The following is a 57,671-nucleotide window of genomic DNA, read 5'->3' as shown; positions in this document are numbered from 1 at the left end:
TATTCGTCTCGATTTCCAATTAAAACTCGCCAATAATTTCTCCCGAAGCACGCGACGCCAGGCCCTGGTAGATCCTCAGATCGATACTGTTACTGATGAATCGAACGGAACCATCGCCCAGAACGAACTGTGCACCACCGACGTGATAGCTGGCGAATTCGTCAATGTGGATCAAATCACGATTCGGGGTGATATCGGTGTCCCCCAGGATTCGAACGATCGGATTCTCACCCCCACTCACTACTCCCGTCCACGTATAAAGCCATCCAGCGCCCGGCCGGGAAAGGCGTTCGCCCACCATCAGCGTGTTGCTCAGACCATCCGTCACGTCGACAAACCGAACGAAGCTGTTCAAATAGAATAGTCCGTCGCTGCGGCAGGGGAGTCCCGGAGCCAGCCCGTTGCAGAAATCGATCTCATCTGACCCGAACACGCCCGAGTATGTTGCTCCAGCGATTTCCGCGAGCGGTGTTTGTGTTCCTGCTGAGGTTATCGTCCATACTCGCGGTCCAATATCAGAGGGACAGCGGTAGACGGCGACCGAATTCGATCGGGGAGCAGCATTGCCTGGTGCGAGGATTGACTGACCGAAATTGATGGCATTGAAGAGTGGGGACTGATCGAGCTGCGGCAGCAGTCGCGCCGCCCAACTCCAGCCGTTCACTCCTTGGACATCAACCTGGTTTGAAGTGACGCCCACCCATCCCGGGGGAATTGCCTGAAAGTTGTCGTGGTAGTTGTGAAGTGCCAGCCCAATCTGTCGGAGCTGGCTTTTGCATTGAGTTCTTCGTGCGGCTTCTCTTGCCTGTTGAACTGCGGGTAGAAGCAGGGCGATCAGCGCTGCGATAATCGCGATCACCACGAGCAACTCAATCAACGTGAAGGCTTGCCTGGCAGATCGACGAATGAGACGAGACTTTTGCTTATTGAAAAACATGAGAAGGTATCCTTCATGAAAAACAGGTAGACGTTCGACGCATCCCTGGATCAAGCGAGATGGCGCTGTTATGCGGATGCACGCGGGTTTTGACTCGGTGAGTCCGTAGCGGTGCACTGGTTCGTAGAGCTGTCTATGTCCGTCCGTGCCGGAGTGCAGCCATGACCAACCGTGCAACGACCCAGCTACGGCGACCGAAAGTCGATCTGGATGTTCAATCGACTGGGTTGGCGATCTGGACCACGTCCCGAGAAACGGACGACCGCGTTAAGCGAGCAGCGATATTGCACTCTGAGGGGGCGATAAACGCCTCTCACCGAGGAAGGAACATCCCCGCGGACGGCGGGATTTGCGATTAAATCTGCCAGCGACAAAGCGCAATCGAGACAGATCGCGCGCAAGGATGCGGCAGTACGCAGTTGCACTCCGTGAACGGCGACAACAACGGTGTGGTAAGACCGAGCTGCAGGCGAGGATCACGGAGAATGAATTGAAACGCCAGACCATCCAGTCCTGTATAGCGCATTGCGCTGATTGCACAATCACCGAAGAGGGAGTCATTCAATTCGCACGGTACCGATGGATCTTCCGTCCTGATCGGTCCCCGGTCGATATCGTCGTTGGGACGGACACCCAGCAAGACAATGTGCCAGGCATGTCCCTCGGAAAGACTCTGAATCGGCGTGCCGCGACACTCCCCATCCAGGTCCGGACAAAGGACTGGAAAGTGCAATGCGTGCAGTATCAGTATCCAACCGATGAAGTATCTCAACTTGACGTCTGCTCCTGCACCGATCTTAGACCTTCACGTGATTCGGAGGCAAGGGTTGCTGTGGTTACCGATTTCGTCATAGAGACGCGTTGCTGAGCCGGTCCCGCCCGCAGCAGAAACGAAAGGGCTCTCGAAGTTGCGCCTGTCTTGAAGTAATTGAGAAAAACCCCCTTGCGAGAGGTTCTGGCAGTCAGGACTCGATTTCGCACAGACGTCCGGGTGCGGTGACATTTTCCAGCAGCATCCCGATCGTGGCCCTCTGTTGCGGATCGGGATTTGGAACTACTACGTGATTGGGAATCTGAACACAGTCGTCCGGAGCGTAGAACTGGTCACTGGCAAAGAGCGTGTCGGCAAGGGCCGCCGCAACCGCTTCCTCCGCAGTTCTTCCTGCGTAGACAGTTCGATCATCGACCCGGTAGGCATGGAATTCTGTCACAGTGACGGCCTTTCTCGTGATTGGTAACGCATCTTTTTCAGAGTGCATAATCTCCTGCAAGTGGCACGCCACGAGTGCCAGGAGTTACCCCTGCCATGCTGTCGAGCAGAACCATGGCGCCGAGTGGAAGGCATTTTAGACAAGACTCGAGTCCTCCTCCGCCGGTGCGAGTCGCAGACGCTCCACGCGAATCCGCTCGACTATCGGATCAAATTGAAAAGCGTTAAAACGGGACGCGCGCTCTGGACTAAGAACTGAGTCCAAGTCAGTAAACAGTCGACCTCGACTCATAACACTCTACAGGCGAATCAGCATGCCCTCCAAAGCACAACGGATCACAGGTTGGATTCTGACGGGACTGGTAGGACTGTTCGTAATTGGAGCCAGTGGAGTTCCGAAGTTCATCGATTTCCCCGGCAAGAACGAGATGATGGACAAGCTGGGAATTCCGTTGCCACTGCTTCCTGCGATCGGCACCCTCGAAATTGCGGTGACATTGATTTATCTTATCCCTCGCACGTCATTTCTCGGTGCGATTTTGTTAACTGGCTATCTGGGTGGAGCAGTGTTCACGCACGTTCGCGTTGGTGACGCCTGGTTCTTTCCGGTCATCATTGGCGTGCTGGCATGGCTTGGCCTGGCACTTCGTCAGCCGCTCATCTTTGGACTGGTCCAGCATGCGACCTGCGTTTCCTGCACGACGCCCAGGGACGGGGAATCTCCCCCGACGACCTGATCTGGCGGCTGCGACTCCATGATGACGTCCCCGACTGGGCTTGCGCCGCAGAGGCCGATGTCGCCATCAATTTGCTGGTTAAGAGGTTCCTCCAGAAGTACCAGACAAACTCTCAGTCATTTTGCAACCGGCAAAGCAAACATGGAACCATCGTTGGCCCTTCGGTAATTGTGGTCACTTGAGGCACACCATCCGCGTTGTAGAATTATCGAAACACGTCTTGATCACTCATCTGTAGAAAGAAATCACATGGGACTGTTCGGCAAGCTGCGCGGCGAGTTAATCGACATCGTCGAATGGATTGACGATAGCCGGAATACGCTTGTCTGGCGTTTCCCCCGCTACCAGAACGAAATCAAGCAGGGAGCACAGTTAATCGTTCGCCCCGGTCAACTCGCGATCTTTGTCCTGCATGGCAAAGTAGCCGACGTGTTCGAACCGGGTACACATACCCTCAACACTCAAAACCTGCCGATCCTCAGCACAATCGCCGGCTGGAAGTACGGCTTCAATAGCCCGATCAAGTCTGAGGTCTATTTCGTGACGACGCGACAGATCACGGATCTGAAGTGGGGCACACCCAATCCGATCATGTTGCGTGACCCGGAATTCGGACCAATCCGCCTGCGTGCTTTCGGTGTCTATGCCCTCAAGGCCGTGGATCCCAAGGCATTGCTGACAGAACTCATCGGCACCGATGGTATTGTCGAGACGGATGAAGTCTCTGAACTGATGCGGTCAATCATCGCGTCAGCCATGGCGGACATGCTGGCCGAAAAGCAGGTGGCGGCGCTGGATCTGGCATCCAAATACAACGAGTTCTCTGAGCAACTGCGAGCCTATGTGCAGGAACGCATCGACGACGAGTACGGTCTGGCGATTCCTCAGTTAATTATTGTCAATATCTCACTCCCTGAAGCGGTAGAACGTGCTCTGGACACGCGGACGAGTATGGGTGTCCTTGGAGACATGACCCGGTTTCAGCAGTACTCGCTCGGTGAAGCCATGCGAGAATCGGCAAAGAACGGCGGCGGAGGCGAAGGTCTCGGACTGGGCATGGGGGTCGCCATGGCAGGTCGGATGATGAGTACTCCGGGCATCGGCATGCCCGCCGGCGCCGCAGCCAGTCCACCACCCCTTCCTGCCTGGCACGTAGCGGTCAATGGGCAGGCTCAAGGGCCGTTCCCATCCGAGCAGGTTCAACAAGGGATCGCCGCAGGCCGAATTACTGCGGAAACACTCCTGTGGGCTCCACAACTCAGCGGATGGACAGCGGCCTCCCTCATCCCCGAATGGGCCGGGAGCTTCCAGAAAACTGCGACACCCCCTCCATTGCCGCCGCAGTAAAACTTGGAATTGAATCGCTTAGGTCACTGGGGAATACGTGACGGGGGACGACGATCTGTCGTCCCCCGTCGTTTTGACGCATGCAGTCTCGAGTTGATCTGATCTTGCCTCCGCGGATGGAAGTGATTCTCGCGAGCCTACGACATGGTGCCGTGATCAGGGCCAGAAAGAGCGATGCACGACGGGGGCACACATTTGCCCACGTCGTGCATCATGCTGATAACTTAGACGGAACCCGTTGCAGGGGCGGCAATCGTTTCAGTACTCGCCTTCGTCGGCTGGACGTCGAAGAAGCGTGAAACCCGTTCGGCGGAGGGAGGAGTTGTCATGAGACTGACGACAATCCCCGTTACCGCCGAGGCGAAAATACTCCAGACGATGGGATCAATTCCCCACACGTAGTAGGGGCGGAACAGACCGGGAAGTCCGATCTTCGGATCAGGGCCGAGAATCGAGAGCGCCAGCTTGGCGAGGGAATTATCTCCTGCAGCCGATGCCCAGTTTTGAATCCAGCCCGCTGAGAACAGACCGAAGTAGAGCAGGAAGCCAACCAGCATTCCTGACAGCATTCCTGCGGCACTCGTTCTGCGCCAGTAGCAGGCCATGAGGATTGGGGCGAGGAACGAGGCACCTCCGCCTGATCCACTGACGATCACCAGAGCCTGCAGATATTTCGGAGGATCAATGTTGGCGATGATCGCGATGGCACCGACTGCCAGCATCGACAGATTGGTCGCTCGGCGGACCTGGGCTTCCGTCGCGATGGGATTAATGAAGCGAACGTAAATGTCCTGCACCAACCCTGATGAAATCACCAGGATGAAGCAGCTTACGGACGCCATGATGGCACCAAAAGGTGCTGCCAGGATCAGGCCGCTCAGGAATGATCCCAGTGGCAACCCGTCTGTGACCAGCATCGACATTCGCGGAATCACTTCATCGGGCTTGTCGAGATTCGGCAGCATCGTTCGCGCTGCAATACAGGTCATCACGAGCGGGATGTAAATCAGACAGTTGTAGAAGCTGAGCAGTGCGATGGACTTTCTCATCACCTCGGTGCTTTCAGCTGCCATCACGCGGACCATACTGGCAGGTGAGACCATGCCAGCGAAGACCCAGATAAAGAACATGGAGAGGGCAAGACCCGGCGTCAGGAATTGACGTCCATCGGTACTGTGCCCCGGGCCAAAGGCGATCTCCGGCGATGTGTTGACGATCGCCGTTTTTGTGGCCTGTTCGAGACCTCCTGCCATCGGAACGGCGAGGCAGACTAGAATCATCACGCCGATCACCATCATCACGCTCTGGAAAAGGTCGGTCCAGACAGAAGCAAGGAACCCGCCGATCAGCGTGTATCCCACCACGGTTACGGTAAAGACCACCAGTCCGATGTAATACTTTTTGTCAATCGGCTTGGATGCAGGCTTTGCAACGGCTTGGCTTTCCACGGCGGCATCACTTTCCGCGCCCTCCGCCGTCGGTGGGGCCGCTTCTGTCGGAGCGGCAGCGGGTTCGTAATCTTCCGAAAGTGCCAGGACCCCCGAACCGGGCCAGGCATGCTTCATGATGGTGGCACCCGCTTTGAACTGAGCGAACATGGTGAACGACATGAAGGTGATGATCATGATCGACGAGACCAGGCCGATCCGTGCGTCACCGAAGCGCTCTCTTAACAAGTCCGGTACCGTGAATGAGTCGGTCATGCGGCTGAGCTGAGCCAGTCGCTTACCGACGACAGCAAATCCCATCAGCGGAACGATCATATAACTGCCGATCCACAGCAGCACGATCCAGCCGTGGCTGTACGCCAGGGCGGGGAATCCCATGAACGTTCCCCCGCTTTGGACGGTCGCCGTCAGGGCGAGGGCCCACGCCCCCAGGCCGCGGTTCCCCAGAAAGAATCCCGTCAGAAATTCTTTCTTCTCCATCGCCTTCTGTGCCAGGGTTCCCAGCCAGACCGAAGCGGCGATGAACAGTAGCAGCGCCAGCAGGACACTGTATCCGGGGTCAATGAGATCGGTTGCTGCAATCATTTGACAGTTGATTACCTAAACTTTGTGAGGGGCGATATCCAGGACCATCCTCTTCGCTCAAAGTCACAGCACCGATGCTTATTCTGAAGGATCGGTCTGAAATTCTCGCGGCTGGCCGGACAGAAAGATGCAATACAAAACGAGAGCAGAGAGCCGAATTCGCAGAGCAGGACCTTCACCTGAAACGAGTCCGGTGAGGGATGCCCGAATGCGTTGCCGATGTGCTACCCGTTGCCGCTTTCGGGCAACGCGTCGTCAGTCATGAAGAGGAAGGCAAACAACGTCGAAATGATCGTGCAGACGCCCCATGGCAGCACAATGCCCCAGAACACCCAGTCCGGGAATCCCATGACGTATGTCAGAGTCTCGGGATCGCGGCTATACCCGTAAGTAAAACAGTATCCCAGTGAGAAGATGGTCGCGGCCAGCCAGATGGCAAAGGCCGCAATGGCTTCACGTCGGGCTGCTTTCAACAGTGGTAGTTCTTGGTGTTCAGACACGTGCAGATTGTTCCTTTAAAATCGCCGCCGGACCATCGACCACGGCGAGCGAACTAAGATTGTCATCGGGATATCGATCGAGCTTAGCATTTCAATTCGCCTCTTGCCGCGAGCCTTTGTACCCCTTCAGCGAGATTCGAAAGCGACTCATGCAAGGTTAGTGCCAATCCGTTTGATTACCTCGCGGGATGCTGATCCCATTCGAAGCAGACCGTACTACAGATCCGTTCGTGTCGGAGGTCCTCCCCCGGAAGGGCGAGGCTTACCGATCGCCCACGTGAACCACCGTCTCTCGTGTTTCCCCTCCACTCATTCCATGCTGTAGTTCAAAACTCGAACTGTCGATGTCCTTGTCTACCGCTTCAATCTCAAACGCCGGATGACCGACGTCACTCCGTTGTCGATTCGGAGTTCAGTCAAGGGCGATACACGCCGGGCAGCCAGCCGTGTATGTATCGAGCATCGCGTTTCACCAAGGCCGTTGCCGGCCGTCGTACTCTGAATCGCCTTGTGAGCGACTTTATGGCGAACCCTGACCATCGGGCGTCACCGTCTCAATTTGAGTCCTGTTTCAGTCATTCGATTCGGACGTTTCAAGACATTTTGAGCACATCAGTTTGCAGAAACAGTACAGCGTACATGCCAGAATCAGCGACCAGGCACTCAGCATAAAAATCCAGGCCATCATCGTCATGTTGTGATTGTCCTCTCTTCCGCCGACCGTCGCTTCCAGGCGATCCAGACGAGAGCTCCGAATCCCGCAAAGGATGCCAGCATCATCAGACGATCGGCCGTCCGCGCAATTTTCAGATTCTTGTTGAACGTGAGTTCCTCAGGAGTCGCGTCTGGTTTCAGTTCGACGTCCCGATGGAGGAGTTTGCCCACCATACTGTCGCTGGCCCATTCGAATTTCTCTGGAGAAGACGTTCCGAGCGACTGCACGTATTTGTCCCAGCCACAGCTCGGTTTAAACGTCGAAGCCAGCAGGATGACGATCAGCAGGGTGGGAGTGACATATTTCATCACCCAGAAGAAGAAGCGGGGGACTTTCAGATCCGCCCCTCGCATCATTTCCGCCCAGCCTTTTTCGACTCCGAACACCCACGAAAACAAGACGGCTTCGCCGACTGCCATCAGGACAAGGCAATACGTCCCACCCCAGAAATCGAACTCATCAAAAAAACTCTGCGAGTTGAAAATGGCAACCGGGATGGCCATAGGCAGCAGCATGCCTCCGAACGCCAGAGCACTTTTGGCACGACTGAGTCGGAACTCCTGCTGAAGGAATGCCATGATGGGTTGTCCCATGGCCAGCGAACTTGTGATTGCTGCGAAGAACAACAGACCGAACCACAAAAATCCCGCCGCAGGGGCCAGGGCGCCCCAATGGTTGAACAGTGTCGGAAACACGTTGAAGCCAAGTCCAAACCCGGATCCGCTGGCGACTTTTTGTTGAACTTCCGCGAGTCCCAGGTAGGCCACCGCAATCGGAATCAGAATGGATCCCCCCAGAATCACTTCACAGAATTCATTCGTCCAAGCGCCCGTCGCACCGTTCAACGTGACGTCGTCGTCTTTTCGGAGGTATGACGAGTAGCAATGCATCGTCCCCATGCCGATCGAAAGCGTGAAGAAAATCTGCCCTGCCGCGGCTAACCAGACGCTGGGGTTGGTCAACGAATCAAATTTGGGTTCCCACACATAGTTCAATCCGACCAGTGCGCTTTCGACTGCGTGCGGGTCGGATTCTGGGGTGATCATGAGTCCCCGAATTGCCAGCAGGGTCGCGAAGAGAATGAGAACGGGCATACCGATCTTCGATACGATCTCGATCCCTCTCGCGAGTCCGCGTGACAAGATCGCGATGTTGATGATGATACAGGCCGCGAAGAAGATCATCCCGACAGGGCTGATTGCCAGGATTGAATTGGGGGTATGCCCGGTCAGCCAGTCGAAATATTTTTCAGGGCTCGTCTCTTTGAACCCGTTCATCAGTGAATAGCCGGCGTAGGCCATGCACCAGGATTCAATGTAGAGATAAAAAGCGGCGATGATCAGGTTCGACCACAGCCCGAAGATTCCGAAGTACTTCCAGAATCGCCGCTTCCCCATGGAGTCGAAGATCCCGGGCGTCGAATGGTGACCAAACTGGCCACCATATCGACCCATCGTCCACTCGATCCACATCAGTGGTAGACCCAGCACCAGAAACGCAACCATGTAAGGGATCAGGAATGCGCCACCGCCATTCTTGACGGCCTGGGCGGGAAATCTGAGAAAGTTTCCCAGTCCAACGGCGTTTCCCGCCATGGCGAGAACCAATCCTATTCGAGATGCCCACTGCTCACGTTTCGGTTCACCGCTCATCAACGTCCTCAGTCCTGTACGACGGCTTCTTCTTTAACAACTTTTTGACTTGAACGGTGACGCCACCATTCCCAGACCGGCGGAGCCACTGAGAGAAGCACGATCGCCACCATGACCAATTCGAAGTTGTCTTTGACAAAGGGAATATTTCCGAACCAGTACCCAAGCAGTGTAAAGATCAGCACCCAGACGATACCGCCGACGACGTTGTAGATGAAAAACTGGCGGTAGTTCATCGCCCCCAGTCCCGCAACGAACGGTGCAAATGTCCGGATCAGAGGAACAAAGCGAGCGATAATGATGGTCTTGCCACCATATTTTTCGAAGTACGAGCGTGTCATCTCGAGGTGCTTCGGCTTCAATCCGGGAACGGTCCCGCTGAACGCGCGAGGACCCATCCAGTGGCCCATCCAGTAGTTGACCGTGTCACCAACAATTGCGGCAACGATCAACAGGGGAATCAACCATTCCAGCTTCAGACTTCCCGCCGCCGCAAAGGCACCTGCTGCGAAGAGCAGCGAATCCCCCGGGAGGAAGGGCAACACGACCAGACCGGTTTCACAGAAAATCACCGCAAATAAAATCAGGTGAGTCCAGACACCATACTCTTTGACCAGCTCCATCAGCTTGTCATCGAGGTGCAGCAGAAAATCAATCCACCACTTCAATCCCGCTGGTGCCGCATCGGCAGCCGCAAGCAATGTGGAAGGGATCGCGTCAGTCATCTCAAGCACGGGCAGCATCAGCAATACTTCAATCCAGTTGGCCATCGCGTTCGTATCATCCTTAAAAAACGCGTTCTCGCTTCTTCCACAGGGTCGCACGATCGTGCGTGAACTCGCTCGCCTTAAACTTCTCCAGAGGCTTCCGGGGAAATTGGATAAGTGACTTTCGTACGGTTCACCTACCTGGTGGGACCAAGGCAAGGTCGCTCAGGCTGTGATCGATCTTCCCCCAAAATACCGAATACCGCGCCTCGCAAAGTTCAAGCACCGGGCCGAACCAGTCGTCCCGATCCGGTGTCATCCCTCGGCGAGTCCCGGTGACATGGAAGACGCACGGCGCGCTCGTCTTCCGTATCTCACGAATGAAACCACGTAATGTAGCCCTTATCCTGAAAAATTCCCAACATGGAAATGACGGCCATGAACGTGAAGAACAATCCGCCAAAGGCGAGAATCGCCACGCGAGACCGAGGCGGCTGAAGTTCTCTGGGGAGAAGGGACCGGTTAATGAAAATCACGTGGATGCAACTGAACCCCAGTGCGTAGTTGTAGACAATCGTTGACCATACCGTCAGTTGTGACGGGTCCACGAACAGTAACATGCTCAGGCCGACACCCACATAGACCAAGAGAACGCCGAAATAGACCTTGCTGATGTGCTTGGTTTCGACATTCCGAAGACTGGGCAGTCCTGTCCAGAAAACATCGATCCAGCGCCGCAGAACACCGTCAGCGGTCGTCGCCATACTCGTCCCGAGCACCAGAACTCCACAGAACAGAGTCGTGAACCAGACAATGTAGTTGGGCCAGGGACGCTGAGAGGCTTTCACCCCCAGCAACATGTTCTTCTCGTCCTCTGTTTCAACCTCTCCCGTGACCACACGGCCCGTCACCGTTTCGGCGACACCGTTCGCTGTCATTGCCGCAGCCAGATACTTTTCACTGTCTTTGAGCGGCTTATCTGACGGGAGGAACTGAACGGAAAGCATGCTCGGCAGTGCCAGACCGATGAAGCAGGCGGGCATCCAGATCCAGAACTGCTCGCGAGAAACGTGGCGAACCCACTGCTTCCAACGGGCGAGAGATTCCGTAGTGAGCGGGAAGACCATCCCCGTGTGAGACAGCTCAATCGGCTGACCACCGATGATACTGGGGACTCCGCCGACGTGTTTCCCCATCCCCCAGCCTTGTTCCCGAGTGAACGTGCTGATCGGGGTATTGGTCAACCCTCCGTTACCCGAGATGGCGATCATGGCCGTCAGGAAGCCGATCCAGGTCAGGTCGATCCTGGGAAGTCCACGTCCTTCTGCCAGCGACACAAACACATTGTCGATATTGTTCCCGCGGATCGAATCGGCAGCGTCGATCTTTCCGTCCTTATTCTTATCAATCAGTCCAACGACGGGAACATTTCCAACCTTGAAGAAACCGGTGAAGATTTCATTCCAGGTATCCCAGCGTGAGTAGAACAGGGCGAGAAAGACCAGGAACGAACCGACAAAAATCAGCTTGAAAGTCATGATCCGTTTGATCGAGTCGTAAACCTTTCCACCGCAGGTCAGCGGCAGCATCACGATCAGAAAGACGAAACAACCCAGGAATTTCAGCAGGCCAGCGTTCGCTTTCTGGTCGGGAAGTTCACCTAACAGGATCGCCGCCAGGGGAATGGCCGTATTGGCAGCCAGGTAAGGCAGGAACGAACCGCAGTCGAGCACCAGGTAAATCGGTAACCAGAACTTGGGACCCGGCAGCGTGCGAAACTTACCCGTAAAAATGGGTTCACCGGTGTAGAGGGTGTACCGGCTGATTTCGACGTTGTAGATCACCTGCACGAGAATACTGATCGCGGCGAGCCATAGCAGCCCCCCGCCGTAGCGAGACGTCACCACGGGACCTGTCAGCCATTCACCTCCACCGATGGCCGCCGATGCCATGACCAGTCCGGGGCCGAGCAACATGGGCCAGTTACGCCAGGAAAACGCAGGAGCCTGAGGCAGTTCTCCTCCGTCCCAGCGTGGCATCTGCTTAGAACCGGGGTAAGGAGGAAAGCTTTTCGACGTGGTGCTGGATTCTTCTAAAGGTGCTTGCATGAACGCTTTCAACCATCCGAGGGGCGCTAGGGTGGCAACGCGGAGAATCCGCACGAACTCAAAATGGTAATCGCTGTTGTGTTCAGATGCGAGCAAGCTGCCGATCAACAGAAATCTTTTCGGCCATTCCGTTTACTAATTTTTCGGGGTGTGTCGATTTTCGGCCCCGAACAAGCCCAATCTAGTTCCTCGTCGTCGAATCGGGCTGATTTACCTTGACGGAGGTATCGGATACCACTTTTGCAACGGCCGATTCAATCAATTCACGCAGCACACCCAGGTCAATGTCGGCCAGTCGTTTGACGTAAAGACAGCCCTTTCCCTGTTTGAACTTGCCGAGCGACTGCAGGAGAGGGCCGAATTCCGTTTCGAGATCACAAGAGAGATACAGGCTGAATGCAGTCTTTCGCGGCGAAAATCCAACGACAAATGTGTCTCCTTCATGCCCCGTGGGATACCGGTAGTGATACTCCCCAAATCCGATCATGCTGGGCCCCCACATCCGTGGAGACTCACCCGTGATCTGCTGCATCAACTCCAGCAGACGATAAGAGTCTTCACGCTTCTGAACATCGGGAACGGCCGCAATGAATGCCGTGACGTCCTCCTCTGTCGGTCTGGTTTTCTGTTCGGACATCCCTCTTTCCTTTGCAGAAAAAATTCCCCGGGGCGATCCAAGTCCAGCCCGGGCGTTCAAGCCGCTTTCACTGCTCGCAACTTGAAAGAGTCTATTCTCGTCAGTGGACTGCCGGGGCGACCGCAGGCTGTCCGGCATTTCGGGGGGCGCCTCGCCCCCACACCGCTGCGGGCTTCTGCCCAGCGAGACATCTCACGTCCCCGATCGTGCAAGCCGTTGCGTGCGAACCAGGTCTACTCCACGAGGTGGATCGTAACGTTCTGCCGCTGACCATTGCGCAGCACTGTCAGCGAAAGATCATCCCCGACGCGGTAGTTCAGTTTGACGTGCATATTGAACTGCCGCGTATCCCCGTGAAACGGCTTTCCGTCCAATGCGATGATGACATCCTTTTCACGGAGGCCGTCATCAAGTGCCCGCTTTCCTCCCAGGCTGTCGAGATTGATCCAGCGAACCTCCATCGCGGTCTCGTCCTCCGGCAGGCCCAGTTTCCGTTTGGCATCCGCACCGAGAATCGGCACCCATGCCTGGAAGCGGGGTGGCGCATTCCACATCGAACCGCGCCAGGAAAAATCGTACTTCTTCCAGCCGTCCTTCAGTTTCACGTCGTGCATCCCGGTCTGGCTCGTTTCGATCCTCACCGTCGCGTCACCCAGAGGGAGATGATGCAGGACCCACTGCATGTCGGCGATGGAGGTGATGGGCTGACCCTCCATTCGGACGATTTCTTCTCCAGCCTTCAGGCCCGCGGCCGCGGCGGCGGAGTTCTCGATGACTTCTGAAATCCGGATGCCACTCTTGCGGTCAATCTTCAGGCCAATGTTGTCTGGAAGAGGGTACTTCAATAACAGGTCTGGGCTGTACGTCCCGGAATCGAGGGCATGCTGGTGCTCGGCATCGTGAATGTTGTGACAGTGAATGCAGTTCTGTCTGGTTGTTTCTTGAGCGTACTTGGCAGGATTTCGCAGGCCCGGTAGCTCCAGAGCACTCTTCACCTTCCTCGCTGGACCGCGCTTCCCTTTGAGCTCTTCCTGGTTGCGGGGGTATTCCGCATGCAGCTCCAGCACCCGCTGCATCGTGTTCGTCAGTCCTTCGATCGAGTTGTACGCGTCTGATCCTTCGCTGCTTTGTGTGCCGTAGCGTGCATAGACGACGCCGTCTGCGTTGAGGAACATTCCGGCCCAGTTCAAATCGTGGTCGAACTGGAAGAGTGAGAGATCGACTCCTTTCATCTCGACCTGACGAACAGAAACAAATTTCTCTTTGGCCAGTTCGCGCACCCCTGCGTTACCACTCGCAACGTCTGCGTCAAAGGCCGCGCAGTCCTTGCAGGGGACGCACCGGAACGTGACGAACAACGGCTTGTTCAGACGGCGGGCTTCGTCCATCCCTTGCTGGATGTCGTTGTAGACCCAGACATCCGTCAGCGAGGCATTGGTATCCTTGAGACGAGCCTTCAACCCATCATCTGCGTCGCCAGTGGCCATCATCGAGCCGACCACCGCTGTCGCAATCAGGCCCTGCCATAATGTTCTCATTCGTCGATCCTCATTGTTTCCGGGCAACCGGGTGACATTCTACATAGAAAAAACGAGTCACCCGTCTCTGACGTACTGGTGTCGTTAGGGTTTTGCCAGGGATTGGTCGAATCCGCCTTCGCATCCCTTAGTTCGATCGCATTTGGGATTCATATCTACGGCGTCGACCTGAGGAACTGCAAGGTCCCGCCACGTTCGATCTCATGGTGCCGAATCCAGTGACGGTCCAGCGGCTGATCGTTGATCCTGACTGTCTGTACGGAGGGACTCTCTGCCCCTTCATTTTTCCCTTGTAATTTAAGCCGATGGGGGCCGACTTTGAGTTCCGCCTGATCCCACAGCAGCGTTCCAAGTTCATACCGATCGGTCCCCGCCACCGGAAACAGTCCGAGCGAGCTGAGTACATACCAGGCTGAGAGCGTCCCCCCGTCGTCGTTCCCATCGAGTCCGTTTGCCCCCGTCCCGTACTTGTTCGCCAGGATCCATCGGACCCATTTCTGAGTGAGATCCGGTCTTCCTGCGGAATTGAAGAGGTACGGCGCCAACAGGTCGGGCTGATTCCCATGCCAGTAATAGGCGTTCGGTGTGATCCCCACTCCAGTGGGCGATCGAGAAAAGAACTGGTCGAGTTGTTCCACGAACGCTTCCGGATCGGGAAAGAGGCTGACCAGTTCGGTCGCCTGAGGAGGAATTCCCCAGCGCCACTGCCACGCACTCCCTTCCACATAGGCATGTGTCATCGTTCCTGAGAAATCAACATAAGTCAGCATCTCGGGATCAAATGTCTGAAAGCTACCGTGGGAATCCCGAGGCTGGAAGAAACGGGTGTCCGGATTCCAGAGCTTCAGGTAGTTCCGCGAGCGTTCCCGAAATGTCCGTGCGTCGTCAGCGTATCCGAGCGAATCGGCCAGTCGCGCGATTGCGTCATCCGCGTAGCTGAATTCGATCGTGCTCGCCACCGACTTTTTCATGAGATCGCCCGGACAGTACCCGTATTTCAAGTAGTGTTCGATCCCGACACGTCCCGAAAACAGCGATCCGGGGGGCACGGGCGCGTGCGCGGTTTTCACCATCGCGGCATAAGCCTGCTGGATATCGAAGTCCCTGATTCCTTTCAGATACGCTTCGGTAATCATGATGTCTGCCGGGGTCCCCAGCATGGAATTCGTGTATCCACTGCCCGACGGCCAGCGGGGTAGCCACCCCCCATGTTCTGCCATTTTCAGCAGAGACTTGATCATGTCGGCCTGCTCATCGCGGGCAATCAGGTTGTAAAGGGGGTGAACGGTCCGAAATGTGTCCCACAGCGACAGGTCCGTGTAGTAAACAAAGCCGTCGGCCTGATGGACCTGCCCATCGAAGCCGCGATAACGTCCATTCACGTCACTGAACGTGGTCGGCATCTGGAACGCCCGGTAGAGTGCTGTCGTAAAAATCGTACGTTCGGACTCCGAACCGCCCGAGACTTCGATTCGCCCCAGTTTCTCTTCCCATTCCGTAACTGCCCGTTGCAGAGCCTCGTCGAAGCTGACGTTACCCGCTTCCTGTTCCAGGTTCTGACGAGCCCCCTCCAGGCTGACGTACGAAATGCCGACTTTCAGCTCGACTTGTCGACGGGTCGGATCGACGTCGATCTCCAGATCAACTCCAATGTCATCTCCTTCGATCTCTGTGCCGCCGGCCTGGTTCTCGGCGTCACCGGACCAGGTCGCAAAGGTTCGAATGGGCCGATTCACTCGAGCAACAAAGTAAACGCGAAGTCCCCCGTAGCGCTTGGAGAAGGTTCCATGCGTTTCTGCGGAACCTTCAATTGCCCCCGTCTCGGGCAGAATGCGAACCGACCCCTCTCTACAGGCTCCTTTCCCCAGAGCACTCGTGACGTGAATCAACAGGTGAGGGGACTGAGCCCGAGCGAACGTGTACCTGTGAATTCCGACGCGGCGCGTCGACGTCAGTTCGGCCAGGATTCCCAGCCTGTGCAATTCGACACCGTAGTAACCCGGAAAGGCCACTTCGTTCTCGTGCAGGAACGGAGTATTCAGCCCCCGTCGAATCCCCTTCGTCTGCTGGGAATCACAGGGCAAAACCAGAAAATTTCCGCCGTCGGTCGCCCCCGTTCCAGCCAGTCGAGTATGGCTGAATCCGAGTATCCGCGAGTCCGAATAAAAGTACCCGGACGTATTCGCTGCCCGGGTACCGAATGTCGAGACCGTATCAGGACTGAGTCGTACCATCCCGAATGGAAGTGTCGCCCCAGGGAAATTGTTCCCGCACAGGTAGAACAGGCCTCCTGTCCCAATGAAGGGATCCACGGATCGCCCCAACCGTCCCGCCTCAATCGCCGGTGCCGGTTTCAACAAGGGTGCAGGTGCAGCTTCATCCCCGGCCCCAGAGACAAACCGGGGGCAAGCGAGGAAACAGGCCACGACGGCGACGTAAGTGATCACCGAGGATGGCTGGCAGGAATCACAAGCTCGATTCACGGTAAGTCACACCCCGAAAGCCGGAACGAACTGCTCAACGCAGTGAAACTCTCACCACCCCAGAAAGCTCCGTCAACACACGCCCGTCCACAAAAACCAGCAAACCGCACCGAAAAACAGCCGCTTTTAATAGAGCAGTTCTTTCCCAAAGTAGCCCTGGCGCTCCGCGACAGGAAACCCGAACCAGTATCGCGCCAGGTTTCCACCCCATCCCAGCTCAATCATCAGCCCCCCAACAAGAACAAGTCGAAATTCCCGTTCCAGATGTTTCACCATCTTGACGGAAACTCACAGCCGGATAGGATTTGGCAGTCCATCATCCATTGGTTGTTTCTGTGAGACGAAATCAGGTCGTTCGAACCCCAAGTTCAAGACTTGATCAATCTCACCAATTCGGCCGAAGGAGGACCTCGGGGGCGATCGGATTCGACTGGATTTGCGAGGTCTGGGTGGCGTGCCGTGGTTGATCAGTTGGCCACGTAAAAAGCTGATCAAAAAACAACTGCTAACAAGCCGTTGACCCTGGCTGCCTAGTGTGGCCTTGACTGAGGAATCCCCGCCTGTGGAGTCCAAAAGTCAAATGTAAAAACGGGCTGGCCCCTGGTCAATGTGACCTACGCCAGGGGCAAGATTCGTGGGACACTGATCGCCAGAAGCCTTCGTTCGTTGTGGCTTCAGCGATGACTTAAACAGCGGACTACGCACGTAGATATCCTTTCTAAGGGATCTCAGGACGGGGGTTCAATTCCCCCCGCCTCCACTCCAGCAGGGGACGTCTCATTGAAAAGTGAGGCGTCCCCTTTGCATTTCCTCTCTCAACAATCAGGGCTTCGGCTATCGAATGGAGCGCAGTTGCCTGGCAACCTCAGACTTCAATGCCGCCAATTCTTCTTCGTCGAAACCCGCTGACGAAAAACAGATCTTACCGTCCGCCCCAATGAGATACGTTCGAGGAATCAGTTCACTTGCGTAAAGCGAGTAGGCAATGCGTTCTGGATCGGGTGCCATTTGAAACGTGTAACCCTGTTTCAATCGGAACTCGCTGACGATTTCAGTGGCTTCTTCACGACCGATGACAATCAGGGCGAACTGACTGTTGTTGTGGTGCTTGTCCCAGATCTCTTGCACGTGCGGTAATTCCAACAGGCAGGGACCGCACCAGGTCGCAAAGAAATTCACGAGGATGACTTTCCCTCGGAGATCGTCCAGAACAAAGTCTCGTCCATCCGTATCCGTGAGCGAAAACGAAGGCGCTTGATCGCCGACTTGTACAATCGAACTGGCATAGTGTCGCTCCTTGATGATTCGTTTGGTCGCACGGCCCAATCTCGGCAGATATACGTGATACAAGAGAGATTGCTGAACGGCCACACAGATTGGAAATGCAGCAAGGCAAATTCCAAATCTGAAAAGGCGCTGCTTTCGATATGGCCCCCGCCAGCCAACAATTCCGGCGATAAGATACGCAGCCGCCAGTCCCAATGCGACGAGCGAGCCGAAAAGCAATGTTGTCGTCAAACCGTTGTAGACTTCGCGGCTCATTTTGTGATCCGAATGCTTATAAATTGAGCCGGAATCCAATGCGACAGGTTTCTTCACGATGACTTTGGCGCAGCATATCACCGTTTACAACCCCCTACGAAAATCCCGTTGCTGCAGATCATCGTGTGCAGATCATCGTGTGAGGAGCAGTCAGCCCTGTTTTGCAGGATTTGATTTTCCTCTGGCCACCCGGGCCAGCTGGCCAGAAAGACTTAAATAGTGATGATGAAAGCACATGGGACTGGCCACCGACTGGCCAAAGTTTGGCCAGCTGGCCAGCCCGTGACCTCTCGCCGCATCCAGATCATCAAAACGCGTCCGATATTCGGGACCGTCAAAGCCCGTGGCAGCGGCAACCTGCCGCTGTAACGCATCCGCACAAAATCCATCGCAGCGATCCCCTGATCCCTTTCCAACCCCGAACCCAGGCGATCGCCCGCTCCGCTCTCTCAACCTCACCCGAGCAACGCGAGTCACCGCCGCAGCGACATCTCCCTTACACCGGTGATATTTCGATACCGGAAGAGCCAGTCAATTCATGCTGGCGCCTTTACGCAGTGCATTCCTCCCTGCCGCCAGATCAATCGACGAAGCTCAAGTCCGCGAATGCTCAATCCCACCAATGCAGCCAACGATGAAACTGATCACCCCGGCCACCTCATCCACATTCCCGTGAACCGCTCTGCAAGAAGACCCGATGGAACGCCCGTCACTTGATTCCGAAGGCTGAGATCTGAATCGACTCGCTCCTGAAGCTTCTCTCGCTCTCGGAAAACGTCCCGCGAGAAGAGTGTCATCCGCGGAGACCAGCGCTGCGAGCCCAAACATCCAAACCCTTGGAATCTTTCCCGCCAGCGACTGTGGACAAGAGAGTCACGGGGACAATGCATGTTTGCCGTAAGTGACAGACATTTTTCAACGCTCGTAGGGCTTTCCGTTTCGATTATCGGTCATACCGAGCGCAATGAATTCCGGTCAAGTGACACCAATGTTGGTTGTCACACTACGGGGACCGGGGGGCTTGCGTCTCGATACGATTTGTTGTCCCCAGGTAAGTTCTTACACCCGTCCTCGAAAAACTCACTATTGGTTTCAAAGGTTGGTACAATTGGCCAGAGCTATTGGGGTTTCTCACGTTTTCCGCAACATGCGACAGGTCAAGTAGGGCGAGTCTGTGGCCATGCTGAAAATGCCATCGCGGGAAGAAGGTGCTGGTTGTCTCTTTGGTCTATTGGGGGCGCTAGTTGGCCCCTCAGTCATTCTCCAACTTAACCCGCCTCCCCCTGGAATGAGTTGTGGTAACATGGTCATTCCGGTCGTGTTTTTCGGATGGATACTCGGCTCAGTTATTGGGATGGTCACGGGAATGATCCTATGCCGATTTTTCCCGCGGTCGAATGGTGAAAAATAGGACGACATCTGTAGGGTGACGTCTTATCCAAGCTGGAAAAGGGCCACGGAGGCACTGCACGTTTGCCATAGGGGGCAGACATTCTTGAACGGCCGTAGGTCATTCTGTTTCGATTTTCGGCCACACTGAACGGAATGGATTCCTGTCGCTTGAAACCGAGGTGTCACACTGCGGACTCGGGTGGGGATTCTTGGTTGCCAATCTGACGTGCTTTGTCCCCAGGTATGATTGCTCGTTCCCGATCGACGACTTTCGTCGCACGCGCCTCTACAGCAACCCCCGCGTGGATCGAAATCCACACCTCACCTGCGAGATGAGAGAGCCTGACGAGGATTTGCTCCCGGTTTGTGTCAACGAGAAATGCGGTCTTCCGCAAATCGACCGACTCGTCGTCTCTGGAGCAACAGCCATGAGGAGAGCACCGTTAATGGAATGACGATTGTACCGTATGTCATCCTGATCCCGATGCCTGTCGCAATGCGATCTGGACCGTAGCAGCCTTCCGTCTCTAACAGTCGCATATCCGGACCATAGTTGATTTCCGAGATGCTTCGACGTGGAATCGCCAGAGCGAATTGCGATACAGCAGGCAGGTCGTTCGACGCGGACTGCCACAAGCACGGCCTGCTACCGAGCATCCCCGATGCGCGTCGACTACGTCCGCTCCACTGCAAACACTCGAGTGATCCTGACGCCGAATGGATGGTGTAGATCTGGCAGGAAGCAATTTCAATTTCATCGATGATCGTACAACTTCGTATTTACCCCCCCCAGGAAGACGAGTGACACCGCCAGCATCGAAATGCCGAACACTCGTCGCCAACGCGTCGAGGCGCTAGTCATGGTTCGGGCAATTCGGGAGTTCGTTGAAAGTGCGAAGTGTATCCCGCAACAGAAGATGCTGCGTCACCGTTGGCTTCCCGCAGGCTCGTGTGAGGTTTCTTCCGTCTCAACACGATATGCTATGTCCCCAGGTATGCATTTATCGAAGGAGAGAATCAACCAATGGCGAAAAAGACAGCGGCACCCCTGACGTTCGAGCGTTTCTTGCGCTCCATCAAAGTTGACAAATCGCATGACCACGCAGAAGTGCTCCTGCTGACCTGCATCGATTTTCGGTTCTTCACGCTCATCGCGAAGGAGATGGATTGTAAAGGGCTCACCGGAAAGTACGACCACTTTATCCTCGCCGGGGCAGCCCTTGGTGCAGCGCTTGATTTCAGCGATGCCCACCTGCCTGAGCCGAAGCCGCCCGAGTGTTCCTGCAAGCCACTCTTGCCCCGGCTGCACTGGCAGCAGGTCTTTATCGAGCACGTGCAGATCGCGCTGAAGCTGCACAGCACCATCAATCGCATCATCATCATCGAGCACCGCGAATGCGGGGCCTACAAAGCCTTTCTGAAACCGGAAGGCTATCCGAAGCCAACCCCCAAGAAAGATCCGGAGCGGGATGCTCACAAGGCACAGGCCGATAAGCTGGAGCAGATCATCAAGGCTCACTTTCCGTCACTGAAGGTTGACAAGTGGCTTGCGCAATTAAAACCTGACGAAGTCGGCCCGCTAATGAAGCACACGCCGGACGCACGCGATTCGTTGCTGATTGAATCGCTGAGTTAGCAGTCGCAGGTTGGCCCGACCGCCTGTTCAGGGCGGTTGGGTCGCGGAGCGACATGATGTGATACCATAAGTGTTCCCCTTTTGGGATCACCGCACGCAGTTTTCCTCCGTCGACCATGGTCGAAAGACGCATTTACGACTCTGAGAAGCAGATCCACTTCGTGACGTTCTCGTGCGACAAGAGACGCAAGCAGCTACAGCATGATCAAGCGAAGAAGATCGTCACTGGCAACTTGGTCAGTCGACTGGCGCAGCATCAGGGGCTTTGCCTGGGATTTTCATCAAGCCGGGTCACGTCGATGCTCTCATCTGGTTCACTGAAACGTGGCAATAGAGCCCGTCCCTAAACAAGTGGAAGGAGCTGACTTCGAAATCATTGAAAACTGTGTCGCTCCAGCGTTTCCAGAGCGACTGGTCCCAGATTGACTCCACCAAACCCATCTGGCAGGCACGCGACTACAGATTCAATATTGGGACGCGGGTCAAGGAGGACGAAAAGCTGGACTCCCTGCACATGAATCCCGTGCGGGCCGGGTTGGTGGAACGAGCCAGGGACTGGCCGTGAAGTTCGGCTCGCTGGTGCCCTGAGCAGAAATCTGTTGGTTTACGGATTCGGTGGCCGCCACGCTTGGAAGCGGATGATGAATTCACCGCGGATCAATCTGTCATCGCCAGCCGACGATATTGCATCTTATGCCTCCGGCACCTGCCCGCCCTCGCCAGGCGGTCGGGCCACCCAGAGATTACCCTTCTAATCAGCTTCCGGTAAAACTGTGAATCTCGTTGAGGCGGGGGAATCAGAGATGGCTTGATGGTATGCAATGGGTGAGCCCGATGGCTGGTTGCCAAGGTTCACCAATGAACCATTTAATGATGATCTTTTTAAATTGAAGTGATTCGACGCTTCGTTCAGTTCTATTCGGTTCTGCATGACACGAATCGCCTCAACGGGCCACACTGCGGGCTTGGATTCAATCTGGCACATCAGAGGGAGCGGGAGAGTGCGTGAGTTACTTCGGGGATGGCGACGTAGGACGGCTTTCCTGACGCTGATGCTGGCCTGCTCGGTTACGTTCATCTGGTTCCGAAGTTTTTTTGTGCTGCAAGTCTTGAATATCCCCATTGCTGCGGATGAGTATTTTCAAGTCTGCTCCACGTCCCGTAATGTCAGCTTTAGTCGCATGTCCATCACTCGAACTGGTGAAGATGCAACGCGCCAAGTGAAGCTGTGGTATTCCGGCGACATTGAGCAACAGCATGGACTAAATCGAAATCTGGTGCATCTCCAAGTTGGCAAAATCTCATGCTACTCTTGGCAGGCTCCTTCCAAGGTGTTGGAGAGTGTGGCTTTTGATATGTCAGTTGGAACAACCGGAGCGATGTATCAGGCGGAGGGAACGTGTCGGGCCATCCCTCACTGGTTAATCGTCCTGCCATTGGCTTTGATTTCCGCCTCCCTCCTGCTCAGCAAGTCCGGCTCACAAAAGGAAAAGGGCTCATCAGATTGACGAGTCCCTGTGTGCTGAACAGTCTTGGCTTTTTCCCTGATGGGTTGACGTTCAACGGCGCAGGAGTTTCAGAGGCAATGTGCCACGGGGGACACTGTTTGTTTGCTGTCAGTAGGCGCTGAAACGAGACAAGTGCACGGCGCATGAAACGGTACCAGTTGCGACAAAGGGGCTGTTGTTTTCCGATCGTGAACTTTTCTGAGCAGAAATTCACGAATTGGCAACGATGGCTTATCAACTGAGTATGGACAGGTCTTTATCGACCAAGACTCTGCATGAGAGCGGGTTGTCTGAGCGAGCGATTGCGGAGTCGCCTGGCGTATCGCGAAACGCTGTTCGGCGTCATTTGGCGTTGAAACGGCCAAACGAGGCCACAAGTGTCTAACCGGATCAATGCAGGATGAGGTCGAACGGCGTCACTGGCCACGTCGGAAAAGCAATCACGATTCCAAATATGGTGATCAAGCAGATCAGCAATGCGACGAACAGCACGTAATCTTTTCGCGTGAAAGAAATCTCCCACCAGCAAAGGATGAGGAACCCCAGCCATCCCGCGAGAATCATTAGCATCCACCCGAATACGAGATATTTCTCCTGACCTAGCATGGTCAGCATGTCGTATGGAGGCCTGTAGGGAACTCGCACATATTCAAACAACAGCCACTCGACGACGGCAAATAGAATCGTGGCAGCGACGACGCATTTGCGAGCCCACGTAAACGTCTGTTCTTCAGAGTCCCGATCGGTCATTTTTGATTGTTCCCGGGGCAACCTTCTCTGGTGAAAACTCTCGTGAGTCAATGAGCGCAATTTTAGGGACAGAGCCAATTCTGTCCGGCACGCAGTTTGCGCATGGTCACTCTACTGACAGTGAGATGACAGAGATGCAAGGTTGTTTGTCGTTTGGTCCGTTTATCTGCCGTACCCTAGCGCCTCGAGGCAGGTAGATCAAGTTCCCGGTCGGAGTGACGAACCTGCGCCTCCCCCCCTGCACGGGCCGCAGCAGGGAATCGGCAATTGATCTTCGACCAATATTGCACGCAGGTGATGATCTGGTTCTTCTCACCCTTCGTTGATTCACTGCGTGGCCTGCAGCAGGTATCGCAACTAAAGAAAATCCAGCAGAGACTCATGATTCGTCAAGCATACTTGGGGGGCTTGTCAGAGTCGCTGAAGATTTGCGACCCCGTACCACTCGGGTGGATTGCTCGGGAGTCGACTGACCAGTTGTCCGACGCGCCGGATCAGGAACGTTTCCGAATGCTGGGCAAGACCCTTGTCGCTGCGGATGGCTCGGTGGGTAATACTGTTGGGTGAGTCCGCCCGGACCCTCTTCACTTCGGTGTCGTCTCTTCGTCTGGGCGAGTTGATTGCGTGACTTGAGAAAGTATGCCGGGCATCGACGCGCGACGGGGAGGGGAGGGGGCACCTCCGGGTTACCCGGTGCTTGAGGAGAACTGCACTTGCGCAAGGCTGAGAAACTCTGTAGCATGGAATTCGCATCGAATTCAGTGCGAAAGGACCGACTGTGCTCAATCTCCAAACCGGCATCGACTCGCTGACAAACTTTAAACGGCAGACATCCAGTTACCTGCAGCAACTGCGCGCCTCGGGCACACCGATTGTTCTAACGGTCAACGGCAAGGCCGAAGTCGTGGTGCAAGACGCTGCCGCCTATCAACGATTGGTGGAACAGGCCGCGAAAGCGGAACGCGAGGAGACGGTTGCAGCCATTCGAGAGGGGTTGGCGGATGCGGAAGCAGGCCGGGTTAAGCCAGCGCGCAAGGCGCTCAAAGCGCTGGCTCGGAAATACGGCATTCCGACTCAAGGCGAATAAGGAGATGTACCGGGTCGTCGTCACCGAAAAGGCGGAAGCAGATGTCGAATACGTCCTCAAGTGGTTTCACGATCAAATGGCGACGGAGGCCGGCGGACGATCTGGCAGGCACGCGACTACGGATTCAACATTGGGTTGCGGGCCAAGGTGGAAGAAATACTGGACTACATGTACATGATTCCCGTTCCGGCAAGGTTGGTGGAACGAGGCAGGGACTGGCCGTGGAGTTCTGCTCGCTGGTACGTTTGACAGAATTCTGTTTGCTTACGGATTCGGTGGTCGCTTGGTTTGGGACCCGACCGCCCTCAACAGGCGGTCGGGCCACTCAGCGGCAAACATTCTTACCCGCTTGTAGATCTTGGTTGGTGCAATTGTGGGTCACACGCAACGCAATGGATTCGTGTTGAGTGACACCAAGGTTGGTTGTCAGACTGCGGGCGCGGGTGAGGTTTCTTGCGTGTCAATGTGATCTGCTGCATCCCCAAGTATGTTCATACAACATATACTGTTCGGCACGCGGGAGTGAAATGAGTGTGCTGGAAGTGCGAAGGCATAACCAACGTTCAACTACCGCGATGTTGCAACCGGCGGACAACCTTAGTCAAACTTCTGTATGATGAGCTTACGAATGATTCCGTGCGCTTACTGTGAGTTGAACTGCGAACCAACGCGGGAGCACATCATTCCCGCCTGGTACATTGAGTCCGTCGGACGTCACACTCTCGAAACATTCAATGCTCGAAACCCCGTGAAGCAAACTCGCGGCGAACCTCGAATCAAGGATGTTTGCGAACATTGTAACAACGTGGTTCTCGGGGCGCTCGACCAATACGGAAGGGAGATGTACGACGCATTCTGTTGTAATCCAGTATTTTTAGGTGATTGCTTGGAGTTCGTTGCGGAACTTCCTGTTCTTCAACGATGGCTGTTGAAGCTCTGTTACAACAGCGGTCGATCTCACAATTCTGATGTGACGATTCTGAAGGAATATAGACAATTCATCCTAGGGAAAGCTCCTTGTCCTGGTGATGTCCGCCTCTACGTGCATGTGATCTCTCCGACTGACCTCAGAACGCAACCACCATCTGCGGCACGAAGTGCCGCAAGCGATGGCGTGTGGTCAGCAAAATGGTTTCGTTTCACACAAATGCGTCGCCGTAGCTCTCCACTTATGACGGATATAGTGCAGAGGCAGGTGTACATCGATGGATTGTGTTTTTCGCTCTTCGTTCCAGCTCCTGGTGACGTTCAACACACTGATCAAATGAGAATACTGTTGGCCCAGTTCGAAGAAAGCTTGCCAACGGCCCAACTTGTGCAAAATTCACGACCGATGTGTCTGGCGACGTCGGCAGATCTGCATGTAGCTGCAGTGATGTACCCGCACTTGGATCACTATCCGACACGTTACGGACTTCGTTCCGAATCGGAGAAAGCGGGTTTCGGTAACATTCTGGAACGAATGGCCAAGGGTGATGTAAAAAGACTGCTATTGTATGTTACTTCGGAAGAGATTCAAACGCAGGACACGTCATTCTGTCGAGCTAGTCTGGCCGATATAATTTCAAGTCGTGAATCAGCAATGAGCGCGATTGGCAACGTGGCGTTGTTCACTGACGACTACGACGACGACCCGAGAGAACTCTGGGAGATTCCTGAGGCTCGTCAGTTTTTTAAGAAGCTTTTCGATGAATGTCCGTTTATTTTCATGCTTGCATTGCCCGACGCTGACAGTCCACTGCGGATAATAATGCTGTGTTACTGTCGACACTCGACAGAAGGCAACACGATTGCGATCGATTCTTCCGACCTTAGTGACTGGGTGCAACCCCGTTTTGCGTTCGGTGAAACTCTTGATTACAGGGTGTTTTGTGGACTCGCGGTTTGGGGTTCAACTTTGCAGGACATCAGTTGGGGTGTCCATTGCCAGGTGGCGAGGTGATGTTTCTTGGTCCAAGCTCGCATTCGTTTGACCTGTTCATCCCAACGGCGACTGATCACCAAGGCGCGCAGTTGCAACATTTCTTCCGCGTGATGTTCTCGCCAGAAGACGCCGTTTCCTTTCAGCCGCAGGTTGATGACTCGGCGGATACTGCTTTCAATGGCACCGCTTCCCAGGGGGAGACCGCAGCGACGAAATTCGGCATAGTTCAATCGTCCCGCATCCCCGTGTCGCTGGAGGTAGTTCAATTCGGTTTGAAGTTCCGCGTTGGTGGGTTCGTCTTCAGCAAACACTCGTAGTTCCTGGACGACGTATTCCCATTCTCCGTTACGTAGTCGCGTGCGAAGATCCCGATACAGGGGCATCCGCTGTTCCGTGGTCACGCCGAGCGTGGCTAACGCTCGTGAGATATGATGCACGGCATGGCAGGTATCCAGAACCTGATGAATCACGACCTCCTTCGGAATCCGCGCTTGAGCCACGATTTGATCGACGCGGTCCCAGATCCAGACCGCTCCATCACTGACAAAGGTCAGGCTCAGTGCCTTGGCTGCTCCCAGGCGATGCAAGTGCATGGCAACCAGTTCCGCCATAGCGTCAGGTCCCGCAAACGTCCCATCCATTGTCATGCGTGACTTCTTCTCCAGGCGCCCCTGCTCATCATGAATGAAGATCGTCATCAACTTGGGTTCGCGCCATTCGCCATCGAACGTCCGTTTTGCGAGGCGCTTAGAGCGTCCCGGCGCATCACTGATAATCAAACCGTCTTCGTTGAGTTGTTCTGCATGAGGCGTTGCCGCTCGCAGTTTTCCACGGAGTTTCGTCCGGCCGCCGTCGATCTGGATCGACACACGCTTCCCCGACAGTTCGTTTGTCGATGCCAAAGTTCCAGCACGCCAGGAGGCCAATTCTGCCGTTCGTAGCTTCAGCAGTTTCTCACCGCACTGCTGAGAAATCCGCCGCACCGTTTTGAGATTGAGCGACAGTCCCTGACGCTCCAGTTCCTCACAAGCCAGTTCAAACGAGGGACACAGAGCCGACTGCCGAGAGACCGTACTCTCCAGCCCGGGAGAGACTTTCTTTCCCAGCCCGAATTGCACCTGTTCAATCTGTAGGCCCGAGACTGATTCTTCCTTCTGCAGACCATTCCCGCGACGACGACTCGCTTCACAGTAAAGCGACGTGATCCACATGACCACGCCCCCCAGAAGCCGAACCGACATCTTTCGATCACGCCCCTTGGATAGCGGAATCGAATAGTCTTGTCGCGTCTGCTCGGCGGCAGCGGCAAATTCCGGTGTCTGCATCACGACTGATGCCAAGCCCGCCACGACCATCCCCGCACCCCGCGCGAACTCCCGCTGGACTTCCAACTCAAGGGCTTCCAGACTCAGCGGGTCTCCTTTCAGACGACGTTCCCACTCCCCCAGCTTCGGAAACACCTCGCCACTGAATCGGAAGAGCATCTCCGAAACGGATTTAATAAACTCACCATCCCGACCGTCCAAGGAAATCCCTCCCATTCGACCGCCCTCCATTGCGATCTCGGTGCCGAATCCATCCAATCCTCGATTGGACAACAGCAGGGAAGAATAACACAGACTCAGAGATCACTCAGCAAATAATCACTTCTCCGTACTCGACCGCAAAACGGGATTGCACCCTAGTGACTTCATGAAAAAGGGCTTCAAAGCGATGAATGAAGTGATGCTGCGTCTCGCAATCAGTATTGAAGTTAATCGAGAGGTTACTGACAAGATTCTGGAGACATTGCAATTCAAACGCTGACGTACGCGGTCGAGAGTGCATCGATACAACTGAGATCAGACGCCGGTATCAACGGCGGAATCGTCTCTAGGGTCTAAAGTGGACGGACTTACTCGGACCTATCGGAATCGGGCATGTGGGACTGTATGTCTACGGTCCCTCATCATGATCCGTGCCCATATCTGGCTTCTGGGCGAGGGAATTTTGCTTCTGGAGCCGGATGAGGTTTCCACGCAATGTAAAGGCACCGCCAAGTCTGGCTGGAATTAAGGCGTAGTGATTCGCGAAACTGTTCTAGGTTCGCATCGATATGCGACCGACTTGGGATGTGTCGATTGAGGCGACAACGGGCAGATCTGTCCGCCAGTATCCGAGAGTGATCTGAAATGACGCTATTGAAAATGAAGCTGATCGTCATCCGATCGAGCGATGTCCTTCGATGTGCAGCGTTCTACCGTCAGTTGGGGCTGGAGTTCACGGAACATCGGCACGGTGGCGGACCCTTGCACTTTGCCGCTGTGCTTGCAGGCGTGGTTTTTGAGATTTATCCGACTAAAAAAAGTGATGACGTTGACAGGACTACTCGTCTTGGCTTCGTTGTCCCTGACATTCATACTTCGATCCTTGCGCTCCGTTCGAGTGACGTTAAAATCGTCGAAGTACTGGAACAGACCGAATGGGGCCAGCGTGCCGTTGTGCGAGACCCCGATGGCCGGTCCGTGGAGTTGTACGCCGCCGAAACGCTTCCCTGACTGTGAGTCAAGAAGACCGTCCGTGTCTCAAACGCAAGTCGCCTTGGTGCACAGACGTCGCGGTACGCTTAGTCAACATTTGAACTTTTGGTTTGACAGTCAGTGAATTGGGGCCGACTTCCCTTCCGATACGTCCCTTCGTGGCGCGTGTGGTTTCTTGGCTGGTTCTGATTTCCATGAAGGCAGGGCTGCGGTTCGGGCCGCATTCCGGTCGTTTTATTGTGACGAGGCGGGTAGGCTACGCTCTGTCCTTGATCCCTGGAATGGAGTTTCAGGGACTCACCTTGGTGGGTGATTTTCATTGAGCTTGTTGGTGCTGAAGCGGGAAAGTTGTTGATGTTACGAATTGATTGCGCTCGGGGTTGGTTGATTGCTGCTGCACTGGTTGGGCTTTGGGGCTCGTGTGTGTTTGCGGATGAACCTCAGAAGAATGCGGCGCCGGCGGACGACTTTGCGTTGAACCTGCATCTGATTCATCCGGGAGCGGACAGTTCTCCTGGTGACCCGAACGCGGCGTTCTGCCTCGATGGGACGTATCATCTGCACTATATCCTGCGGCATCCGTACAAGGACCGCGAATCGGTCAGCTTCGTTCATCTGACCAGTTCGGACATGCTGCACTGGAACTGGGAGACGACGAAGCTCCAACCGGCATTCACCGGGCATGGAATGTTCAGCGGGACGGGGTTTCTCACAAAAGAAGGGAAGCCGGCGGCGATCTACCACGGTCACCTGTCAGGCCGCAATCAGATTGCCATCGCCAAGGATCGAAGGCTCTCAGAATGGGAAAAGCCGTACGCGGTACAGGTGACCAATCCCGACGGGTCTGAGGCGAAGATTGAGCACTGGGATCCGGATTGTTTCCTGATTGGCGAGACCTACTATGCAATTTCAGGCGGAACCAATCCTCCTTTGATGAAATCAACCGACCTGAAGCACTGGACGCTGGTGGGCGATTTTCTGGCTCACGAACTTCCCGACGTCGCCATCGGCGAAGACATTTCCTGCCCGAACTTTTTTCCCATCGGTGACAAATGGATGCTGCTTTGCATCAGTCACACGCTGGGATGCCGTTATTACATCGGTGACTGGGATGCAAAAGCGGAAAAATTTGTGCCGCAGACTCACGGCCGGTTGAACTTCCGCAGGGATGATCAGCCGGTCTATGGACTGTTTCAGCGGACGGACTTTTTCGCACCCGAAAGCGTGCTGACCCCTGACGGTCGCCGCGTGATGTGGGCCTGGCTCACCTCCATCGGCGAGGACAATAAGTACCTCAATAAGACCATTCAGTCGCTGCCACGAGAATTGAGTCTTGCGTCAGATCGCACGCTGCGCATCAAGCCATTAAAGGAACTGGCCACGCTCCGCGATGCGCATCAGGAACTTCGGAATGTTGAGTTATCGAATGCGATCAATGGCCCCTTTGATCGTGTTCCGCCGATTGCCGCTCCGGAACTACAGACGCTGATCAAGCACCCCGGTGACACGTTCGAAGTTCGCATCGTGATCCCTCGTGCAGAGGTGGAACGGAAGCTGTTTGGGTTTGTCCTGTTCTCAGACGGTAAGGACGGGGGCTTGCCCATCCTCTTCCGTCCTGAAACAGGGACCATTCGAGTCGGAACGACGGACGCACCTTTCAAACCCGCGGACCTCGATCCGAACGAAGACGTGGAGCTGAGGATTTTCGTTGACCGCTATCTGGTCGAAGTCTTCGTCAATGACCGACAGAGTCTTGTCGCGGTCCATGAAGTCCAGGATCCGAATGCGCAGATCGCCGGTTTTACGACGGGAGCCACGACCCGGCTGAAGAGCATCGAAACCTGGACACTCAAGCCAACGAATCAGGGCTACCTGAAAGCGAAGGAATCGAAACTCTGGGAACCGAACAGGCAGGCGAACGACTAGGTGCGTTAGCAGTTTGGAGATCCACAGATGCCGGCTCGCGACCGTGAATACGTCGCTCACCACTTTCAAATTTTAACAAATTATTGAGCGGCGAGCAGAAAAACGGGGGCCGGTTCCTCCGTCTGCGATAGAGTTCCGGCTGACTGGTTTTTCGGAGTGACCAGCAATCTTACGATTGCGCGGTGCCTAGCCGTCGACAGCTTGAGCGGACCTCTCTTTGCTGCACAGCATAAGATGCGACAGCGACGTTTGTCTTGCAGTCGATCATTCACCCTTTGTGCATCGATGAGCGAAAGACGCGGGAGAAAAATCCTTCAGCGTCGCGCCGTTGGCGTGTTCAGGGAGCGGCCTGGACCTGGAACCTCCCATTCGCATCTGTTCGAGTTTCCTGCTCGAATTGGAGATTTCTATTCGTCAAGTCGAAAACGTTATGACCGATTCAGCATGATAAGAAATGAATTATCACCGAATGGTGGAATGCGTTCGCTAATCAACATAATACTCGTGACACTTCTGTAACGCTCGTCGACGGACAAGGTGTTCCGTTCAGCGCGTTCATTCGATTGAAGTTCGAATTTGTGCAGCGAGATGGGTGCTCACTCTGTCTAAGGCTCGGAAAATGAGAATCGCACCGTTTGCGTTCCTGGTCGCGGCGCTGTTCTGCTTTCGCGGCGACGCTCAATCCACGAAGGAAGTCGCTTCACCTCCGTCAAACGCTGAAACACAGGAGAGCGACCGAACCGACCAGAGGAAGGAGGAGACTGCAAAAAAGAAGGGGGAGGAGGGAGACGGCGAGCCTGCGTTGAGTCCGCTGGTCGTTCTTTCCGAGGACAAACTGAATGAACTGCTCGACCGGCGTACCGACGGTAGCGCGGGCCTGACATTTCGCGACTTCACAAAGATTTTCCTCGTTCAAAGTCGACTGAATATCGGGGTAGGCGTCGGATTGATCGCTGAAGACAAAAAGATTTCTCGAAGTGAGTTACAGCCAGCGTTTCTCCAGTCCTATCAACCGACGCTGCGGGAATTGCTGGATTCAATCGCGTTACAGACCTTTTCGGAATGGCGGTACGACCGCGAGAAGCAATTTGTTCAAACGGACCAGGTTCAGGACGAGCCTGTTGAGGGGGTGGTCAACATTCATTTCCGGCGAGTCAAACGTGAAAAGCCGTTTAAGGTCAAGCTGGCAGAAGACTGGCGATCAGAAGATAAAGGTCATTGGGTGATGTATATCCCTCCTGAGTTTCCAGTTGGAATGGATATCTACGAGTTCGGAAGATATTCAACGAATGAGGACGACAAGAATGCATTCCTGGAAAAGATTCGGGATGAGGTCGCACTGGAGTGGGCAAAGCGAGTGAAGCCGAAGGCAGAAAAGGAGGAGATGGTTTCAACGAAAGTGGGGAAGTATGAATCGCTTTTCTTTGAAACACTGCTCAAAGGAAAGGGCAGGAAGGTCCAGTGGCGGCAATGGGTCTTTATGGCGGGCGACCGCTGCTTCTTTATCGTGAGTACTATTCCACTTCATCTTGATGACGAAATCCTTCCTGACGTCGAGTCCATGGTACAGTCATTCGAAATGAGCAAGTGAACGAGAGACTACCGCGTCGAACGAGGATCGATGCCGTTACTTTCCGAAATTATGTTCGAATCATCGACGCAGGTGGACCCCTGTCTGTCCGTCTCTACAAGCCAGCTTCAACCTCCTTTTGCTATTCAAGCCAACTTGAAACGTTCAATTCATGGAGCTTCCGGCAATGGCACGCTACGTCGGTTGGATGGGGCTTGCGCAGGTTGGCATTGTTGTCGTCGCGTACGTGGTCGTGAATTTGATGCTTGATATTCTCGGGTATCCGGAAGCAGCACTCGTAAGGTGGAATCCCATTGCAGTTCGATTTTACCACCATGGAGCAGGACTACTCATCGTACCGATCCTCTGGGTACCCTATGCCCTGGTTTGCGAGCAAATCGACAGAGGATTGTTCTCTGCGACACTGGCAATGATTTTTGGGATTCTTTTTCCGCTGCTCATCCTGGTTGCGTTCCTGAACGCAATTGCTACACCTTACGCTCGGCCCCTCTTACGAGCAGCGCCGCCACTGTCGCAGTCGGTACATCCCGGCCGTTGAACAACGACTTTGGCTGCATGGGACTCGTTTCAGTCACCGTCATTGAAGTAGCGGCACGTTGCACATTTTGTGAGGAATCGACCGCAACCTCACGGCAGCGATTGATGCTCTGATCCAATTCACTTCTGCCGAGTAGGCATTTTGGTGAATGATGTACTCTCATCGAAAACGCTGTCGGTCAATTCGATGACTGTTCGGCCAGCTTTTTCTCGCGGCGGATGCGGAAGTCGTTGAGGTCTACTTCGAGTGAGGCCAGGTCCTCGTCGGTGAGCGACTTTCGTGTGTCGCGGAGCATTTTCATGAAATGAGCGATCTCCTCTGTGGCTCCGGGGTAGCCGATGTTCCCCTTGTCACTGACGGAAGTGGCGAGGACCTCGCCAGCGGGGCCCATGATGATGAACCAGGGATGTCCATTGGCGTTGGGGGGACGGTGTGCTTCTGAGACTTTTACGCCGTCGGACATTCGCAGAGTGTCGATCTTCACGTCGACAAAGTCTTTTGCAAGTAACGATTCATGATCCTGGACGAACTGTGACAGAACCTTACACCAGCCGCAATAGGGGTCAGCGACGCGAAACAGAACTCGTTTGTCGCTGCTTTTCGCGAGTTCCAGTTTTGAAGAGAGCAGTTGCTCGGCGTCGACCTTAGGTACAGCCCATTTGGACAGGAAAGCGGTGACCAGCGCAGGATCGTGTCCTCGTCCCTGCTCCAGCGGCTCGGTGTCCTGGTTGGTCAGAACTTTGCCCTCTTGATCGACGATTGTCAGGTGCGGAAATCCCTGGACGCTGTGGTCGCCGGTATATTCCTTCATCAGTTTCTCATTGGAATTCGAGTCAACAAGAACGAGCTCGTACTCTTCGTTGACGATCTTGGCGACTTCCGGGACCTTGGTGAAACAATCGTGAAGCAAGTAACACCAGCCGCACCAGTTTCCGCCCCATTCGATAATGACCTGCTTATCATCGCGTTGGGCACGTCGGATCGCTTTCGCGATCAACTCCTTGGCATCGGCAGTTTCATCGTAGATGGGCCTTCGCTTGGGTTTTGCGGGAGCTGCCGCTTCGACCGGAGTTTCCGCCAGTTCACTGCTCGTGCTTTCAGACGAGAGTGCCTGCTGCCTTGGGGTTTCTACGGCAACTGTGGTCGTCGACTCTTTGGATTCCGCCTCGGCGACGGACTGCGCTGTAACTGCTGTTGCTGGAGCAGCAGGCGCTGCAGGTGACTGGCTTTGACGGTTCGGCTCAGCCACGCTTCCACATCCGATCAGACCTATCGAAATCGGAGTAATCAGGAATGACAAGCTCAGCATCGATCGGACGATTTGTCTCATGGGAAGTTCCTTACGACGGGAATGCCGACAACCGGGCGTCGTTGCTGCGAGGACTGCGGGCTTGGGAGAGTGTGCCCGAACGACTCTCACTGACAAAGACATTATGCCATTATTCCCGCCGAGAAAGCGATCCCGTCTCAGAATAGTCGTTTGGGGGGAATGATCTCCGGCACCGCTCCGGAGATCTTGATCAAAGGTCAATTCACTCAACGAAGAGAGATGGGGAAGGGGAGTGGGGATACCGAAGCCCGAAACCACCTGGATGAACGCGGGTGAGGTCGGATCTCATGTGATTCGATCCGACCTGTGCGGGTGGTTTACGGGCCTTCGCGCTGGTGCACGGCACGAAGTGTTGAGTTGCACCCGGGGCTACCAGTCGATTGCCAACTTGGTCCATCGGATACCACATCGTCCTTGTTCGACCGACCAGTTGGTGGCGAGGATGGTTCCGTCCTGCAGTTTGATGGCTGTGGGGAAGCCGAACTGAAAACTATCCAGTTCGTCGACTCCGGTTGCCCCCTGATTCGGACCGTCACGGAAGTCACGAGCGTCGTAGAGCAGGCCTTCGTAGACGACGGTCCAGGAAGTTTCGGTGAAGGTGACGAGCGCCATCACGATTCCCTGCTGACCGTAGCGGCGATTGTAAAGCACCAGCAGCCGATCTTCGCCCAGGGGGAGGAACGACAGGGTCTGGCCGCGGATCCCCGTGGACTGGGGGTGACTCCAGGTCCAGCCGTGATCGTGCGAAATGGCGAAGCTGTTGGGTTGATCGTGGTATTCCCCGAGAGTCACCGTCCAGGCCGTTCCCATGACCGTTCCGGGGGTGATCTCTTCGAACTTCTGTTCCCAATACCCGTGTTTGTCGTTCGGATCTTTAAATGCGGTTCGCAGATGCGGCCAGGTTTGCCCCCCGTCGTCAGAAATCGCGAGGACGACCTCTTCACCCAGACGCTCCTTCGTTGCGAGGACGGCACCGGGAGCGAGTAGGCGGCCGGAGGCGAGGGGCCGAATGGAATGTGAAATCTCCATTCGGTGAGCCGGCATCGGGACCGGCTGCGGCGAGGACCACGTCTGGCCGTTGTCGGTTGACTGGCAGAACAGCGTCTGGCCTTCGCGTTCTCCGTAGCGTTCATCGGGGCTCCCCAGATAGCGCGTCCCGTAGGCGTAGATCGTCTTGCCATCAGCAGAGAGACTGATCTTGAGTGAGTTTGCAGAAGGGGGATCGATCGTTGCCGGGAGCAGATGTCCTTCGGCCTTCCAGGTTAAGCCACCATCCGTGGACCGAGCCCAATCGGTACCTCCGTGAACGTACTGGCCCCCCCCGACACTGAACGCACAGAGGATGTCGCCATTCGGAAGTTGCACGGCCTGCGGAAAGGCCGACTCTCGTTCATCGACGCGACCGGTACTCAAAATGCGAATTGATGGCAAAGCAGACTCCTTTTTCACTGATACGAATGCGCCGCTGGCTTCCTGGTTCAGCACACGGATTTGCGGAGCGTTAAATCGAGGGACAAATTACTTGTTACTTGCAGGAATTCCTGGATCATGTCGAGGGAACTGCCTCGGGCTCAGGTCGTGGTTTGGCAGGGAGCAGGCAGATCGCCAGGATGATCCCACTGAGAATGAACAGGGCACAGACAAGAAAGCTGAGGCGAAAACCCAAAACAGTGCTGTTCATCCCGAACGCTGTCCATCCGGACTGCTTGACACCATCGACGATGGCTCCATACAGATAGCCTGCCGGAGCCGCCGGAACCATCAGCATCGTGACGAAAGCCATGTTCCGTCGTAACTGGTCGCGGCGTGACGCGGAAACGATGTAGTTCGGGGCGTAGACTCCGACGAGTTCTCCCGCACCGTGAATGCCTGAGGCGAGGAGGTAGAGCGGTCCGGTCACCAGCATCGCCCAGATCTGGGACAACAGAAAAATAAATGACGTTGTCACGACTCCAAACCGGGGGCTTGTCCGAATCAGCAGCCACCCCAGCACCACACCGGTCAACATCTTGAAGCTGAAACGGAGCATGTTCTGCACCCCGGCGGACTTCTCAGGAAGGTCGCCGAGCAGTTCTTTGGCATAGAGATTCATATTGGAAGGAATGACGTTACCGGCATAAGCAAGTACCGTCACCAGTGTCGCGATCAGGAGTACTCGCTGCTGTAGGATCGCACGGAAGTGATAGATCAGGGCCACGGCAGCACCACATGCCGCGACGTATCCGACTGCAGCCATCGTTCCGGACGAGGCGACGCCAGCGGAAGTCGGGTTCGGGTGTGACGAAAAATGCATGAGAACCACCGACGCGAACATCAGGGGAAGTCCGACAAGGACGCCAACAACCGACGAGACGGGCTCTCGCTCGACCTCCTTTTCCACGGGAGCAATCACGAAGAGCTGTGACAGAATTGCGGCAAGAGCCATGATCGGGGCCCCGGCACCGAAGAGAATGATAAAGTTTCTCGGATACTCGAGGCCCGTAAAGTGCAAGCCGAACAGATCGCCACCCATCAGGGCGGTCTGTACGAAGGAACCCAGAACGGCCAGCAGGGGACCCGCCCCAAACGCGAGCCCCAGGGCGATGCCGCGACGTGACTCATCAGAACCCCGGGCGATGACTTCCCAGAGAAATGCCACGGCGGTGGGGAGTACGGCACCCGACACGGCTCCCTGCATGATGACCATGGCGAGCTTTGTCTGATCTGAGGCTGATGAGGACAGGGTGATCGCCAGCGCCGTCAGCATTAAGGCTGAGGCTCCGTAACAAAGTGACAGGTTTCGTTTCAGTGAAGAGACGCGTGGTGAGAGCCAGGCGATCAGCGCCGGCATGGCGGTCATGGCAAAATACAATGTGCCCGGCAGGTTTGAAGTTCGCGCGTCCGCACCAAGCCGATCGCAGAGTGAGGCCTGCGTGATTCCCACGTACAACACGGGAGCGGCGAGATACTGGGTACCGGTGCAAAGAGCGAACAGGATCAGATTCCAACGCTGCTGCGGCCAGTTCAGGGGACAGCTTTGCAAGGCGTCGGAGGTGGATGTGTCGCTCATAGAGTCTCTTTAGAGAGGCGGTCGGAACCCCGCGTTAGCGGCCATTTTTCACAGCGAAAACCTGCGATCACTGTGAGACGATGTCATCATTCCCAAGGGAAGGGCAAAGGGTGGTTGGGTCGGGCTTTTCAGGATTTCAGTGGCAGCGTGACCGCTTCTCCTGTTCGAGCAGAAATCAGGCAGGCCTCGCAAATCTCGACGGCCGCGCGTCCTTCGGCACCTCCCACCTTGGGCGGGCGTTGCTCGCGAATACTGTCGATGAATTCCTGAATGACGCCGATGTGGGGGAACAATCGGATCGGCGACTTCGGTTCCTTCAGGTAGTCGAAGCGTTCTGGCGTATAGATCCGCTCCCACTTTTCGCCCTTGCCCAGGTCAAGATATTCGAAGTTTTCCAGATCGAACATGGCGTCGCGGCCGAAGCACTGGAAACGAACCTCACTGCTGGGGAGGCTGGGGTCGGCTAATTCTCCCGTGATCCACATGTGGGCCATGATGTTGTCTTCGAACACGATTTGCGCCATGACTGACAACGGGGGGCCGGGGATATCGCTGTAGGTCGTGGCCTGGGCGAAGACCTTAATCGCGTTTCGTCCGGTGAGCCAGCGAAGGAAGTCGGTATTGTGAGAGGCCATCCCCATGAAGAGTCCGCCCCCTTTGGGATCGGACATCCACGCCCGATCCTTGAACAGGTCACGCGAAAGACTCAGAGGAAATGCGGAGACTGTGCGGAGCATCTGCACGGGACCGGTGGTTCCGTTGTCGATCAGTTCTTTCGCCTTGTTGGTGATCTTGCGGTAACGCTCCGTCTTGACCACGCTGAGGTTCACCTTGGCCGCTTCGCAATCCGCGATCATCTGGTCGCATTCGGCCACCGTGGGGGCCATGGGCTTTTCGACAAGCACATGCTTTCCCGCCGCCGCCGCTTTCTGAGTCAGTTCCACACGAGCGATATCGGGGGTGGCTAGAATGACAGCATGCACGTCGTCTTGAGCAAGCAGTTCTTCGTAGGAAGCGATGGCGGGGACGTCATAGTCTTTGGCGAGTTGTTCAGCCCGACGACCTCCCGAAATGGCGGCCAGGCGACAACCTTTGGCATGGTTGGCAACAACCTCGCTGTACGTCAGGCCCATGAAACCGCTGCCAATCATTCCGACGCCAATCGTCTGCATGAAGTATCCTCGAATCGTTGGAGAATTTTCGTGTCTTGAAGCAGGTGTTTTTGAATGGTCCCGTGACAGAGTGCTGCAGCATACCTTTGCGTCGCTGAATTTCCGAACAGGCGCATTCGCAGCTTTGCGGTGGACATCAGCGATTTGCCAGTCATCTCAATGATTGCGCCTGCAGGGGAGCACGGTCCTTTAGCAAGAGGGGCCGCGCTCTGATCTGCAGGTGACGCCGTCGCGCGAAGTGCGAATCAGGCGACGTGATTACTTTTCCAGTTTGAGTTCGACACGCTCAATCTGCGGGTAGCGGTCGCCGTTATCGGAAACCAGGACGGCTCGATACTGGATGGCTCGATGATCTGCTGCCACCGGGACAGATTGTTTCTCGATGGGTGTCCATGCAGCTTTGTCGAGTTTCGATTTGTCCGCAGCCGATCGAACGGAGAACTGAGCCAGCGTCTTTTCTGGCAGAGTTACCTTCGCAGAAAGACTGACACTGTTCGCCTTGTCGTACCACTCAAAGACGCGAGATTCGAATGCGTGGCGGTACTTGCGGTTGTAAATGTGACCGATGTCGGCTGCCCAGAGCAGGTGAGGTCCGTTCGTTGGCAGCTTTTGAATTGTCGGATTCTCGAATCGAGCACCATCGTTGTAGAAGACCTTCGACAGAGTGCGGTGGTCACCGTGTCGGGTGTGGCAATTGACAGCGAGGTCAATTTTGCCGTCCCCATTGAAATCGCCAGCGAGTGAGTCATTGACCGAATCGGCAAAGATTGTCGTCCGCTTGCGCGTTCCGAAGCCGGACTTACTTCCCCAGTAGAGATGGCAGGCGAGGTCCTCGCGAGTCAGCTCGCCGCTGTGCTGGGGGGAAAAAATGTCGAGATAGCCGTCGCTGTCGAAATCGGCGATGGTTCGTCCCAGCGGAGAGAATCCAGGCAGCCACTGAGCATTGGCGTGCTGATAGCCCGTCGGTTCTCCCCAGAAGATGACCAGTCCCATATCGCGGTGGCCGGAAACGGGATCGTTGTAGCTGGCGGAAAGCAGGTCCAGCCAGCCGTCTCCGTTGAAGTCAGCCGCGTCCACACCCAGTGGTCCGGAGATTTTCAGACGCTGCTCCCGACTGGTGTCGTATCCTTCAGGGCTTCCCCAGAGAATGCGGACGCAGTCGAGCGACCGTGAGGTAACGGCGATATCCAGCCAGTTGTCGCGGTTGAAATCCGCAATCAGATGCTCCTGAGCGTAGCCCCCCAGAACAAGGACGGCGCGGCGTTTGGGCGAATAACCGTCTGCTCCGCCGTAATAGATATAGAGTTCTTCCGGTTCACCTGGATGATCGGGGCCGAATGGTTCGAGCACCAGATCGAGATATCCGTCGCGATTGAGGTCAGCGACGCCGCTGGTCCCCAGAAAGTGTTCGTGCAGTACCGTTCGTTTGGTCGCTTTTTCCAGTCCCTCCGGAGTACCCCAGAGGATGTTCGCACCGAGTGTTTCATCGCTGTGAGCATGTTCTCCGGCGTGTCCCGAGTTGAGGATGATCAGGTCAGTAAAGCCATCGGCGTTGAGGTCTGCGGCACTCGATTCATAACCGCTGTGAAACGGCAGCTTCCAGAGGTTTTGCGGGTCGAACCCTTGCGGGCTGCCCCAGTACATGTGCAGGGGGACTGCTTCGTCCAGTTCTCCCCCGATGCTGTTGCAGAAGACGGCTCGAGCCGGGAGTTCTTTTTCGGCCGGGGCGACGGCAACGTGCAGTGTCCCTGACGTTTGAAAGCCTTTCTCACCCCGCTTGAAGTTTCTCTGTCCATCACCAAACCAGGGAAATGATTCCCCATTGAAGGTGGTCTGCCCCTGATGCACTGCGACAGCCAGGTCGATGTTGCCATCACCATCGAGGTCTCCTGCTGCCGTGGCAACGGCAATCGGGGCTTCCAGATTCGTGACCCGGTTTGCGGCATACCCTGAGGCATCCCCCCAGAAGACGCGAACGACGTCGTTCGCGTTCTTGCCGACACCCGCTTGCTCGCCTCCCGCCGCGCGAGCCTGATCGAATTGAGTCAGCACGATGTCGGCGCGTTTGTCCTGGTCGAGATCGGCAATTGTGATTTGCGTCGCCGGGAATGCAGGAATTCGTACGGGTTCGGACCAGGTCCGTCCCTCTGCTGACACGACTAATGTCAACGCTGCTGCGGAGGACCCGACGACCAGGTCGTCTTTGCTGTCACCGGAGATGTCCCCCGCGCTAAGGCAAGTGGAATCAGCCATTGGAAGGGTGACTTCGGTCGAGGTCGGCGACCACGGTTTTGCCTCTGGCAAACTGCTCCAGATAAGAGAGACCTTGCCATCGGACCTCAGGATTGCGAGATCACGTTTTCCATCCTGATCGAAGTCTCCGGACGCCAGGTCTGAGGCCCCAGGAATTCCCAGATCGTGATATTCCGTCACGTTGAATCCGGAGGGGCTGCCCCAATAGAGGCGAATAATCCTGCCCGGGGGCTGCTGCGGCATCCAGCGCGAACCCCCCAGTACGGCGATATCTTCCCAGCCATCTCCGTTCAGGTCCACGATATCAACGGAGGCTGCTGCCTCGATGGGCAGAGGTGAATTGATTCTATGCGACGACCATCCATCGGGACCGCCCCAGGCGACCATGACGAAACGTCGATTATGATGGACTCCAATCGGATTAGGACAGAAGACAACATCGCTGTAGCCGTCATGATTTAGGTCAGCAATCGCACATCGTTGGGACCCCTCGACGGTGATCTCCGCTGTCTGTGTGGTGCGGTCCTTCGCAATGGTCCCCGCGCTGGCGGGGAGCATCTGGTACGTGTTGTGCGTGCAGTTAAACAGCAGGTCCAGGTAACCATCCGAATTCAGATCGAAACGGTTGATGGTGCGGAGCGTGCCATCTTTGGAGGGGTAAAAGTTGTGACCACCGTCGTCAAACTTGCCTGCGACGAAATCGGCGTGTAAATCGTCGACGAATTTCTGAGGCTCGGCAGCAAAACCGAGCTGATACGCGAGAATCGTGAAGAAGAGTGCTGCATCATGAACGAATTTCCGCTCCGCCATTCGAGAATCTTTCGCGAGGTGTTAGTGGAGTACGCTGTTGACGTCGTTCGCAGTGGGTATGTGGTTTCCCGAAAAGAAGTTAGCTCGACAGGCTGCAAAACAGGGATTTTGAGGCAGCGGGTCGCTCGGATCAAGGATCTCATCGTGGCAAACTTTGCTGCCACGCGAATTTGATTTCAGATGTTACGTGGATTGTCGACGAAATACAATTGTTTTTCGTCGACGGATGCATTAGCTTCTTCTTATGGTTACCAAGCTGAAAACCGTCCAAACGACGGCCATTTATGAAAATCTCCGGCGTCGACTGACCCATGGTCAGTTAGCGGCGGGTTCGCGACTTGTTGAAGAAAAGTGGGCCGAGCTTCTGGATGTGAATCGCAGCGCCTTACGGGAAGCTCTCAATATGCTCGCACACGAGGGCTTGCTTGAGACGGGGCCGAAGGGGGGATTTTTCGTTCCCGTCCCGACGCAGGCGGTTCTCGATGAGATTCTGGAAGTGCGACTTGCGATCGAGGTCGGTGCATTAGAGATCTTGCGAATCCGCGGCTCCATTCCCCCCGAAGGGTTAGAGCAGCTTCAGCAAATCTGCGGACTGATGCAGCAGTTGCTCGATTCGGGCTTTGAATACGGTTACGCCGAAGCGGATCGCAAATTCCATGAGGTGTTGGTGGGGATGGCGGGGAACTCGCGACTGGCTCGTGTTTATCAGCATGCTCCGCTGCCAATTTCCCCATTACCGGAAAGTTCTGAAGAGGGCCGTCGGGAGAACATGCAGCAGACGTTGTCCGACCACCGCGAGCTGTACCGTCTGTTGACGGAAGGGGCCGTGGAAGAGGCAATAAGGCTCTTGCGTCGGCATCTGCTGGTAGACCATCGAGAAATTGACAATCCGAGTTCAGGGGAACAGGTCGAGGCAAGCAGGAACGAGTAGCGAGGGGCTCAGCAGGCCACGAATTCGTGGCTCGCCCGCTCGAGGTTACTGTGACTCTTCATGTTCGGAAGGAATCAGATATCGCGCTTAACTGATCAGTATCAGTGTCCGTCATAAGCTGCGCCTGTCCGCCATAAGGTGGGGCGCCGTTCTGACGACGGGCACGTAAATCTCATCCTTGTCGCCCGTCGGAAGACTGTTATGCGAGATTCCCATCACCACAACGGATGTCGTCGCAGCGATCATCCCGGTATTGACCGGCGCGAACTTCTTCATGCAGGAGCGCTCACACTCCTGGGGACGGGTCTGGGTGATCTGCTGAAGCTCGAAGCTCTGGCAGGCACCTCAGCGAAATCGGCTCCGGCCAAGTCTGTCATTTTCATTTTTCAGTCGGGTGGGCCGTCTCAGCATGAGACGTTTGATCCAAAGCCGGAAGCGCCTGAAGTCGTGCGTGGCGAATACAGTTCGATCGCCACGGTGAATCCCGAACTCAGGGTTTGCGAGTACTTACCGAAGCTGGCTCAACGTGCGAATCTGTATTCGATCGTCCGTACGATGTACCATCCGTCGGATCGACAGTTCCGCAATGAACATAGTGCGGCCATGTATATGGTCAACACAGGCTATAATTCTCTGCCACCTGGTGAGAATACCAATTCGATTGCGATCCAGCGGTCTCGTCCGCTGGAGTGGCCGTCGATCGGTTCGATGATCTCGTATGCGGTCCCTCCCTCGAGAGGTTGTGGGCTGCCACCTGTTATCGAAGTTCCTCGAACGCGTATCAGCTCGGGGGAATCCATCACCCCCGGCACTGCTCCGGGGATGCTGGGGCCGAAGTACACACGGTGGCGAGTCCATCTCGCACCACCGTGTCACGCACCCGATGCTGCAGGCTCGTGTCCAAACTGTTTCAGTCACGATCAGCCTGATGACCCCGATCGGCAACCCGGTAAGCTCCCGAAGTCGTGGTATGACAATTCGAGCTGTCGAAATCCCGATTTTGTCCTGCCCGATCTGGGAATGGGGCAGGGAGCTGTGGTTGAGCGAGTCGAGAACCGCGCCGCGCTGCTGGCTTCGCTGGATCAGATGCGGCGCAACCTCGACAGCTACAACAGCGTCCAAAAGTACGATGCCTACCAGCGTCAGGCACTGGAGCTGATTGTTTCGCAACGGGGAAAGCGTAATCCGTTCGATTTGACGCAAGAGACTCCGGAAATGCGCGATCAATATGGTCGCGAGGAATGGGGCCAGGCTCTGCTTGTTGCACGTCGACTGGTGGAATCCGGCGTGCGGATGGTGCAGGTCAATCTGCGAGGCTGGGATACGCATCAGAATGCATTCCGCGACTTGAAAGGAAAGTTGCTTCCTTCGCTGGATCGGTGCCTCAGCGGGTTCCTGGACGATATGCACGTACGGGGACTGCTAAGCGAAACATTGATTGTCATGTGTGGAGAGATGGGCCGGACGCCGAAGATTTCGCCAATTGCTGTTGGCGGGATCAACGCTGCGGGTGTTCCATTCACACCCGGGCGGCATCATTGGGGCGACGTCTTCCCCTGTTTGTTTGCCGGCGGAGGCGTGACCCCGGGACTGGCGATTGGCAAGACTGATCGCGAAGGGGGTCTGCCCGTCACTGAAGGTTATACGCCGGCCGACATGGCCGCGACGATTTTTTCTCAAATGGGCATCGGGCACGACGAAGAGTTCCCCGATATCGATGGACGCCCATTTCGCATCTATCAAGGGAGTCCTATCGCCAGCGTTCTCTAATCATCAGAGGCTGCACAGAAACGCCGCACGTTGCAGCCTCTCATTTCATTTCTTTGCGCTCAAACCTGTCCAAGTTTCTTCACTTTGTCTATTTGGAGGTTGTCCCATGTCGCGCCAAAGGTCTCGCGGTTTCACACTGATCGAATTACTCGTGGTGATCGCGATTATCGCGGTCCTTATTGCACTGCTGCTGCCTGCGGTGCAACAGGCACGAGAAGCTGCCAGGCGGACCCAGTGCCGCAACAACCTCAAGCAATTGGGGCTGGCCATGCACAACTACAACAGCAGCTTCAACGTCATGCCTGCCGGACGTTACTCTCTCGCCGGGACCCCTTATCTAGGGCATAGCACTCAAACGATGCTGCTTCCTTACTTCGATCAGGCGAACCTTTACAACGCGCTGAACACCAATGTCGGATTCAATTCTCCCCCGAACTTTACAAAGCTCTCTTTGACAGTCCTGCCCGGCCTGCTGTGCCCGAGCAATCCGGTGACCGAAGGGGTCAACTGGACCGGTGGGACGAATCCCGATGGGGGGGATCCGAACAACGATACTGCTCGGACCCATTACGAAGGGATTTCGGACACCGGAACCGGACGTTTTGCCCCGCTGAGCCTTGTCATCGACAACGGGAACGGGATGTTCTATCACGACTCCAAGGTCACGTTCCGCGACATCACTGATGGTACGACGAATACCCTGGCGTTCTGCGAAATCATTTCGCAGGGACCTGGCACCTACTCCTGCTGTTCCTGGATTGCTTACGGCGACGGGATTGGAACTCAGAACGGGATCAACGCACCGTTCCGTTCGACCCCGAATGGTCAGCCTCCTTACCAGCACGACATGTGGGGGGGGAACGCCTTCAGTGGCCCCGCCAGTTACCACACCGGTGGTGCCCACTTTGTGATGGGGGACGGTTCGGTTCGCTTTATCTCTCAGAATATCTCCCAGGTGACTTTGTCGGCACTGACGACCAGAGCCGGCGGCGAAGTCCTGGGTGAGTTCTAAACAAGGTTTTGCCAGTGAGGGGTAAATACTATGCGTTGGTTTGGTTTGCTGTTCGGTGTGGTCGCGATGGCCGGGTTGTCGGGCTGTGGAGAGGCCGGGCTGGAACGGATCGGCATGCACGGAATGGTGACATATAATGGAGAGCCCATCGAGGATGGGGAGATCTCCTTTCAGCCCGTCGAAGGGACGAAGGCTCCCCCGACATCGGCCATCATTACCGAAGGGCGGTATCAATTGCCTGCCAAGTGGGCGCTGGTGCCAGGGACCTATCAGGTCGCGGTCGTTTCCTATCGTGTAGCACTTGATGACAAGCTGCCCGGCGGCGCCCTTGACCGTCCACCCCCATCGGGAGGTATCGAGGTCAAGGACCAGCTCTTGCCGGAAAAGTTCAATACGAAGTCGACGATTGAGCGGATCACAGTCGAATCGGGTCAGGGACCCGTCGAGCAGAATTTTGATCTAGTCGACAATGATCCGCCGAAGAAGTAGACGTTCATTTCTCGAAGCTCAAGTGGCATCACGGGCTCGTCTCTGACGAGCCCGTGTCGCTTTCCGCGGTGCCCAAATTCTCCGTCGTCAGGGTGTAGGATGAACAGAGTTCTGCCACGGTGAACTCGCACGTCCCATGGCGTCATGTCCCGAGAACCCGCTTCTCGCCGCAGGAGCACTCGCCTTTCCTGCACAATTTCGGAAATTTCTTGTTCGAGGAACTCGCGGGGGGAAAAACACGTCGAGTGATGTACGCGCTCCGCAGAGCAGCCTTCGCCCGATGTGCTATTGGGAGCCTGTGTTTGAAATCGCACTCGATCAAGTCCGGTCCCGGACGATTAGGCGCGATGACTAGTTGCGAGTCCCTTTGATCTATCGAACCACCAGATCACAGGTTGTGAGTCGGCCAAAAATCCAAACCTTGTGGCTGCTGCACGCTCGTATCGCTGAAAACTGGTCGCGTCAAAATCGACTGGTGCATTTCCCCTGGGTGCTGCAGAAATCCCGTGATGTTCTGGTTGCCGGAACTGAATGCACGATGAGGGGGCTTCGAGTCAGCAGAGGCGAGTCGACAGTCGACTGGTTCGATTATCTTTGAAAAAGTGGTAGTCTGACTCATCTCGTCAGCATATGATAACCGGCCGAACCTTGGCTGAAAGAGCGTCGGCCGTCAACGTGCAGGACCGATCACAACAGGTCAAATGCCTGACGCGAACATGACTCACTGACGACTTGGCGCTTTCGCAAACGGGTCTCGTCGGCACGTACGTCTGTTCAAAATCGACGACGGCCGATACAACGCATCCTGACAGAATGTCGACCTGACAACTCGAAGCTGCAACTCGGACGGGAATGGATTCCGGCTCAAAAGATTCTTCATGCTGCAAGGTATGAAGTTGAGGTTTGGTGTTGGTGTAACGTCGCTATCGAACAGGCCCCGGATGGCGGCGGGTTTCGTCGAGGGCTCTGGCAGCTTGGTTGGGGAGGCAAGGAATGCCATTCTTAACGAGAAATGCAGTCGGCTTACTTTTCGTCTCTGCGTTGGCAGTTGACGTTCAGCCGATGACGAAGGCCGAGGATGGAGTTTCCATTATTCGGATTCCGTCCGTTTCGAAAATTGTTGATGAAGACCGTTTTCAGGAGCATGTCGTGGAATTGACTCCGGTCGCCTCGGGCAAGCTGCTGAAGTACGCCGTGAAGCTCCGAGCCAAAGACACGCGATCCGCGCTGGCTTCAGGAGTCAACGTCGCTGACGGCATCCTGACGTGCGCGCACGTTGTCGAAGGATTCTCAGAATTCACAGTGGAATGTGATGGCGAAGCGGCAACCGCACGTGTCGTCACCGTGGATGAACAGCACGACTTGGCGCTGCTGTCTGTGAAATGGACTCAGCCTCACGCAGAAGCTGTGCTGACTAAGACCAGTCCTCAACCGGAGGAACAGCTTACGAGCGTGGGCCGACAGAAGGATGGGACATTTTCGGTCGAACTTCATTCGCTGCAGAAAATCGAAAACAGGGAATATCTCTATACCAACCCGCCCCAGGAAGGACGGAGTGGATCCGGGATCTTCAACTCGGATGGCAAACTGGTTGGGATTGTTCTGGGCAAGATCGTTGATGTTGAACCGTTCATCGGACGGGCTGCCGTGGTCGAAGATGTCAAGAAATTGGTGACTGCGAAGCGTGCGAAGATTAAGGTGGCGAGTCGGCGGAGTGACAGCCCGACTCCCACGGTGGTCCGCAAGAGCTTGCAGTAAGTGCTTCTCAACCTTTGCAGAGCCACTGACTCTCTTCAAATGCCGGCAACAGGGGTGAAATGATGTAGACCCCGAAACTCACGACTGGAGTTCCAACGGTTCGCCGGAATCGATTCCGGTGAGCCGAGCAAATACTGATGGAGACTGCGCCGCGATAATCCTCGCCTCACCCGGCCGACGGTTGCGGTGGGGCAAGTTGGCATAACGACTGACGAATCATGAATGGCCGCTCGAGATCCCGGCGATCGCCGTCTTCGTCCCTGTTTCCGTGCGCGTCGAATCCTCCAAACGCGTTGGGGGGATTGTTCCACCCTCGACTGTTGTCAGGAGAGACTGTCCATGCGACCGGACTCGGTCACGTCTGAGCACTGGTGGAGCGATCGATTTCTCGACGGCGGCGTTCCATAGCCAGGTACGGAGATTTCATCGCTTCGAATCTAAAAAAACACTCTGCCTTCCGGTCGAAAACAGGAAAGCAGAGTGCGTCGATTCAGAGATTACGGAGCAGTTTTTCGGCAAGCATGTCCGTTCCACACCTGTGGCGTTCGAATGCTCGCTACTTGCGGCGTTCTTCGCCCTTGGGGGCTTCCTTGAAGAGGCGGGCGTTGATGTTCTTCACGGTTTCTCCCCGATTGGCGACCGCAAGTTTCCCCGTCAGCTTGATCGTCTTGGGTGGACGACAGCCGGTGTCATTACATGCCTGATAGGTAATGGAGATTTCCATTTCGTCCATTTGTCCGGCCGCTTTCTCAGGAACCGTTACAACTCCGCGAATTGCGACTTCCCCTTCGTACACGTCCACTTCCGCCTCTTCTCCTTCGAACTTGAATCCGTGGCCCTTGGGGTACTTGGGATCGGAGAGTTTTGCACCGGCCTTGGATTTGAAAGTAACCTTCGTGGGAATCAAATGCTCCTGGCTGGGCGGGTTCGCGTTGATATGCCAACCCTCTTTCACGTCCAGCAGGACGAGAAACTGGCTGGTCCCACCGGGGGGCAATTTGTCGGTCGAGAGGTACGCCCGACCGGTAACCAGTTCATCCTTTTTCGGACGTTCTTCTTTCTGGTCAGCAAGTACGACCAGCGGTTCTTTCGACGCGGCGGGCTGCTGAGCGGCGGCGGGTGTGACCTCGGCTGTCACTTCACGGGTGTCCGCCCCTTTGGTTTCTCCCTCGGCTTCGAGTAATTCGGTCGCTGCGAGGGCGAGATTGGCCAGTCCGCGAGGGGACTGTTCCATGCTCGACGCAAGCAGCTCAATTGTTGCGCGTGCCTCTTCGCGGTAGGCCTCGATTCCGGTCAGTTTTGACAGTCGGATCAGGTTTCTTGCGCTGACACTGTTTCCGGCAGGCAGCACACCGTCATAGGAATTTTTTGTGCGCGCCAGAAGCTCTTCGTGATGGTGCGATGTGAAGAAGAACCCACCGTTCGTTTCATCCAGGAACAGGCGCAGTTGTTCGTCCTGCAGTCGCTTTGCCGACTTCAGCCATTTCGAATCTTCAGTGGCGTCGTACAGAGCGAGCAGACCGTCGATGAGAAATGCGTAGTCGTCCAGGTAGGCATTGAGTTTGGCCTGATTGCCCGTCCAGACGTGCAGCAATCGGCCTTGGGGATCACGCAGGTTTTCGAGAAGAAAGGTTGCTGCTTTCTCGGCAACCCGAACGTATTCGGGGTGCTGAAGCGGCGAGGCGGCGCGGGCGAAGGCGCCGATCATCAGTCCATTCCAGCAGGTCAGCACTTTCTCGTCACGAAGTGGTTTCTTGCGGAGATTTCGGACAGCCAGCAGCTTCTTGCGGTCAGCGGTGAATTCATCGAACTCGCTATTGGCCAACCCTTTCCCCTCGTCCTGAGTGGCGGTGGCCGATTTCGGCAATCGCCGTGGGGAAAGCCGAAGCACATTTCCGTGTTCAAAATCTGACAGGTCCTTGATGCGATACGCTTCCTTGAAACGTTCTGCGCTGTCACCCAGGATATCGTCAATTTCGCTCGCTTCCCAAACGAAATACTCCCCTTCGATTCCATCCGTTTCAGCATCGATTGCCGAGTAGAATGCTCCTTCCGGGGATGTCATTTCGCGTGTGACGAACTCCAGGATCTCTTCTGCAACCTGTTTGTAAACGGGGTTGTGGCTGGTGCGAAACCCTTCGACAAACACGTCAGTCAGCTGAGCCTGGTCGTACAGCATTTTTTCAAAGTGGGGGACACTCCAGCGACGATCGACAGAGTAACGATGGAAGCCTCCGCCAACATGATCGCGGATTCCGCCACAGGCCATTTGAATGAGAGTCAGATCCAGCAACTGGGCCACTTCAGGGTTCGGCGTTCTGCGCAAAACCTGCTGAATGAAGTTCAGCTTCGTGGGAGTCGGAAACTTGGGGCCCTCTGGATTGCGGGCATTGAAATCAATGCCGCCGAATTCCGGATCGAAACTCGATGCAATTGCCGCAAAGGCGGTAGAGGTCAACTTGTCGTTGATTTCAATTGTCTTTAGAGCGATTTTGGGTCGCATCAGACGCTGGGTTTCGTTGGAGATGATGTCGGCGTTTGCCAGCATCTGTTCATGCTGATTCTTCCAGACGTCGAGCAGCTTTTCGAGAACCGTCGGGAATCCCTGGCTCCCCTCAGAATCCTCCGGGGGGAAGTAGGTACCGCCCGCCACAGGCTTGGCGTCAGGGGTGAGGAACATCGAAAGGGGCCAGCCTCCATTTGAAGGTGACCCGATCATCTGAAAATAGACCTGCAGGGCGGTCATGTAGATATCATCGATATCAGGGCGCTCTTCGCGGTCAACTTTGATGCAGACAAAGTGTTCGTTCAGCGTCTTGGCAATCGCTTCATTGCTGAAGACGTTTCGCTCCATCACGTGACACCAGTAGCAACTGCTGTAACCCACGGACAGAAAGACCAGCTTGTTTTCTTTTCGGGCTTTCTCGAACGCTTCCGGACCCCAGGGGTACCAGTCGACGGGATTGTGAGCGTGGAGCAGCAGATAAGGGCTGCTCTCAGTGGCGAGGCGGTTAGTGCGCTCGGCCTTGTTGCCGGGTGGGGAGGCTTCCTGCGAAGCCAGGTCCCGTTCGCACAGCACTGCCGATCCAACCAACCCAATCAGGGTCACCAAAACCCGACGGTCAAGTCGCATATCTTGCATTTCGCGTCCTGCCTTTGCCGATTCCATGTCACAGTGAAACTGTACAGTGGAACTATAACGGTTTGACGATACAGAGGTTCGGAACTCCATCAAGGCCCCGACTTTGTCTTGATTCTAATTTCCCGGAGGCGACGCCGAAAGGGGACAGCAGCGCTGTCAACGTCGATGTTGTACCTGAATTCCCTGAAGGGGAGGGCCTGCGCGCGGGGACGCGGCTGGCTGGAACCATCGATGACAGCGGTTTGGGGGGGAGACTATTCGAGTCGGCGTCTGAAGTGGACACCGTAGCGGCGGGGGGACTTTGGAGGGATCCGGGGCGGGCTCGCCGAACTTCATCGGGGAGCCGGTCCGGTGGATTGCAGCGAGTCAGTGTCGCAGTGATTGACTTTGACTCGCACGGCCACTCCTCCCTGTTCAGGACAAGCAGGAGTGGCACGCGGGTCATTTCGCAGTCAGTGCTGTACGTCGAGAAAACGAAGGGTCTTCTGAACGATCAGCCTGTCGACTGCTCTCTCGCAGGTGTGAGATTACTTCTTTGCTTCTGCATAGCGGCGAGCAACTTCAGGCCAGTTGACGATGTTCCAGAAGGCGGCGATGTAGTCTGGTCGGCGGTTCTGGTAGTGCAGGTAGTAAGCGTGTTCCCAGACGTCGAGTCCCAGCAGTGGCGTGCGGCCTTCCATCAGGGGGCTGTCCTGGTTTGGGGTGCTTTCGATGAGCAGTTTGCCCTTATCGAACGACAGCCAGGCCCAACCGCTGCCGAAGCGGCTCGTGGCGGCCGCGTTGAATTTTTCTTTGAACGTGGCGAAGCTGCCAAAGGTGCTGTTGATCGCCTGGGCGAGTTCGCCGGTCGGTTCCGCTCCGGTGTGAGGAGCGAGAATGGTCCAGAACAGCGAGTGATTTGCATGTCCGCCTGCGTTATTGCGGATGACGGTGCGAATGTCTTCGGGAACGGCTGCCAGGTTGCTGATGATTTCTTCCGCCGATTTATTGGCGAGTGCTGGCTGTCCTTCGAGTTTCGCGTTGGCGTTGTTGATGTAGGCCTGATGGTGTTTCGTGTGGTGAATCTCCATCGTCTTGGCATCAATAAACGGCTCGAGCGCGTTCGTCGCATACGGCAATGGTGGCAATACGAAAGCCATAATAATCTCCTGAGTGAAATCGGTCGTTCAGAATGATGCAAACGGGGCAGACTTGTCGGTTCTTCTCGTGCAATTTTCCTGCCGTGATTCTAGGTGTTCCCTGCAGTGAAGCAAAGCAAGACGGCGAAGTGACTCTGAACTTTCAGCATGGAGGGTGGAAATCGTCCGGGAGCGAAATCGTCCAGGGGCGGATGTTCGATTATCGGAATCTCGGTGAACTGAGTAGACGACGCACACTCTCGCACGTAGAGTCTTCAACGATTCGCATGCGAAGGTGAACGGGGATTTGTTCGTTTTTTGTGGATCGAAACGTCCTTGCGTTTGTCCCGCCGGGCTCACGCAAGCGTTCGAGTTCCGTTGTTCGAGCAATCCTTGCGGTCGCTCCTCGAGTGTGAGCTACGTCGTTCGGCTGCCGTCGGTGGAAACGGCAAACGAGTTGCGACGCCTGACGGTCCTGAACCCACTACCACGCTTCTGGTTCATCGGGCACTCCGATGACACCGGGAATTGCCACGGAAACACCGATGAAAGTTCAGCAGTTTCTCGAACACCACGGCCTTAATCAGAACCCCTTCAGTCAGGAAGACGCCCAGACCGATCCGCTGTTTCAGAAGCTGGGAGCGGATGGCACCTTCCATCCTGCGTGGGACAAAATCTACGGCGATCCATCGACCCCCTCCACGGCCGTTGTTTTCGGTGAGAAGGGGAGCGGTAAAACGGCTCTGCGGCTTCAGATTGTCGAACATACCGCAAAGTACAATAAAGCAAATCCCGATCACCGGGTCTTCATCGTCGATTACGATGACTTCAATCCGTTCCTCGATTCCTTCAACGAGAAAGTCGGCTGGACTGGGGCCAAACCCGAAAAGACGCTGCAAAAGTGGCGTCTTTGGGATCACATCGACTGCATCCTTTCACTCGCCACCACGGCGCTCGTTGATGATATTACCTCGCGCAAAAGTTCCTCGGAACAGGGACCGTTTCACGCTTCGGCAGAAAAAGCGGCGACGTTGTCACCCAGTAACAAGCGAGACCTGCTGCTGCTGGCCTCGTTTTACGATCACAGCACAGACAACGCGCAGCTGACTCGCTGGTCGAGCCTGCGTCGGAAACTCGGAGTATCGAACTGGCGCAGTTATTGCGATTTCACTATCGGGCTCGCAACCACTGGCGTCCTGTTCGGTCTGCTCGCTTACTTGCAAAAGCTGGATCAACTGGGGCGGTACTGGCCCTGGCTGGTGCTGGTTGCCGGGTGGGCACCCTGGCTATGGAATCAGTTCAAGATGGCCACGCTGGGCTGGAAGGTCGCCCGTCAGATTCGCGTCCTGGACCGCCCCGTTAACCAGCTGCGATCTGTGTTGAGCCACTTCGATAGCAAGGATCTGGTCGGACAGCCCATTCCGTCACGTGACCGCAGCGACGATCGTTATGAATTGCTGACGAAACTCCAGAATATTCTGGAGGGACTCGGATTCGATTCGATCACCGTGCTGGTCGATCGAGTCGATGAACCCCACTTGATCAATGGTTCCCCCGAGCGGATGAAGGCTCTCTTGTGGTCGATGTTCGACAACAAGTTCCTCAAGCATGCGGGTATTGGTTTCAAGCTACTGCTGCCCGTCGAAGTCAGCTTCTACCTGACGCGGGAAGATAAGGAATTCTACGAAAAGTCACGGCTCGACAAGCAGAATCTGATTCGCACTCTCGAATGGACCGGCGAATCGCTGTTTGACCTCGCAAATGACCGGGCCCGTGCCTGTAACACGAATGCGGACAAGCAGGTCTCGATCAAGAACTGGTTCGACGACTCCATCAGCGAAGCGGAACTGGTGGGTCATCTTTCAAGACTGCGAGTTCCCCGGCATCTGTTCAAGTTTCTGCATCGACTGCTGGTCGAACACTGTCACCGATACACGGACGAATCGCCACAGTGGAAGATCAATCGCGAAACGCTGCAGTCATCCTTGGCGCTCTACCTGCGCGACCTGGAAGCCTACGATCGCGGTCTCGGAACGGGTTGATCGCAACGAGTTCCCTTCGGGAGCGGAACAGGTCTTTCTGTTCCGCTGGAAACCGGGCGGGACAGGGTGGCGGACGCGACACGGTACGCAATTGACACGACAAATCAATCAGGATTCTGCGAAACGCCAGTGTGTTGCAGTGGCTGGCTGCCCCATCAACTGGCGGCTTTTTTTGCCGCTCAGCCGAATTTGACGACGTAGCGTGCGAGGGTTTCGTCAAGCTGCACACGACTCTCCGGTCCCGGTGATCGCTTCAAATTCCGATTCGGGGAAGGGGCCTGAGGGACGACTCATGCCAATTCCCGCAGTGGTCGATTTCTTTTCTCGCTGACGGGACCCCAACTAAGACCCGGCATCCCGTGCATCCGTCTTCCGCTGACGATGATCAATTCAGTACCGATGGGCCGAGGCGGTGTGGTATTGTGAGAATTGTGTCTGAGCCGACTTGGCGATTTCTTACTTGAAACTGACAGAACAAATGAGTGATTCCTGGATTGCTGATCGGATGCATCAGATCGATGCCTCTGGCATTCGCAAGGTCTTCGACCTGGCGGCGACGATGAAAGATCCGATCAATCTGAGTATCGGACAACCTCACTTCGATACGCCCGACCCGGTCAAGAAAGCGCTGATTTCTGCGGTCGAGGGGGGAAAGAACGTCTACAGCGTGACTCAGGGGATCTCTCCCCTCCGGGAAGCGTTACAGGCTCGAGTGACTGCGGAACTGGGGCATGCCGACCGTCAGACATTCATCACCAGTGGAACGAGTGGCGGGCTGCTTCTGGCACTTTCCGTCCTCGTGAATCCAGGTGACGAAGTCATCGTATTTGATCCCTGGTTTGTGATGTATAAGCATCTGGTCACGCTGGCTGGGGGAACCTGCCGCGTGATTGATACCTATCCTGATTTTACCATTGATCTGAACAAGGTCCGTGATGCGATCACACCGAAAACGAAGGTGATTCTGTGCAACAGCCCCTGCAATCCCACAGGGCATGTCGCGACGGAAGAAGAGATGAAAGGGCTGGCGGAACTGGCCGCCGAAAAGAACATCTGCCTCATTAGCGACGAAATCTATCGCGTCTTTACGTATGAACAACCCTTCGTCAGTCCGGCAAAGTGGAACGACCAGACACTGGTGATCGACGGATTCAGCAAGTCTCACTCGATGACCGGACTGAGGCTCGGGTTTGCTCACGGGCCTTCCCATCTGATCCAACAGATGATTAAGTTGCAGCAGTTCACCTTCGTCTGTGCACCGCAGCCCGTCCAATGGGCGGGGCTTGCAGCAATGTCGTATGACGTTTCGCATCACGTGGCCGACTATGCGAAGAAACGTCTGTTCCTGATCAACGAGTTGAAAGACGACTACGACATTCGTGGCAGTGGCGGGGCATTCTACCTGTTCATCAAGTCGCCGAAGGGGACCGGCACCGAGTTTACGAAGCGGGCGATCGAGAATGGTCTATTGATCATCCCCGGTAACGTCTTCAGTCCGCACGATACTCACTTCCGCGTCAGTTTTGCAGCCGAGAACGAGACGCTGGCGCGTGGCGTCGAAGTACTGAAAAAGCTCGTTCGCGAGTGATCCGGGGCTGTGGTAGAAAGGGGACCAGCAGCGTCCTGTCTGCTGATTGAATCTGTACAAATTCGAACGGCATTGGATAGCGCGGGAGTGATGATCGCAATGCAAAAAAGCCCGGCACCATCGCGTGATGATGTCGGGCTTTGATGGGGCACGTGGGCGAGTTCATTCTCGCTGACACGCGGCTGAATGCTACTGTGCAAATTCGGGACGACGGCGGTTCAACTGATCCTTCAGGCGTGCGACGATGCTGGAATGCATCTGACTGACGCGTGATTCCGACAGTCCCAAAGTGGTACCGATTTCTTTCATCGTCAGCTCTTCATAGTAGTAGAGGATGATGATCAATCGCTCATTGCGGTTCAGCCCCTTGGTGACGAGCTTCATCACGTCACGTTTCTGGATGCTGTCGGTGGGGTCTTCCCCTTTGGTATCTTCGATGATATCGATTTCGCGGACGTCTTTGTAACTGTCCGTTTCGTACCATTTCTTGTTCAGGCTGACGAGATTGACGGCAGAAGCTTCTGACTTGTGCTTGTCATACTCTTCCATCGGCAGGCCCATCTTCTGGGCGATTTCTGCATCTGATGGAGGACGGCCGAGTTCGGCTTCCGCTTCCTTGCGTGCCGCTTCCAGCTTGCTGGCTTTGCTACGGACAAGGCGTGGTACCCAGTCCATCGTGCGCAGTTCGTCGAGCATGGCACCGCGGATACGGGGGACGCAGTACGTTTCGAACTTGACGCCGCGGTCGAGGTCAAATGCTTCGATGGCATCCATCAATCCGAAGACTCCGGCGGAAATCAGATCGTTCAGATCGACTCCGTCGGGAAGCTTGGCCCAGACCCGTTCAGCGTTATATCGGACAAGCGGAAGAAATCGCTCGATGAGAGCGTTTCGCAAGTTCTGATTGGATTGATCTCGCTTAAAGTCCTGCCAGACCTGGGCGATTTCTTCGTCCGTTGCAACCTTCATTACCATCACACCCTCCATGGTGAGCAACCGGCTTCCACAGCGTGATTCTCTGTGGACGTGGCGTCGATGCCCGCGCTGTGGTTATTTAGTTACCAGTATTCAATTCAAGCCGATTTGCGCTGTTGATCCGATTCTGGCTGAACGCTTCCACCTTCCTGGTGGACAGGTCAGACGTCCTCTGATCAGACACTCCGCCATATCCCGTTCAATCATTATCGGCACAAGGAACCCTTCCATTTGAACTAATTCACTTTAATTCCCCCGAACGTCATAACCGGCCTCTTCTGGATCAAAATGGAAAATTGGAAAAGAAGAAATCAAGATTTACGCGGCAATCATCAACTGAGTGTCTCCACAGGAAGGTAATTGCCTCAGGCCAGTGACTCGATTCGACATGGTTGAGCAAGGGCTCCCGACGGCTTGTCGATCCGGTAATCGTGGCATCACCGGAAGTGAGCTTTTCGATTCCGCAAGGTCAGGGGCACCTCGCGTCTGCCCCCGATCGATAGGGGCGTTAAACGGATCATTCATGTGCAAGGGTGTTGGCATCATCTGAATAAAGCTGCTGTTGTTGTGATTGGAGCGTGTCAAAGTACGGACGATGACTGTTGATCGAGCAACGGGGCGAACACCGTCAGCTGATCTACCCAGCCAATTGCAGTAGGCTGCGAAATTCAAATTTTGGAGTTGGGGAGAAAATCGTCGGCGATCTTGATTCGAGGGAGCGTCGATTCAAGATTGGTGCATGAACCCGGTTGGGCCTGGGTTCTGCTCTATCCGTTGTCAATTGCGCTGCAGTTGAATGGGAGGATTCAGTTGCAGTGATCACGTCATGGCTGCGACCAGCGGGTGACGTTTTTGTCCATCGAGGGGCCTCTTCTGAGGAATCTTGATGGAGTTGATTGGAACTTGCCCATGCGGCTGAACCACCGTATCCCGGGAGATCTCCTGCAGGCTGAGTACTGCAAGTTTGGGGAGCGAGCTTTGGGTGATTTGCCGAAGGACGGGGCGAACCTGTGCCGAGCAGACGACGACTGGAAGATATCCTTCGCGAGTCAACCGGCTTGTCTGACGTGAAAGTTCGTGAGTGACACCTTCAATGATTTGCGGCGTTAACTTGATTGAAAGGCCTCGTTCAGATCCTTCAAAGCCGCCGCAGAGAACGTCTTCGAGCGCCGGATCGAGAGTGATTGCATGAATCACTCGATTGGCATCGCGGTA

At 55.4% G+C, this 57,671-nt stretch carries 42 protein-coding genes and 1 other RNA gene (1 of these 43 cut by a window edge); 20 read left to right on the top strand and 23 right to left on the bottom strand.

Annotation, left to right across the window (positions count from 1 at the left end):
• Nucleotides 1-19: 19 nt before the first annotated feature.
• Together ACGY09_RS02580 and ACGY09_RS02575 are read right to left on the bottom strand one after the other, a co-directional pair.
• Nucleotides 20-937, bottom strand: a complete 918-nt coding sequence (locus tag ACGY09_RS02580; protein ID WP_397570362.1) for a DUF1559 domain-containing protein — start codon at nucleotides 935-937, stop codon at nucleotides 20-22.
• 962 nt (nucleotides 938-1,899) lie between these two features.
• A complete protein-coding gene (locus ACGY09_RS02575) occupies nucleotides 1,900-2,148 on the bottom strand; it encodes a hypothetical protein (protein ID WP_373651654.1) in 249 nt (82 codons plus the stop codon).
• 313 nt (nucleotides 2,149-2,461) lie between these two features.
• Between ACGY09_RS02575 and ACGY09_RS02570 the strand changes: the two genes are divergently transcribed.
• A complete protein-coding gene (locus ACGY09_RS02570; protein ID WP_373651655.1) occupies nucleotides 2,462-2,884 on the top strand; it encodes a DoxX family protein in 423 nt (140 codons plus the stop codon).
• A gap of 249 nt (nucleotides 2,885-3,133) precedes the next feature.
• A complete protein-coding gene (locus ACGY09_RS02565) occupies nucleotides 3,134-4,231 on the top strand; it encodes an SPFH domain-containing protein (protein ID WP_373651656.1) in 1,098 nt (365 codons plus the stop codon).
• A 224-nt stretch (nucleotides 4,232-4,455) separates the two neighbouring features.
• Here the strand turns inward: ACGY09_RS02565 and ACGY09_RS02560 are convergent, their stop codons facing one another.
• From ACGY09_RS02560 to ACGY09_RS02520, 9 genes are all read right to left on the bottom strand, one after another.
• Nucleotides 4,456-6,264: a sodium:solute symporter gene (locus tag ACGY09_RS02560; protein WP_397570361.1), complete on the bottom strand. Its 1,809-nt coding sequence runs from the start codon at nucleotides 6,262-6,264 to the stop codon at nucleotides 4,456-4,458.
• 224 nt (nucleotides 6,265-6,488) lie between these two features.
• Nucleotides 6,489-6,764 (bottom strand): DUF997 family protein, encoded by a 276-nt coding sequence (locus ACGY09_RS02555; RefSeq protein ID WP_397570360.1) that lies wholly within the window; start codon nucleotides 6,762-6,764, stop codon nucleotides 6,489-6,491.
• Between the two features lie 690 nt (nucleotides 6,765-7,454).
• Entirely contained in the window at nucleotides 7,455-9,131 is a 1,677-nt protein-coding gene (locus ACGY09_RS02550; RefSeq protein ID WP_397570359.1) for a sodium-dependent transporter, read from the bottom strand.
• A gap of 8 nt (nucleotides 9,132-9,139) precedes the next feature.
• Nucleotides 9,140-9,856 carry a DedA family protein gene (locus tag ACGY09_RS02545; protein WP_397571841.1) on the bottom strand — a complete coding sequence of 239 codons (717 nt, stop codon included), beginning with the start codon at nucleotides 9,854-9,856 and terminating at the stop codon, nucleotides 9,140-9,142.
• Between the two features lie 356 nt (nucleotides 9,857-10,212).
• The gene (locus ACGY09_RS02540) at nucleotides 10,213-11,946 is read right to left on the bottom strand and encodes an Nramp family divalent metal transporter (RefSeq protein WP_397570358.1); all 1,734 of its coding nucleotides are present in this window, start codon (nucleotides 11,944-11,946) and stop codon (nucleotides 10,213-10,215) included.
• 181 nt (nucleotides 11,947-12,127) lie between these two features.
• Nucleotides 12,128-12,583, bottom strand: a complete 456-nt coding sequence (locus tag ACGY09_RS02535) for a DUF1801 domain-containing protein (RefSeq protein WP_397570357.1) — start codon at nucleotides 12,581-12,583, stop codon at nucleotides 12,128-12,130.
• 233 nt (nucleotides 12,584-12,816) lie between these two features.
• Nucleotides 12,817-14,121 carry a Trx7/PDZ domain-containing (seleno)protein gene (locus tag ACGY09_RS02530; protein ID WP_397570356.1) on the bottom strand — a complete coding sequence of 435 codons (1,305 nt, stop codon included), beginning with the start codon at nucleotides 14,119-14,121 and terminating at the stop codon, nucleotides 12,817-12,819.
• 155 nt (nucleotides 14,122-14,276) lie between these two features.
• On the bottom strand, nucleotides 14,277-16,604 hold the full coding sequence (locus ACGY09_RS02525) for a GH92 family glycosyl hydrolase (protein ID WP_397570355.1): 2,328 nt from the start codon (nucleotides 16,602-16,604) through the stop codon (nucleotides 14,277-14,279).
• Between the two features lie 126 nt (nucleotides 16,605-16,730).
• The gene (locus ACGY09_RS02520) at nucleotides 16,731-16,880 is read right to left on the bottom strand and encodes a hypothetical protein (RefSeq protein WP_397570354.1); all 150 of its coding nucleotides are present in this window, start codon (nucleotides 16,878-16,880) and stop codon (nucleotides 16,731-16,733) included.
• A 136-nt stretch (nucleotides 16,881-17,016) separates the two neighbouring features.
• On the opposite strand from ACGY09_RS02520, the gene ssrA reads away from it, so the two are divergent.
• Nucleotides 17,017-17,367, top strand: a transfer-messenger RNA (tmRNA) gene (ssrA, locus tag ACGY09_RS02515).
• A gap of 71 nt (nucleotides 17,368-17,438) precedes the next feature.
• Here the strand turns inward: ssrA and ACGY09_RS02510 are convergent.
• Nucleotides 17,439-18,146, bottom strand: coding sequence for a TlpA family protein disulfide reductase (locus tag ACGY09_RS02510; protein ID WP_397570353.1), 708 nt, complete (start codon nucleotides 18,144-18,146; stop codon nucleotides 17,439-17,441).
• A gap of 2,416 nt (nucleotides 18,147-20,562) precedes the next feature.
• On the opposite strand from ACGY09_RS02510, the gene ACGY09_RS02505 reads away from it, so the two are divergent.
• Both ACGY09_RS02505 and ACGY09_RS02500 read left to right on the top strand, forming a co-directional pair.
• A complete protein-coding gene (locus ACGY09_RS02505) occupies nucleotides 20,563-21,174 on the top strand; it encodes a hypothetical protein (RefSeq protein ID WP_397570352.1) in 612 nt (203 codons plus the stop codon).
• Between the two features lie 1,001 nt (nucleotides 21,175-22,175).
• Nucleotides 22,176-22,682, top strand: a complete 507-nt coding sequence (locus tag ACGY09_RS02500) for a hypothetical protein (protein WP_397570351.1) — start codon at nucleotides 22,176-22,178, stop codon at nucleotides 22,680-22,682.
• 390 nt (nucleotides 22,683-23,072) lie between these two features.
• Here ACGY09_RS02500 and ACGY09_RS02495 read toward each other — a convergent pair whose 3' ends face one another.
• Complete coding sequence (locus tag ACGY09_RS02495; RefSeq protein ID WP_397570350.1) at nucleotides 23,073-23,432, bottom strand: hypothetical protein; 360 nt, start codon at nucleotides 23,430-23,432, stop codon at nucleotides 23,073-23,075.
• Between the two features lie 267 nt (nucleotides 23,433-23,699).
• Here ACGY09_RS02495 and ACGY09_RS02490 point away from each other — a divergent pair, with 267 nt between their 5' ends.
• The 4 genes from ACGY09_RS02490 (at nucleotide 23,700) to ACGY09_RS02475 (ending at nucleotide 26,461) form a co-directional block, all read left to right on the top strand.
• Nucleotides 23,700-23,999: a hypothetical protein gene (locus ACGY09_RS02490; RefSeq protein ID WP_397570349.1), complete on the top strand. Its 300-nt coding sequence runs from the start codon at nucleotides 23,700-23,702 to the stop codon at nucleotides 23,997-23,999.
• Between the two features lie 211 nt (nucleotides 24,000-24,210).
• Nucleotides 24,211-24,519, top strand: coding sequence for a type II toxin-antitoxin system Phd/YefM family antitoxin (locus tag ACGY09_RS02485; RefSeq protein WP_397570348.1), 309 nt, complete (start codon nucleotides 24,211-24,213; stop codon nucleotides 24,517-24,519).
• A gap of 60 nt (nucleotides 24,520-24,579) precedes the next feature.
• Nucleotides 24,580-24,768, top strand: a complete 189-nt coding sequence (locus tag ACGY09_RS02480) for a hypothetical protein (protein WP_397570347.1) — start codon at nucleotides 24,580-24,582, stop codon at nucleotides 24,766-24,768.
• A gap of 592 nt (nucleotides 24,769-25,360) precedes the next feature.
• Nucleotides 25,361-26,461: a hypothetical protein gene (locus ACGY09_RS02475; protein WP_397570346.1), complete on the top strand. Its 1,101-nt coding sequence runs from the start codon at nucleotides 25,361-25,363 to the stop codon at nucleotides 26,459-26,461.
• Here ACGY09_RS02475 and ACGY09_RS02470 read toward each other — a convergent pair.
• On the bottom strand, nucleotides 26,377-27,999 hold the full coding sequence (locus ACGY09_RS02470) for a hypothetical protein (protein ID WP_397569182.1): 1,623 nt from the start codon (nucleotides 27,997-27,999) through the stop codon (nucleotides 26,377-26,379). The genes ACGY09_RS02475 and ACGY09_RS02470 overlap by 85 nt on opposite strands.
• A 615-nt stretch (nucleotides 28,000-28,614) precedes the next feature.
• Between ACGY09_RS02470 and ACGY09_RS02465 the strand changes: the two genes are divergently transcribed.
• The 4 genes from ACGY09_RS02465 (at nucleotide 28,615) to ACGY09_RS02450 (ending at nucleotide 33,017) form a co-directional block, all read left to right on the top strand.
• Nucleotides 28,615-28,980: a VOC family protein gene (locus tag ACGY09_RS02465; protein ID WP_397570345.1), complete on the top strand. Its 366-nt coding sequence runs from the start codon at nucleotides 28,615-28,617 to the stop codon at nucleotides 28,978-28,980.
• A 336-nt stretch (nucleotides 28,981-29,316) separates the two neighbouring features.
• Nucleotides 29,317-30,888, top strand: a complete 1,572-nt coding sequence (locus tag ACGY09_RS02460; protein WP_397570344.1) for a glycoside hydrolase family 32 protein — start codon at nucleotides 29,317-29,319, stop codon at nucleotides 30,886-30,888.
• A 619-nt stretch (nucleotides 30,889-31,507) separates the two neighbouring features.
• Complete coding sequence (locus ACGY09_RS02455; RefSeq protein WP_397570343.1) at nucleotides 31,508-32,479, top strand: hypothetical protein; 972 nt, start codon at nucleotides 31,508-31,510, stop codon at nucleotides 32,477-32,479.
• 166 nt (nucleotides 32,480-32,645) lie between these two features.
• On the top strand, nucleotides 32,646-33,017 hold the full coding sequence (locus ACGY09_RS02450; RefSeq protein ID WP_397570342.1) for a hypothetical protein: 372 nt from the start codon (nucleotides 32,646-32,648) through the stop codon (nucleotides 33,015-33,017).
• Between the two features lie 178 nt (nucleotides 33,018-33,195).
• Here the strand turns inward: ACGY09_RS02450 and ACGY09_RS02445 are convergent, their stop codons facing one another.
• From ACGY09_RS02445 to ACGY09_RS02425, 5 genes are all read right to left on the bottom strand, one after another.
• Nucleotides 33,196-34,347, bottom strand: a complete 1,152-nt coding sequence (locus tag ACGY09_RS02445) for a thioredoxin family protein (protein ID WP_397570341.1) — start codon at nucleotides 34,345-34,347, stop codon at nucleotides 33,196-33,198.
• 369 nt (nucleotides 34,348-34,716) lie between these two features.
• Nucleotides 34,717-35,778 carry a sialidase family protein gene (locus tag ACGY09_RS02440; RefSeq protein ID WP_397570340.1) on the bottom strand — a complete coding sequence of 354 codons (1,062 nt, stop codon included), beginning with the start codon at nucleotides 35,776-35,778 and terminating at the stop codon, nucleotides 34,717-34,719.
• A 115-nt stretch (nucleotides 35,779-35,893) separates the two neighbouring features.
• Nucleotides 35,894-37,396, bottom strand: a complete 1,503-nt coding sequence (locus ACGY09_RS02435; protein ID WP_397570339.1) for a hypothetical protein — start codon at nucleotides 37,394-37,396, stop codon at nucleotides 35,894-35,896.
• A 128-nt stretch (nucleotides 37,397-37,524) separates the two neighbouring features.
• Complete coding sequence (locus tag ACGY09_RS02430) at nucleotides 37,525-38,568, bottom strand: Gfo/Idh/MocA family protein (protein WP_397570338.1); 1,044 nt, start codon at nucleotides 38,566-38,568, stop codon at nucleotides 37,525-37,527.
• Between the two features lie 258 nt (nucleotides 38,569-38,826).
• Nucleotides 38,827-41,631, bottom strand: coding sequence for an FG-GAP repeat domain-containing protein (locus ACGY09_RS02425; protein ID WP_397570337.1), 2,805 nt, complete (start codon nucleotides 41,629-41,631; stop codon nucleotides 38,827-38,829).
• A gap of 244 nt (nucleotides 41,632-41,875) precedes the next feature.
• Between ACGY09_RS02425 and ACGY09_RS02420 the strand changes: the two genes are divergently transcribed.
• The 5 genes from ACGY09_RS02420 to ACGY09_RS02400 all read left to right on the top strand — a co-directional run bounded on the left by ACGY09_RS02420 (nucleotide 41,876) and on the right by ACGY09_RS02400 (nucleotide 47,591).
• Entirely contained in the window at nucleotides 41,876-42,562 is a 687-nt protein-coding gene (locus tag ACGY09_RS02420) for a GntR family transcriptional regulator (RefSeq protein WP_397570336.1), read from the top strand.
• A 201-nt stretch (nucleotides 42,563-42,763) separates the two neighbouring features.
• Entirely contained in the window at nucleotides 42,764-44,332 is a 1,569-nt protein-coding gene (locus tag ACGY09_RS02415) for a DUF1501 domain-containing protein (protein WP_397570335.1), read from the top strand.
• Nucleotides 44,333-44,438: 106 nt separating this feature from the next.
• A complete protein-coding gene (locus ACGY09_RS02410) occupies nucleotides 44,439-45,344 on the top strand; it encodes a DUF1559 domain-containing protein (RefSeq protein ID WP_373651681.1) in 906 nt (301 codons plus the stop codon).
• Between the two features lie 30 nt (nucleotides 45,345-45,374).
• On the top strand, nucleotides 45,375-45,833 hold the full coding sequence (locus ACGY09_RS02405) for a hypothetical protein (protein WP_373651682.1): 459 nt from the start codon (nucleotides 45,375-45,377) through the stop codon (nucleotides 45,831-45,833).
• Between the two features lie 993 nt (nucleotides 45,834-46,826).
• Entirely contained in the window at nucleotides 46,827-47,591 is a 765-nt protein-coding gene (locus ACGY09_RS02400) for a serine protease (RefSeq protein ID WP_397570334.1), read from the top strand.
• Between the two features lie 556 nt (nucleotides 47,592-48,147).
• Here ACGY09_RS02400 and ACGY09_RS02395 read toward each other — a convergent pair.
• Together ACGY09_RS02395 and ACGY09_RS02390 are read right to left on the bottom strand one after the other, a co-directional pair.
• Complete coding sequence (locus ACGY09_RS02395; RefSeq protein ID WP_397570333.1) at nucleotides 48,148-50,724, bottom strand: DUF255 domain-containing protein; 2,577 nt, start codon at nucleotides 50,722-50,724, stop codon at nucleotides 48,148-48,150.
• Between the two features lie 536 nt (nucleotides 50,725-51,260).
• Nucleotides 51,261-51,872 carry a superoxide dismutase gene (locus ACGY09_RS02390; RefSeq protein ID WP_397570332.1) on the bottom strand — a complete coding sequence of 204 codons (612 nt, stop codon included), beginning with the start codon at nucleotides 51,870-51,872 and terminating at the stop codon, nucleotides 51,261-51,263.
• A gap of 524 nt (nucleotides 51,873-52,396) precedes the next feature.
• On the opposite strand from ACGY09_RS02390, the gene ACGY09_RS02385 reads away from it, so the two are divergent.
• Both ACGY09_RS02385 and ACGY09_RS02380 read left to right on the top strand, forming a co-directional pair.
• Complete coding sequence (locus ACGY09_RS02385) at nucleotides 52,397-53,893, top strand: hypothetical protein (RefSeq protein ID WP_397570331.1); 1,497 nt, start codon at nucleotides 52,397-52,399, stop codon at nucleotides 53,891-53,893.
• A 478-nt stretch (nucleotides 53,894-54,371) separates the two neighbouring features.
• Nucleotides 54,372-55,481 (top strand): pyridoxal phosphate-dependent aminotransferase, encoded by a 1,110-nt coding sequence (locus tag ACGY09_RS02380; RefSeq protein ID WP_373651687.1) that lies wholly within the window; start codon nucleotides 54,372-54,374, stop codon nucleotides 55,479-55,481.
• Nucleotides 55,482-55,670: 189 nt separating this feature from the next.
• Here ACGY09_RS02380 and ACGY09_RS02375 read toward each other — a convergent pair whose 3' ends face one another.
• Both ACGY09_RS02375 and ACGY09_RS02370 read right to left on the bottom strand, forming a co-directional pair.
• A complete protein-coding gene (locus tag ACGY09_RS02375; RefSeq protein ID WP_373653778.1) occupies nucleotides 55,671-56,450 on the bottom strand; it encodes a FliA/WhiG family RNA polymerase sigma factor in 780 nt (259 codons plus the stop codon).
• 825 nt (nucleotides 56,451-57,275) lie between these two features.
• Nucleotides 57,276-57,671 carry the 3' portion of a flagellar biosynthesis protein FlhA gene (locus ACGY09_RS02370; protein ID WP_397570330.1) on the bottom strand. The gene runs 1,794 nt beyond the window's last position, so 396 of the gene's 2,190 nt are visible here — the last part of the coding sequence; the start codon falls outside the window, past its right edge; it ends in the stop codon at nucleotides 57,276-57,278.

The organism is Schlesneria sphaerica, from assembly GCF_044336245.1.
Taxonomy (GTDB): Bacteria; Planctomycetota; Planctomycetia; order Planctomycetales; family Planctomycetaceae; genus Schlesneria; species Schlesneria sphaerica.
Note: the sequence above shows the minus strand (reverse complement) of the source record. Positions and strands in the feature narration are given on the sequence as shown.

What these genes read in the sequence shown, in the direction of transcription:
- ACGY09_RS02450 (WP_397570342.1), top strand. Translation starts at nt 32,646, where the DNA reads ATGGCACGCTACGTCGGTTGGATGGGGCTTGCGCAGGTTGGCATTGTT.
- ACGY09_RS02415 (WP_397570335.1), top strand. Translation starts at nt 42,764, where the DNA reads ATGCGAGATTCCCATCACCACAACGGATGTCGTCGCAGCGATCATCCC.
- ACGY09_RS02550 (WP_397570359.1), bottom strand. Translation starts at nt 9,131, where the DNA reads ATGAGCGGTGAACCGAAACGTGAGCAGTGGGCATCTCGAATAGGATTG.
- ACGY09_RS02395 (WP_397570333.1), bottom strand. Translation starts at nt 50,724, where the DNA reads ATGCGACTTGACCGTCGGGTTTTGGTGACCCTGATTGGGTTGGTTGGA.
- ACGY09_RS02410 (WP_373651681.1), top strand. Translation starts at nt 44,439, where the DNA reads ATGTCGCGCCAAAGGTCTCGCGGTTTCACACTGATCGAATTACTCGTG.
- ACGY09_RS02435 (WP_397570339.1), bottom strand. Translation starts at nt 37,396, where the DNA reads ATGAGCGACACATCCACCTCCGACGCCTTGCAAAGCTGTCCCCTGAAC.
- ACGY09_RS02385 (WP_397570331.1), top strand. Translation starts at nt 52,397, where the DNA reads ATGAAAGTTCAGCAGTTTCTCGAACACCACGGCCTTAATCAGAACCCC.
- ACGY09_RS02405 (WP_373651682.1), top strand. Translation starts at nt 45,375, where the DNA reads ATGCGTTGGTTTGGTTTGCTGTTCGGTGTGGTCGCGATGGCCGGGTTG.
- ACGY09_RS02455 (WP_397570343.1), top strand. Translation starts at nt 31,508, where the DNA reads ATGAGAATCGCACCGTTTGCGTTCCTGGTCGCGGCGCTGTTCTGCTTT.
- ACGY09_RS02520 (WP_397570354.1), bottom strand. Translation starts at nt 16,880, where the DNA reads ATGGTGAAACATCTGGAACGGGAATTTCGACTTGTTCTTGTTGGGGGG.
- ACGY09_RS02390 (WP_397570332.1), bottom strand. Translation starts at nt 51,872, where the DNA reads ATGGCTTTCGTATTGCCACCATTGCCGTATGCGACGAACGCGCTCGAG.
- ACGY09_RS02540 (WP_397570358.1), bottom strand. Translation starts at nt 11,946, where the DNA reads ATGCAAGCACCTTTAGAAGAATCCAGCACCACGTCGAAAAGCTTTCCT.
- ACGY09_RS02470 (WP_397569182.1), bottom strand. Translation starts at nt 27,999, where the DNA reads ATGGAGGGCGGTCGAATGGGAGGGATTTCCTTGGACGGTCGGGATGGT.
- ACGY09_RS02380 (WP_373651687.1), top strand. Translation starts at nt 54,372, where the DNA reads ATGAGTGATTCCTGGATTGCTGATCGGATGCATCAGATCGATGCCTCT.
- ACGY09_RS02425 (WP_397570337.1), bottom strand. Translation starts at nt 41,631, where the DNA reads ATGGCGGAGCGGAAATTCGTTCATGATGCAGCACTCTTCTTCACGATT.
- ACGY09_RS02420 (WP_397570336.1), top strand. Translation starts at nt 41,876, where the DNA reads ATGGTTACCAAGCTGAAAACCGTCCAAACGACGGCCATTTATGAAAAT.
- ACGY09_RS02565 (WP_373651656.1), top strand. Translation starts at nt 3,134, where the DNA reads ATGGGACTGTTCGGCAAGCTGCGCGGCGAGTTAATCGACATCGTCGAA.
- ACGY09_RS02530 (WP_397570356.1), bottom strand. Translation starts at nt 14,121, where the DNA reads ATGAGAACATTATGGCAGGGCCTGATTGCGACAGCGGTGGTCGGCTCG.
- ACGY09_RS02430 (WP_397570338.1), bottom strand. Translation starts at nt 38,568, where the DNA reads ATGCAGACGATTGGCGTCGGAATGATTGGCAGCGGTTTCATGGGCCTG.
- ACGY09_RS02475 (WP_397570346.1), top strand. Translation starts at nt 25,361, where the DNA reads ATGTACGACGCATTCTGTTGTAATCCAGTATTTTTAGGTGATTGCTTG.
- ACGY09_RS02545 (WP_397571841.1), bottom strand. Translation starts at nt 9,856, where the DNA reads ATGACTGACGCGATCCCTTCCACATTGCTTGCGGCTGCCGATGCGGCA.
- ACGY09_RS02445 (WP_397570341.1), bottom strand. Translation starts at nt 34,347, where the DNA reads ATGAGACAAATCGTCCGATCGATGCTGAGCTTGTCATTCCTGATTACT.
- ACGY09_RS02465 (WP_397570345.1), top strand. Translation starts at nt 28,615, where the DNA reads ATGACGCTATTGAAAATGAAGCTGATCGTCATCCGATCGAGCGATGTC.
- ACGY09_RS02460 (WP_397570344.1), top strand. Translation starts at nt 29,317, where the DNA reads ATGTTACGAATTGATTGCGCTCGGGGTTGGTTGATTGCTGCTGCACTG.
- ACGY09_RS02505 (WP_397570352.1), top strand. Translation starts at nt 20,563, where the DNA reads ATGGCGAAAAAGACAGCGGCACCCCTGACGTTCGAGCGTTTCTTGCGC.
- ACGY09_RS02375 (WP_373653778.1), bottom strand. Translation starts at nt 56,450, where the DNA reads ATGAAGGTTGCAACGGACGAAGAAATCGCCCAGGTCTGGCAGGACTTT.
- ACGY09_RS02560 (WP_397570361.1), bottom strand. Translation starts at nt 6,264, where the DNA reads ATGATTGCAGCAACCGATCTCATTGACCCCGGATACAGTGTCCTGCTG.
- ACGY09_RS02580 (WP_397570362.1), bottom strand. Translation starts at nt 937, where the DNA reads ATGTTTTTCAATAAGCAAAAGTCTCGTCTCATTCGTCGATCTGCCAGG.
- ACGY09_RS02400 (WP_397570334.1), top strand. Translation starts at nt 46,827, where the DNA reads ATGCCATTCTTAACGAGAAATGCAGTCGGCTTACTTTTCGTCTCTGCG.
- ACGY09_RS02510 (WP_397570353.1), bottom strand. Translation starts at nt 18,146, where the DNA reads ATGAGCCGCGAAGTCTACAACGGTTTGACGACAACATTGCTTTTCGGC.
- ACGY09_RS02570 (WP_373651655.1), top strand. Translation starts at nt 2,462, where the DNA reads ATGCCCTCCAAAGCACAACGGATCACAGGTTGGATTCTGACGGGACTG.
- ACGY09_RS02535 (WP_397570357.1), bottom strand. Translation starts at nt 12,583, where the DNA reads ATGTCCGAACAGAAAACCAGACCGACAGAGGAGGACGTCACGGCATTC.
- ACGY09_RS02495 (WP_397570350.1), bottom strand. Translation starts at nt 23,432, where the DNA reads ATGACCGATCGGGACTCTGAAGAACAGACGTTTACGTGGGCTCGCAAA.